This window comes from Microbacterium jejuense (assembly GCF_019511665.1).
Taxonomy (GTDB): Bacteria; Actinomycetota; Actinomycetes; order Actinomycetales; family Microbacteriaceae; genus Microbacterium; species Microbacterium jejuense_A.
Window position 1 is genome coordinate 228,779 of record NZ_JAEUAW010000002.1, and the last position, 56,605, is coordinate 285,383.

Annotated in this window: 52 protein-coding genes (1 of these 52 only partly in view); 27 read left to right on the plus strand and 25 right to left on the minus strand. The window is 70.8% G+C overall.

Features of this window, described 5'->3' with window-relative positions; translation table 11 throughout:
- The first annotated feature begins 267 nt into the window (after window positions 1-267).
- Together JNB62_RS03000 and JNB62_RS03005 are read left to right on the plus strand one after the other, a co-directional pair.
- Complete coding sequence (locus tag JNB62_RS03000; RefSeq protein ID WP_308291717.1) at window positions 268-1,191, plus strand: ParA family protein; 924 nt, start codon at window positions 268-270, stop codon at window positions 1,189-1,191.
- Window positions 1,191-2,183: a ParB/RepB/Spo0J family partition protein gene (locus JNB62_RS03005; RefSeq protein WP_220299390.1), complete on the plus strand. Its 993-nt coding sequence runs from the start codon at window positions 1,191-1,193 to the stop codon at window positions 2,181-2,183. The genes JNB62_RS03000 and JNB62_RS03005 overlap by 1 nt, the downstream gene beginning before the upstream one ends.
- 189 nt (window positions 2,184-2,372) lie before the next feature.
- Here the strand turns inward: JNB62_RS03005 and JNB62_RS03010 are convergent, their stop codons facing one another.
- Window positions 2,373-3,647, minus strand: a complete 1,275-nt coding sequence (locus tag JNB62_RS03010; RefSeq protein ID WP_220299391.1) for an RNA polymerase sigma factor — start codon at window positions 3,645-3,647, stop codon at window positions 2,373-2,375.
- Window positions 3,648-3,715: 68 nt separating this feature from the next.
- Here JNB62_RS03010 and JNB62_RS03015 point away from each other — a divergent pair, with 68 nt between their 5' ends.
- The gene (locus JNB62_RS03015; protein WP_220299392.1) at window positions 3,716-4,063 is read left to right on the plus strand and encodes a tryptophan synthase subunit alpha; all 348 of its coding nucleotides are present in this window, start codon (window positions 3,716-3,718) and stop codon (window positions 4,061-4,063) included.
- 10 nt (window positions 4,064-4,073) lie between these two features.
- Here the strand turns inward: JNB62_RS03015 and JNB62_RS03020 are convergent, their stop codons facing one another.
- From JNB62_RS03020 to JNB62_RS03040, 5 genes are all read right to left on the minus strand, one after another.
- Window positions 4,074-4,490 carry a YciI family protein gene (locus tag JNB62_RS03020; protein WP_220299393.1) on the minus strand — a complete coding sequence of 139 codons (417 nt, stop codon included), beginning with the start codon at window positions 4,488-4,490 and terminating at the stop codon, window positions 4,074-4,076.
- Window positions 4,491-4,696: 206 nt separating this feature from the next.
- Complete coding sequence (gene trxA / locus JNB62_RS03025; RefSeq protein WP_220299394.1) at window positions 4,697-5,020, minus strand: thioredoxin; 324 nt, start codon at window positions 5,018-5,020, stop codon at window positions 4,697-4,699.
- Window positions 5,021-5,116: 96 nt separating this feature from the next.
- The gene (trxB, locus tag JNB62_RS03030) at window positions 5,117-6,109 is read right to left on the minus strand and encodes a thioredoxin-disulfide reductase (RefSeq protein WP_220299395.1); all 993 of its coding nucleotides are present in this window, start codon (window positions 6,107-6,109) and stop codon (window positions 5,117-5,119) included.
- Between the two features lie 117 nt (window positions 6,110-6,226).
- Window positions 6,227-7,846, minus strand: coding sequence for a murein biosynthesis integral membrane protein MurJ (gene murJ / locus JNB62_RS03035; protein WP_220299396.1), 1,620 nt, complete (start codon window positions 7,844-7,846; stop codon window positions 6,227-6,229).
- Complete coding sequence (locus JNB62_RS03040) at window positions 7,843-10,086, minus strand: DUF6049 family protein (protein WP_222855655.1); 2,244 nt, start codon at window positions 10,084-10,086, stop codon at window positions 7,843-7,845. The genes murJ and JNB62_RS03040 overlap by 4 nt, the downstream gene beginning before the upstream one ends.
- A gap of 603 nt (window positions 10,087-10,689) precedes the next feature.
- Here JNB62_RS03040 and JNB62_RS03045 point away from each other — a divergent pair.
- From JNB62_RS03045 to JNB62_RS03090, 10 genes are all read left to right on the plus strand, one after another.
- Entirely contained in the window at window positions 10,690-12,213 is a 1,524-nt protein-coding gene (locus JNB62_RS03045; protein ID WP_220299398.1) for a DUF7059 domain-containing protein, read from the plus strand.
- 20 nt (window positions 12,214-12,233) lie between these two features.
- Window positions 12,234-13,673 carry a CCA tRNA nucleotidyltransferase gene (locus JNB62_RS03050; RefSeq protein WP_220299399.1) on the plus strand — a complete coding sequence of 480 codons (1,440 nt, stop codon included), beginning with the start codon at window positions 12,234-12,236 and terminating at the stop codon, window positions 13,671-13,673.
- 143 nt (window positions 13,674-13,816) lie between these two features.
- Window positions 13,817-15,454 carry an ABC transporter substrate-binding protein gene (locus JNB62_RS03055; RefSeq protein WP_220299400.1) on the plus strand — a complete coding sequence of 546 codons (1,638 nt, stop codon included), beginning with the start codon at window positions 13,817-13,819 and terminating at the stop codon, window positions 15,452-15,454.
- Between the two features lie 95 nt (window positions 15,455-15,549).
- Window positions 15,550-16,638 carry an ABC transporter permease gene (locus JNB62_RS03060; protein WP_220299401.1) on the plus strand — a complete coding sequence of 363 codons (1,089 nt, stop codon included), beginning with the start codon at window positions 15,550-15,552 and terminating at the stop codon, window positions 16,636-16,638.
- Between the two features lies 1 nt (window position 16,639).
- Window positions 16,640-17,632: an ABC transporter permease gene (locus tag JNB62_RS03065; RefSeq protein ID WP_220299402.1), complete on the plus strand. Its 993-nt coding sequence runs from the start codon at window positions 16,640-16,642 to the stop codon at window positions 17,630-17,632.
- The gene (locus JNB62_RS03070; protein WP_220299403.1) at window positions 17,632-19,284 is read left to right on the plus strand and encodes a dipeptide ABC transporter ATP-binding protein; all 1,653 of its coding nucleotides are present in this window, start codon (window positions 17,632-17,634) and stop codon (window positions 19,282-19,284) included. The genes JNB62_RS03065 and JNB62_RS03070 overlap by 1 nt, the downstream gene beginning before the upstream one ends.
- A 262-nt stretch (window positions 19,285-19,546) precedes the next feature.
- Window positions 19,547-20,887 carry a transcriptional regulator gene (locus tag JNB62_RS03075; RefSeq protein ID WP_220299404.1) on the plus strand — a complete coding sequence of 447 codons (1,341 nt, stop codon included), beginning with the start codon at window positions 19,547-19,549 and terminating at the stop codon, window positions 20,885-20,887.
- A 61-nt stretch (window positions 20,888-20,948) separates the two neighbouring features.
- Entirely contained in the window at window positions 20,949-21,344 is a 396-nt protein-coding gene (locus JNB62_RS03080) for a VOC family protein (protein ID WP_220299405.1), read from the plus strand.
- Window positions 21,345-21,456: 112 nt separating this feature from the next.
- Entirely contained in the window at window positions 21,457-23,007 is a 1,551-nt protein-coding gene (gene exaC, locus JNB62_RS03085) for an acetaldehyde dehydrogenase ExaC (protein WP_220299406.1), read from the plus strand.
- Between the two features lie 235 nt (window positions 23,008-23,242).
- A complete protein-coding gene (locus tag JNB62_RS03090) occupies window positions 23,243-23,635 on the plus strand; it encodes a DUF779 domain-containing protein (protein WP_220299407.1) in 393 nt (130 codons plus the stop codon).
- 6 nt (window positions 23,636-23,641) lie between these two features.
- Here the strand turns inward: JNB62_RS03090 and JNB62_RS03095 are convergent, their stop codons facing one another.
- From JNB62_RS03095 to JNB62_RS03120, 6 genes are all read right to left on the minus strand, one after another.
- Window positions 23,642-24,247 carry a response regulator transcription factor gene (locus tag JNB62_RS03095; RefSeq protein ID WP_220299408.1) on the minus strand — a complete coding sequence of 202 codons (606 nt, stop codon included), beginning with the start codon at window positions 24,245-24,247 and terminating at the stop codon, window positions 23,642-23,644.
- Window positions 24,244-25,407: a sensor histidine kinase gene (locus JNB62_RS03100; protein ID WP_220299409.1), complete on the minus strand. Its 1,164-nt coding sequence runs from the start codon at window positions 25,405-25,407 to the stop codon at window positions 24,244-24,246. Before JNB62_RS03100 ends, JNB62_RS03095 begins: the two co-directional genes overlap by 4 nt.
- A 228-nt stretch (window positions 25,408-25,635) precedes the next feature.
- A complete protein-coding gene (locus tag JNB62_RS03105; protein WP_220299410.1) occupies window positions 25,636-26,451 on the minus strand; it encodes an ABC transporter permease in 816 nt (271 codons plus the stop codon).
- On the minus strand, window positions 26,448-27,389 hold the full coding sequence (locus JNB62_RS03110; protein ID WP_220299411.1) for an ABC transporter ATP-binding protein: 942 nt from the start codon (window positions 27,387-27,389) through the stop codon (window positions 26,448-26,450). The genes JNB62_RS03105 and JNB62_RS03110 overlap by 4 nt, the downstream gene beginning before the upstream one ends.
- 288 nt (window positions 27,390-27,677) lie before the next feature.
- A complete protein-coding gene (locus JNB62_RS03115) occupies window positions 27,678-28,166 on the minus strand; it encodes an FBP domain-containing protein (RefSeq protein ID WP_220299412.1) in 489 nt (162 codons plus the stop codon).
- 246 nt (window positions 28,167-28,412) lie between these two features.
- Window positions 28,413-29,645, minus strand: coding sequence for a DUF3137 domain-containing protein (locus JNB62_RS03120; protein WP_220299413.1), 1,233 nt, complete (start codon window positions 29,643-29,645; stop codon window positions 28,413-28,415).
- A 149-nt stretch (window positions 29,646-29,794) separates the two neighbouring features.
- On the opposite strand from JNB62_RS03120, the gene JNB62_RS03125 reads away from it, so the two are divergent.
- The 8 genes from JNB62_RS03125 to JNB62_RS03160 all read left to right on the plus strand — a co-directional run bounded on the left by JNB62_RS03125 (window position 29,795) and on the right by JNB62_RS03160 (window position 39,118).
- Window positions 29,795-31,120: an alpha-L-fucosidase gene (locus JNB62_RS03125; RefSeq protein ID WP_220299414.1), complete on the plus strand. Its 1,326-nt coding sequence runs from the start codon at window positions 29,795-29,797 to the stop codon at window positions 31,118-31,120.
- A 78-nt stretch (window positions 31,121-31,198) separates the two neighbouring features.
- Window positions 31,199-32,467: an ABC transporter substrate-binding protein gene (locus tag JNB62_RS03130; protein WP_220299415.1), complete on the plus strand. Its 1,269-nt coding sequence runs from the start codon at window positions 31,199-31,201 to the stop codon at window positions 32,465-32,467.
- Between the two features lie 101 nt (window positions 32,468-32,568).
- Window positions 32,569-33,522 carry a carbohydrate ABC transporter permease gene (locus JNB62_RS03135; protein ID WP_220299416.1) on the plus strand — a complete coding sequence of 318 codons (954 nt, stop codon included), beginning with the start codon at window positions 32,569-32,571 and terminating at the stop codon, window positions 33,520-33,522.
- Window positions 33,519-34,472 carry a carbohydrate ABC transporter permease gene (locus tag JNB62_RS03140; protein WP_220299417.1) on the plus strand — a complete coding sequence of 318 codons (954 nt, stop codon included), beginning with the start codon at window positions 33,519-33,521 and terminating at the stop codon, window positions 34,470-34,472. Before JNB62_RS03135 ends, JNB62_RS03140 begins: the two co-directional genes overlap by 4 nt.
- A 3-nt stretch (window positions 34,473-34,475) precedes the next feature.
- Window positions 34,476-36,470, plus strand: coding sequence for a hypothetical protein (locus JNB62_RS03145; protein ID WP_223230892.1), 1,995 nt, complete (start codon window positions 34,476-34,478; stop codon window positions 36,468-36,470).
- Window positions 36,463-37,254, plus strand: a complete 792-nt coding sequence (locus JNB62_RS03150) for a ribonuclease activity regulator RraA (RefSeq protein WP_220299418.1) — start codon at window positions 36,463-36,465, stop codon at window positions 37,252-37,254. Before JNB62_RS03145 ends, JNB62_RS03150 begins: the two co-directional genes overlap by 8 nt.
- Entirely contained in the window at window positions 37,224-38,165 is a 942-nt protein-coding gene (locus tag JNB62_RS03155; RefSeq protein ID WP_220299419.1) for an aldo/keto reductase, read from the plus strand. Before JNB62_RS03150 ends, JNB62_RS03155 begins: the two co-directional genes overlap by 31 nt.
- The gene (locus tag JNB62_RS03160) at window positions 38,162-39,118 is read left to right on the plus strand and encodes an amidohydrolase family protein (RefSeq protein WP_220299420.1); all 957 of its coding nucleotides are present in this window, start codon (window positions 38,162-38,164) and stop codon (window positions 39,116-39,118) included. Before JNB62_RS03155 ends, JNB62_RS03160 begins: the two co-directional genes overlap by 4 nt.
- 25 nt (window positions 39,119-39,143) lie before the next feature.
- Here JNB62_RS03160 and JNB62_RS03165 read toward each other — a convergent pair whose 3' ends face one another.
- On the minus strand, window positions 39,144-39,296 hold the full coding sequence (locus tag JNB62_RS03165; protein ID WP_220299421.1) for a hypothetical protein: 153 nt from the start codon (window positions 39,294-39,296) through the stop codon (window positions 39,144-39,146).
- Between the two features lie 81 nt (window positions 39,297-39,377).
- Here JNB62_RS03165 and JNB62_RS03170 point away from each other — a divergent pair, with 81 nt between their 5' ends.
- On the plus strand, window positions 39,378-40,085 hold the full coding sequence (locus tag JNB62_RS03170; protein ID WP_308291706.1) for a lysophospholipid acyltransferase family protein: 708 nt from the start codon (window positions 39,378-39,380) through the stop codon (window positions 40,083-40,085).
- Window positions 40,086-40,154: 69 nt separating this feature from the next.
- Here JNB62_RS03170 and JNB62_RS03175 read toward each other — a convergent pair whose 3' ends face one another.
- Window positions 40,155-40,946 (minus strand): SDR family NAD(P)-dependent oxidoreductase, encoded by a 792-nt coding sequence (locus JNB62_RS03175; protein ID WP_220299422.1) that lies wholly within the window; start codon window positions 40,944-40,946, stop codon window positions 40,155-40,157.
- A 106-nt stretch (window positions 40,947-41,052) separates the two neighbouring features.
- Here JNB62_RS03175 and JNB62_RS03180 point away from each other — a divergent pair, with 106 nt between their 5' ends.
- A complete protein-coding gene (locus JNB62_RS03180) occupies window positions 41,053-41,589 on the plus strand; it encodes a MarR family winged helix-turn-helix transcriptional regulator (RefSeq protein ID WP_220299423.1) in 537 nt (178 codons plus the stop codon).
- Between the two features lie 34 nt (window positions 41,590-41,623).
- On the opposite strand, the gene JNB62_RS03185 is transcribed toward JNB62_RS03180, so the two are convergent.
- Complete coding sequence (locus JNB62_RS03185) at window positions 41,624-43,630, minus strand: ATP-dependent helicase (RefSeq protein ID WP_220299424.1); 2,007 nt, start codon at window positions 43,628-43,630, stop codon at window positions 41,624-41,626.
- Window positions 43,631-43,687: 57 nt separating this feature from the next.
- A complete protein-coding gene (locus tag JNB62_RS03190) occupies window positions 43,688-44,533 on the minus strand; it encodes a helix-turn-helix transcriptional regulator (protein WP_220299425.1) in 846 nt (281 codons plus the stop codon).
- A gap of 101 nt (window positions 44,534-44,634) precedes the next feature.
- On the opposite strand from JNB62_RS03190, the gene JNB62_RS03195 reads away from it, so the two are divergent.
- Both JNB62_RS03195 and JNB62_RS03200 read left to right on the plus strand, forming a co-directional pair.
- Window positions 44,635-45,345 (plus strand): SDR family NAD(P)-dependent oxidoreductase, encoded by a 711-nt coding sequence (locus JNB62_RS03195; protein ID WP_220299426.1) that lies wholly within the window; start codon window positions 44,635-44,637, stop codon window positions 45,343-45,345.
- A gap of 163 nt (window positions 45,346-45,508) precedes the next feature.
- Complete coding sequence (locus JNB62_RS03200; RefSeq protein WP_220299427.1) at window positions 45,509-45,814, plus strand: NIPSNAP family protein; 306 nt, start codon at window positions 45,509-45,511, stop codon at window positions 45,812-45,814.
- A gap of 21 nt (window positions 45,815-45,835) precedes the next feature.
- Here JNB62_RS03200 and JNB62_RS03205 read toward each other — a convergent pair whose 3' ends face one another.
- The 6 genes from JNB62_RS03205 to JNB62_RS03230 all read right to left on the minus strand — a co-directional run bounded on the left by JNB62_RS03205 (window position 45,836) and on the right by JNB62_RS03230 (window position 49,947).
- Window positions 45,836-46,750, minus strand: a complete 915-nt coding sequence (locus JNB62_RS03205; RefSeq protein ID WP_220299428.1) for an NADP-dependent oxidoreductase — start codon at window positions 46,748-46,750, stop codon at window positions 45,836-45,838.
- 62 nt (window positions 46,751-46,812) lie between these two features.
- Window positions 46,813-47,703 (minus strand): RNA polymerase sigma factor SigJ, encoded by an 891-nt coding sequence (gene sigJ, locus JNB62_RS03210; RefSeq protein WP_220299429.1) that lies wholly within the window; start codon window positions 47,701-47,703, stop codon window positions 46,813-46,815.
- A gap of 48 nt (window positions 47,704-47,751) precedes the next feature.
- On the minus strand, window positions 47,752-48,303 hold the full coding sequence (locus JNB62_RS03215; RefSeq protein ID WP_220299430.1) for a DUF6578 domain-containing protein: 552 nt from the start codon (window positions 48,301-48,303) through the stop codon (window positions 47,752-47,754).
- 19 nt (window positions 48,304-48,322) lie between these two features.
- Window positions 48,323-48,820, minus strand: coding sequence for a hypothetical protein (locus JNB62_RS03220; protein ID WP_220299431.1), 498 nt, complete (start codon window positions 48,818-48,820; stop codon window positions 48,323-48,325).
- Between the two features lie 129 nt (window positions 48,821-48,949).
- On the minus strand, window positions 48,950-49,219 hold the full coding sequence (locus tag JNB62_RS03225; RefSeq protein ID WP_220299432.1) for a hypothetical protein: 270 nt from the start codon (window positions 49,217-49,219) through the stop codon (window positions 48,950-48,952).
- 68 nt (window positions 49,220-49,287) lie between these two features.
- Window positions 49,288-49,947 (minus strand): hypothetical protein, encoded by a 660-nt coding sequence (locus JNB62_RS03230; RefSeq protein WP_220299433.1) that lies wholly within the window; start codon window positions 49,945-49,947, stop codon window positions 49,288-49,290.
- A gap of 219 nt (window positions 49,948-50,166) precedes the next feature.
- On the opposite strand from JNB62_RS03230, the gene JNB62_RS03235 reads away from it, so the two are divergent.
- Both JNB62_RS03235 and JNB62_RS03240 read left to right on the plus strand, forming a co-directional pair.
- Window positions 50,167-52,077: a purple acid phosphatase family protein gene (locus JNB62_RS03235; RefSeq protein WP_220299434.1), complete on the plus strand. Its 1,911-nt coding sequence runs from the start codon at window positions 50,167-50,169 to the stop codon at window positions 52,075-52,077.
- A 90-nt stretch (window positions 52,078-52,167) separates the two neighbouring features.
- A complete protein-coding gene (locus JNB62_RS03240; protein ID WP_308291707.1) occupies window positions 52,168-53,274 on the plus strand; it encodes a WxL protein peptidoglycan domain-containing protein in 1,107 nt (368 codons plus the stop codon).
- A gap of 592 nt (window positions 53,275-53,866) precedes the next feature.
- Here the strand turns inward: JNB62_RS03240 and JNB62_RS19520 are convergent.
- The 3 genes from JNB62_RS19520 to JNB62_RS03255 form a co-directional block, all read right to left on the minus strand.
- Window positions 53,867-55,240, minus strand: coding sequence for a HupE/UreJ family protein (locus tag JNB62_RS19520; protein ID WP_220299435.1), 1,374 nt, complete (start codon window positions 55,238-55,240; stop codon window positions 53,867-53,869).
- 80 nt (window positions 55,241-55,320) lie between these two features.
- The gene (locus JNB62_RS03250) at window positions 55,321-56,466 is read right to left on the minus strand and encodes an RNA polymerase sigma factor (protein ID WP_220299436.1); all 1,146 of its coding nucleotides are present in this window, start codon (window positions 56,464-56,466) and stop codon (window positions 55,321-55,323) included.
- 2 nt (window positions 56,467-56,468) lie between these two features.
- Window positions 56,469-56,605 carry the end of a YciI family protein gene (locus JNB62_RS03255; protein ID WP_220299437.1) on the minus strand. 271 nt of this gene lie beyond the right edge of the window, so only the last 137 of its 408 coding nucleotides appear in the window; its start codon lies off the right edge, out of view; its stop codon occupies window positions 56,469-56,471.

Here is a 56,605-nt window from a genome sequence, read left to right on the forward strand (position 1 = left end):
GCCGCCGATGTCGCATCCGGCGAGTACGCTGACGTGGCGCCCAACACGCAGACCGAGACCGACGAGGCCCAGGACTCAGACGACGCGCAAGAACGGCCCGATGTATCCGAGCCGGAACCGAGCGACTCTCCCGTGTCCGAGCCCGAAGCGGAAGCCGAACCGGAGCCCGAACCGGCCCCTGAGCCCGAGCCAGAGACCGCGCCGTCAGAGCCCGAAGCAACAGCATCCGATCCGACCCCCACCCTCACGCAGGAAGAGGAACCCGCCATCGCGCAGGAAGACCCCGCAGACGTGGTCCAGGAGGACGACGACTCCCCGATCGCGCGGGAACTCGCGGACCTGTCGGCACGCCGCAAGGCGCTCGAAGAAGCCGAGGTCCACCTCACCGGCCGCACGCGCGTGCTCACCGTCTCGAACCAGAAGGGCGGAGTCGGCAAGACCACGACGACCGTCAATCTCGCCGCAGCTCTCGCCGAGCGCGGTGCTCGCGTGCTGGTGATCGACCTCGACCCGCAAGGCAACGCGTCGACGGCGCTGGGCGTGCCGCACACGTCCGACATCCCGAGCGTGTACGGCGTGCTGATCGACGAGTTCCCGCTCGCCGACATCATCCAGGTGAGCCCGGAGTCCCCCAACCTGCTGTGTGCGCCGAGCACCATTCACCTCGCCGGCGCCGAGATCGAGCTGGTGTCGCAGGTCGCGCGAGAACACCGTCTGCGCGTCGCTGTCGACGACTACCTCGCGAAGAACCCCGGGCAGCTCGACTTCATCCTGATCGACTGTCCTCCGTCACTCGGACTGCTGACGATCAACGCCTTCACCGCGGCGGGCGAGCTGCTCATCCCCATCCAGTGCGAGTACTACGCGCTCGAGGGTCTGAGCCAGCTGCTCGGAACGGTGCAGATGATCCAGAAGCATCTGAACCCGCGACTGCAGCTCTCGACGATCATGCTGACGATGTACGACGGTCGCACGCGCCTCGCCCAGCAGGTCGCGGACGAGGTGCGGGCGCACTTCCCCAAGGAAGTCCTCGACACGATCATCCCCCGCTCGGTCCGCGTGTCAGAGGCGCCGAGCTTCGGGCAGTCGGTTCTCGCCTACGATGGACAGTCGGCCGGCGCCATCGCTTATCGTGAAGCGGCCGTCGAGATGATCCGGCGCGACAGCGCCTCGAACGAAAGGGGCGCCTGATGGCAGCGAAGCGCACAGGACTCGGCCGCGGAATCGGCGCACTGATCCCGACCAACGAGCAGTCCGACGAGCGCCCCGCCGATGTGTTCTTCCCGCGCGCTGTCTCCGTGGATGAGGCCGAGCCGACGCCCGATGCGGCCGAGACCCCCGAACCCCAGGAAGATCTCGTCGAGGTGCCCGGCGCGCGGCTCGTGCACATCAATCCGAACGACATCGTTCCCAACCCGCGCCAGCCGCGCACGAACTTCGACCCGGAGCACTTCGCCGAGCTCGTCCACAGCGTCCGCGAGTTCGGCGTGCTGCAGCCTGTCGTCGTGCGTCTCAACGAGAAGGGCGAGCACGAGCTCATCATGGGCGAGCGCCGCACGCGCGCTGCTCGAGAGGCCGGGCTCGACTCGATCCCGGCGATCGTCCGCGACACCGCCGACGAGCACCTCCTCCGCGACGCACTCCTCGAGAACCTGCACCGCTCCGAGCTCAACCCCCTCGAAGAGGCGTCGGCGTATCAGCAGCTGCTCGAGGATTTCGGCATAACGCAGGAAGAGCTCGCGACGCGCATCGGACGTTCGCGCCCGCAGATCAGCAACACGATCCGCCTGCTGAAGCTCCCCGTCCCCGTGCAGCAGCGCGTCGCCGCCGGCGTGCTCACGGCCGGTCACGCGCGTGCGATCCTGTCGCTGGAGGACGCGACGGCGATGCAGCGCCTCGCTGACAAGATCGTGAACGAGGACCTTTCGGTCCGTGCCGCGGAGGCTGCCGCGAAGCTTCCGGATGCCGCCCCCACGCGTGCGGCGAAGCCACAGGCTGGTTCGCGTCGCGCCCACCTCGACGAGGTCGCCGAGCGACTGGGCGACCGCCTGAATACGCGGGTGAAGATCTCGCTGACGGCACGAAAAGGCCAGATCAGCATCGACTTCGCGACGATTCAGGACCTCAACCGCATCCTCGAGGAGCTCGGCGAGACCGAGTACGGCTCGGCGGAGGCTTCCTAGCCGTCGCAGAAGGCGTCGTTCGACGGCCGGGGCGTTTCGTCTCGCTCGTTCCTCGCTCGCTCAACGACCGGAAGCAAGCCTCTGACGGTTGGCACCGAGGTGTTCGTCTCGCGCGTCGGTCGCTGAGCGAGGAGCGCAGCGACGAGACGAAGCGCGCTCGCACTCCCAACGAAGGAACGCGCCCGGGGATCAGGCGCGCAGCGCCGCGGCCCGGCGCCGCAGAACCTCGGTCTCGGCGGCATTGCCCGGCAGCTCGGCAGCGGCGAGGAACTCCGCCGTGGCGGCATCCACCCGTCCCAGGCGCTCGAGCAGCTCGGCGCGCACCGCGACCAAGGGCCGGAATCCGGTGAGCTCGGGCTCGAGCTGCGACACCAGCGCGAGCGCCGCGTCGGGACCGTCGACCATCGAGACCGCGACGGCCCGGTTGAGGCGCACGACGGCTGATGGCGCGAGCGTCTCGAGTGCGTCGTACAGACGCAGGATGCGCGGCCAGTCGGTGTCGGCGAACGTCGGCGCCACGGCGTGGCACTCGGCAATGGCCGCCTGAAGTCCGTAGTAGCCGAGGCCGCGGTCGGCGGCATCCACTCTCCGCAGGGCCGCAGAGCCGCGCGAGATGGCTGAGCGGTCCCACCGCCGGCGGTCCTGCTGCTCGAGGGTGAGCGGGAGGCCCTCGGCGTCGATGCGCGCGGCGAAGCGGGAGGACTGGAACTCCATCAGCGCGATGAGCGCAGAGATCTCGGGTTCGCCGGGCATGAGGGTCTCGAGCTGGCGACCGAGCCGCACCGCTTCGCGTGCGACGTCCGGTCGCAGTGGCCGCTCCCCCTCGGCCGAGGAGTACCCCTCGGTGAAGAGCAGGTAGATCACCTGCAGCACACTGGCGAGGCGGGCCGGGCGCTCGGCGCGATCGGGCACCTCGAAGGGCACGCTCGCGGCGGCGAGCGACTTCTTGGCGCGGACGATCCGCTGCTGCAGTGCCGGAACCGTCATCAGCAGCACACGGGCGATCTGCTCGGATGTGAGGCCGGCGACGGTGCGGAGGGTCAGCGCGAGGCGCGCCTGCGCGGGCAGGACGGGGTGGCACGCGACGAACACGAGGCGCAGCACGTCGTCGTCGATGCGGTCGGGGTCCGCCTCGAGAGGGACGGGATCGGATGCCTCGGCCTGGAGTGCCTCCGTCACGAAGAGCGGTTCGCGCTGGGCCATGCGCTCGCGGCGGCGCCAGCCGTCGATGGCGCGCCGCTTCGCCACCGACATGAGCCACGCGCCGGGGTTGTCGGGGATGCCGTTCCTGGGCCACGCGTCGAGCGCCTCGACGAGAGCCTCCTGCGCGAGATCCTCCGCCCACGAGAAGTCGCCGGTGTGCCGGGTGAGCGCAGCGACGATGCGTGCGGACTGGTCGCGCCACACCGCCTCGACGACGCGGTGCCCGGAGTCTCGAGGATCGTGCGCGGGCGCCGTCGTCATGCTCTCAGCGTACGGGGACTCTCGCCGCGGCGACCCCCGGTGTCGGCAGGGCGACGTACGCTTGACGGGTGGCGAACGACGAGCAGACTCCGAGGAGACGGGCCAGCCTCGAGCTGCTGCGTGCCGAAGCCGCCGACGAGCTGTCGGTGCTGATCACCGAGAGGCTGCGCGGCGGCGAAGACCCGTGGGACTTCATGGAAGACCTGCCGTCGGTCGATGAGCTGGTCGTGTTCATGCTGCGCGCCGAGAACATCGCCGAGAACGGCGGGTCGCGCCCGAACGCCAGCCGGCATTACCGCGTGCTGCGGCAGATCGCCCTGGACTACCCTCCGCTGACGAAGGCCGTCTGGCGGCTGCTCGGCGACGCCAACACGCACCGCCGCTGGGATGCGACGGTGCGCGTCGACGCGAACTGAGTCCGCCGGCTCACGAGTTGGCGGCACGCCACTCCTGCTCCTTGGCGACCCACTCGTCGTTCTGGTCGAAATCGCTGAGCTCGTTCACGCGACGGACCTCGAGCGCCGTCCCCGGACCGAGCGGGCACTTGCGCGCCCAGTGCTGCGCCTCCTCGCGCGAGGCGACCTCGATGATCCAGAAGCCCGTGAAGACCTCCTTGGCCTCGGCGTACGGTCCGTCGGTCTCGACCGGAGGGACGGAGTTGAAGTCGATGCGGAATCCCTCCGCGGCGTCCGAGAGACCTTCGGCGCTGAGGAACACGCCCGCCTTCTGCAGCTCTTCGTTGTAGGCGCCCATGGCGGCGTACGCCTCGGACATGTCGATGGTGGTGGGGTCGAACGCGGCGGCGGCCTCGGCATCCACCTGCATGATGAGCATGTAACGCATGGCGTTCCCTTTCGTCGGGGGCCGTCGGGCCCGGGTGCGGGCCTCGTTCGGGCCCTTCACCTTGTGCGTCGAACCAGCCTCGCCCAGATCGACACTTCCGCGCAAAAAAGTTCGGATGCCGGAACATTCCCCCGCTGGCATGCGTCCGCGAACGACGGAAGCCCCGCCAGGCGTGGGCCTGGCGGGGCTTCGTGTAGGTGCGAGGATCAGCCGATGAACGCGGCGAGGTCCTGCTCGAGGGCGAACTTCGGCTTCGCGCCGATGATCGTCGTCTTCACCTCACCGCCCTGGAACACCTTCATCGCCGGGATCGAGGTGATCTGATACTTCATCGCGAGGTCGGGGTTCTCGTCGACGTTGAGCTTCAGGATCGTGATCTTGTCGGGGTGCTCGGACTGGATCTGGTCGAGGACGGGCGAGACCATGCGGCACGGCCCGCACCACTCGGCCCAGAAGTCGACGAGCACGGGGCCGTCGGCCTGGAGCACGTCCTGCTCGAACGTGGCGGAGGTCGTCGCCTTGGCGGTCATCTTTCTGTCTCCTTAGGTGGGAAGTCTGTCACCGGCATCAACAACACCGGTCAGGGAATCATTCCGCCGGCACCTGCGCGTACGGTGTGCGTGCGCTCAGCGACCGAGGGTCGCGGCATCCGCGAGACCGTCGATCTCGGCACCGGCCGGGTCCGGCGCGCCCGCCTCGCCGAGTCCGGCGAGGTAGTGCTCGACATCGAGTGCCGCGACCGTGCCGCTGCCGGCGGCGGTGACCGCCTGGCGGTACGTCGGGTCGATGACGTCGCCCGCGGCGAACACGCCCGGAACCGATGTGTGCGACGAACGACCGTCGACCCACACGGTGCCCTCGGGCGTGAGCCGCAGCTTGTCGTGCACCAGGTGCGTGCGCGGGTCGTTGCCGATCGCGACGAACACGCCGTCCAGCGCCAGCTCGCGGCGCGATCCGTCGACGGTGTCTTCGAGCACGACGCCGGTCACCGCTTCGTCGCCGAGGATGTCGACGACCGCGCTGTTCCAGACGAACTCGATCTTCTCGTTCTTGAAGGCGCGCTCCTGCATGATCTTCGACGCACGCAGCTCGTCGCGGCGGTGGATGATGTACACCTTCGACGCGAACTTGGTGAGGAACGTCGCCTCTTCCATGGCCGAGTCGCCACCGCCCACGACGGCGATGACGCGCTCGCGGAAGAAGAACCCGTCGCAGGTGGCGCAGTACGAGACGCCGCGGCCCGACAGGCGCGACTCGCCCTCGATGCCGATCTTGCGCGGAGCCGAGCCGGTCGCGAACACGAGCGAGTCCGCCTCGTGCGTGGCGCCGCTGCCGAGGGTGACCTTCTTGACGGGACCGTCGATGTCGAGCGACACGACGTCGTCGTACAGCACCTCGGCGCCGAAGCGCTCGGCCTGCTCCTGCATCTTGGCCATGAGGTCGGGCCCCATGATCGCCTCGGGGAAGCCCGGGAAGTTCTCGACCTCGGTGGTGTTCATCAGCTCGCCGCCGGCCTCGACCGAGCTCGCCACGACGAGCGGGTTCAGGTTCGCGCGGGCCGCGTAGATGGCGGCCGTGTACCCCGCGGGACCCGATCCGATGATGATGACCTGACGCACGTGCGCACCTTCCTGTTGCCGAGCCCCGCGACGCCACGACGGACGGAAAAGGGCTCCGGATGCCTCAACACATGGTAACCGCGTGGCATTCCGCCGACCGGTCCGGCGTCGGCGCGCTCAGCGCCGGCCGGGGAGGAACCGTCGCACGAGGGCCGTGGCGACGGAGAGCTCGGGAGCGCGGAAGAGCGCGAGGATGCCGACATACACGACCAGCGCCGCCAAGCCGATGATCGCCGACCCGACAGCCCCGAGAAGAGCGCTGGATGCCGTCCAGCCGTCCGCTCCGCCCAGCAGGACGAAGACGCCCCACCCCGCGGCGGCGGCGGGGATGGCGGCGAGCACGAACCGACCCAGCGACAGCAGCCAGGAGGTCGTGCGAAGTCCGCCGAGTCGGCGCTGCAGCAGCCATGTCGCGAGTACGACCTGCACGATGCTTGCGAAAGACTGCCCGATGGCCACGACGGCCGCGAGGTGCTCGAGCCCGATGACGCCGGCGTTCACGAGGCCCCAGGCGCCGTAGGCGGTCGCGACGACGATCGCGCACTGCACGAGGGTGAACCAGAACGGAGTGCGGGTGTCGTCGTACGCGTAGAACGTGCGCTGGACGACGAAGAGGACCGCGAGCGGGATCAGGCCGATGAGGTACGCCAGAAGCACCCAGGCCGCCTGGACCGCCTCGCTCGCCGTGTTGGTGAAGATCCGCGAGGCCGGCACAGCCGCGGCAGCGAGGGCGAACGTGGCGAACACCACGAAAACGCCGAGAGTGCGGATGCTCCGGCCGATGTCGCCGCGCACCTCGTCGTCCCGCCCGGCGTGGGCATGCTCGCTGAGCTGCGTGAAGTACGGCGTCCCGATCGAGAGGACGATGATCGAGTACGGGAGCATGAACAGCAGCCATGCGTACCCCATGGCGGCCGCCGCAGGTCCGTCTCCTGACGCTTCCGAGACGACACGGCCCTGCAGCAGGCCCGCGATCTGCCCCGCCGCGACCATCAGGAACGTCCAGCCCGCGAGCCGTCCGATCTGCCCGAGGCCGACGCCCCGCCAGGCGAAGTCGGGTCGCACGTGCAGACCGGTTCGGCGCCAGAAGAAGAACAGGATGAGCGCCTGCACGATGATGCCGAGAGTCGCCGTGCCCGCCAGCAGGGCGATCATCGACGGCGTCCAGTCGACGACCCGGGTGAGCGGGCCGCCGAAGAGGCCCAGGAAGACCAGGAACCCGGCGATCGACACGATGTTGTTGACGATCGGCGCCCACGTGAACGGTCCATAGATGCGGCGCGCGTTGAGAGCCTCGCCGACGAGCGCGTACAGGCCATAGAAGAGGATCTGCGGCAGGCACCAGTAGGCGAAGGCCGTCGCCAGCGCGAGCTGCTCGTCGGTGTATCCCGGGGCATAGAGCTGGACGAGCCACGGTGCGGCGAGTGTGGCGAGCACCGTCGTCACCAGCAGCACCACCGCGCCGAGCGTGAACACCTTCGAGATGAACGCGCGTCCGCCGTCCTTGTGTGACGCCGCCTTCACGATCTGCGGCACCACGACAGCCGTGAGCAGACCGGTGGAGATGAGCGCGTAGATGTTGTTCGGCAGCTGGTTCGCCGTCGCGAACGCATCGCCGGCCGGGCTCTTGACCGATCCCACGACCGCGACGAGCACGATCCCCCGCAGGAACCCCGTCAGCCGCGACACGATCGTCCCGGCGCCGATCATGACGCTCGCCCGCCCGATGCCGCTCACTTCTCACCGTCCCCGTCGGCCGGCGCGGCGGGAAGGGATGCCTCGCCCGAGGGCTCCTCGGCTCCGGCCGCCTGCCCGCCGGGCGTCTCGTCGCCTGCGGCGGCGGCATCCACTCCACGACGTCGACGGCGCACGCGCAGGACCGTCCGGACCACGCCGACCACCACCAAGCCGCCGACCACGACCGCGAGGGCGGCGATGCCGACGCCCTCCCAGTCGGCCCACACGTTGATGTCGACGGTCTCGGCCTCGCCGATGGCGACGAACTGCGGGCTGCGCAGCTGCAGCGTGAGGGTGACCTCGCCGCGGCCGACACGGGCCTGCACCGGCACATCGACGCGCGTGTTGCTCTGCGGCGTGGCCACGACGGTCGTCTCGCCCTGCACGTCGAGGCGCAGGTTGTCGGGTGTCGTGTAGAGCACGAGATTGACGGGGTAGGGCAGTTCGTTGCGCACCCAGAACTGCAGCGGCGCGCGCGACCCGAAGAGGTTCGTCGGCGTCGTGGGCAGCAGTCCGACCGAGTCGAGCGTGGCGCGCGTGGCCTCCCGGTGGTCGGCGAGGGCGGTCGGCCATTCGGGGTCGCCGACCCACGCGATGCCCAGCACCTGCAGCATCGCGTTGCGCTCGCGTCCGGTCAGCAGCGAGGGGTCGTCGAGGATGGTCGCGAAGCGGCCGAGTTCGCTCTCGTCGCCGACGAGGGCGGATGCCGCGGCGGCACGCTCGGGCGACGCGTCGACGTCGGTCAGCTCGAGGGCGGCGGGGTCGCCCGCCGTGAGCACGGTGAGGGTGTGCGGTTCGACGCCGGGGGCGGCCGCTGCAGCCGTGATGGCGGTGCCGAGGGCGAGGCGGGAGCGATCCTCGCCGCGACCGACGGTGACCAGCAGCGGGCCGGAGGACTCGGCGGTCGCGAACGCGAGGTACGCGGTCGCGGCGGTGAGCGGCGCTCCGCGCAGCCACGTCTCTTCGAGCTCGGAGCCCTCGTTGAGCGCCGCCGAGACGTCGCTGTCGTAGACGAGCACGCCGGCGTCGCCCACCGTGCCGTTCGCGGCGACCGTCGCTCCGGCGGCTCCGGCGCGCGTCGTCGCCGAGGGGATCACCGTCAGCGCCGTCGTGTCGTCCGTGCCGAGTCCGCCGAGGGTCGTCACGACGTCGGTGTCGGCGGTCCCGTCGGCCGGCCAGTACGTCGCGTCGCGGTCGCCGGGGCCGATCTCGAGCAGCTCCTCCGTCCACGGCAGGGATGCGTCCGTGCTCGGGATCGCCGTGGCGCTGGAGGTCGGGGAGGGCTCGGGCTCGGGCGACGGCGTCGCGGGTGGGAAGTCGTCGGGCGACATCGCGTAGGTGAACGACTTCGGGGCGAGCGGGCGGGCGAGTCCCGACTGCAGCTGCGCCGTCACATCGGCGTCGCCGAACTGCAGGGCGAACCGCGAGTTGGGGAGCGCTTCGAGCTGTGCGAGCCAGGCCAGCGCCGGCTGCGGCGCCGCCGTGCCCAGCACGCGGATGGCGGCCGGGATCGCCGGATCCACGGCGAGGATCGCGTCGGTGCCGGTGACGGCGCCGAGCTGGCTGGTCAGGGCTCCGTCGGGCGCCGTGAGCTCGGTGAGCTCGTCGGCCGTGAGCAGCCCCTCCTCGCGCGGACCGGCCGTGATCGGCACGACGACGCCGATGTCGACGGGGGCACGACCGTCGTCGGGCACGATGACGGCGCTCGTGGAGCTCACGACACCCGCCTCGGACGGGTACGACGCGACGAGCGGGTAGACGCCGGGGGTGAGGCCCGCGAGGGCGGGGTCCTCCGGCGCGAGGGTGAGCGCGGTCTCTTCGTCGGTGCCCGGGGCGACGGGATCCAGCGCCTTCGTGGCGATCGGCTGCACCGCCGCCTCGTCGAGGTCGCCGGCGAGCCAGTCCCGCAGTGCGGTGCGCGAGGCCAGCGGCGTGCGGCCGAGCGACAGGGTCACCTCGGTGGCTGCGAGCTCCGCGTCGGTGCCGTTCTGCAGCGACAGCCACACCGTCAGCGCGTCGCCCGGGCGCACGACGCCGTTCGACACCGGCGCCAGCGTGAACACCGTCGTGCCGGGAGCGATCGACGAGGTGGGGGTCGGCGTGGGCGAGGGCTCCGTCGCGGCGAGGGCAGGAGCCGGCAGCACGACCGCCAGCGCCGCCACGGCGGCGAGGGCGGCGGTCACGAGGCGAGGGGCGCGGCGTGGGGGGCGCCGCCGTACTCGCGGTCTGGTCACGATCATCCTGTCGGGGGTTCGCTCCTGTGCGATGTCCTGACCGCACGATCGACTGCGATTCTACGGTGAGCGCCTCCGAGCCCGCCGGACGCCGGGCGGTCACACGACGAGCTCGTGCCGGAACCCGTTTCGTCTGCGCGCGCCAGAGCGCGCTCCGCTCAACGACCGCTCGTTGAGCGAGCGAGGTACGAGCGAGACGAAACGCCCCGACGGCACGGACGACGCCGCGCCAGAGCGCGCTCCGCTCAACGACCGGCACCACGACGTTGAGCGAGCGAGGTACGAGCGAGACGAAACGCGTCGGCTGCACGGTCGGCCTCGTGCCAGGACCGCGTTTCGTCTGCGCGCGCTAGAGCGCGCTCCGCTCAACGACCGGCACCACGTCCCCCTGGTCGTTGAGCGAGCGAGGTACGAGCGAGACGAAACGCCCCGACGGCACGGACGACGCCGCGCCAGAGCGCGCTCCGCTCAACGACCGGCACCACGGCCCCCGGTCGTTGAGCGAGCGAGGAACGAGCGAGACGAAACGCCCCGACCGCACGCACGACCCAGCGCGGGAGCGCGCTCCGCTCAACGACCGGCACCCACCGGTGCGGATAACGTGAAGGCGTGCTTCCCGAACCGGATCCCGCCCTCTGCCGCTCGCTCGCCGCCGACCTCCGCGACGCCGGGTTCTCCGCCGAGGGCGTGCGCGACGCGTGGGGAGCGGCCGCCGACGACGCCATCGCACGCGGCCTGCGCTCGCCGGCCCTGCGGGCGCTCGGCGATCGTGCGGACCCCCTGGCCGTGCTCGCGCGGCTTCTCGTGCTCGGGATGCCGGAGGCCGCGGCATCCACGGGTCTCGCACTGCCCCGCACGGGCGCCGACGGACTGGCTCGGCTGGGTCTCGCAGCGGTCGAGGACGACCTCGTGCGGCCGCTCGCCGTCGTGCGACCGCAGTCGTACGCCGACGCGACCGGCTCCGGACAGTGGTGGATCGCGAGCGACCTCGACGAGGCCGCATTGGGCGGCCCGCTGCCCGAGGACCATGTGCTCGGCGTCGGCGGCGCATCGCTGACGCTCGCCGGCCTGCAGCTGCCGACGCCTGCGGCCCGGGGGCTCGATGTGGGGGCGGGATGCGGCATCCAGGCCCTGCGCTCCCGCGCACAGGTCGACCACGTCGTGGCGACCGACATCTCGGCGCGGGCTCTCGCTTTCACGAGGCTGAACGCGCTGCTCAACGGCGTGGAACGCATCCAGACGCGGCTCGGCAGCCTCTTCGAGCCGGTCGCCGGTGAGCAGTTCGACCGGATCGTGTCGAACCCGCCGTTCGTCATCACGCCGCGGGTCGCCGACGTCCCCGCGTACGAGTACCGCGACGGCGGCATGGTCGGCGACGACGTCGTGGCGGCGTTCGTCACGGGCGCCGGTGAGCACCTGACGCCCGGCGGCGTCGCGCAGCTGCTCGGCAACTGGGAGACCCGCGACGGTGTCGACGGGCTCGAGCGCGTGCGCTCCTGGGTCGACGCCTCGCCCGTGCCCCTGGATGCCTGGGTGGTCGAGCGCGAGAGCCTCGACCCCCTGTCGTACGCCGAGCTGTGGGTGCGCGACGGCGGCACACTGCCCGGCACGCCCGGGTTCACGCGTCTCGTCGACGCGTGGCTCGACGACTTCGGCGCGCGCGGCGTGACCGAGGTCGGCTTCGGGTACATCCTGCTGCGGCGCCCCGCCGACGGCGCGCCGAGCCTGGCGCGGTACGAGCGCCTGCACACCGCTCTCGCCGGCGACAGCCTCGGCGCGCACCTGGCCGACGCCCTCGCCGCGCACGATCGGCTCGCGGCGCTCGACGACGCCGGCGTGACGGCATCCACTCTCGTCGTCGCCGGCGACGTCACCGAGGCCCGCCACCATCTGCCGGGCGCCGAGGACCCGACCGTCATCGAGCTGCGCCAGGGCGGCGGGTTCGGGCGGTCGCTCGGCGTCGATCCGGGGCTCGCGGCGCTCGTGGGCGCGTGCGACGGCGACCTGCCGGTCGGCGTGCTGATCGACGCGATCGCGCAGCTGCTCGGCGTCGACCCGGCGGCGCTGCGGGCCGACCTGATCCCCCGCGTGCGCGAGCTGCTGTTCACCGGCTTCCTGCGGTTCGCCGACTGACGCTCGGTAGGCTGGAGACCATGCTCAACATGGCCGAGGGCATCGCGCGCCTCGGCGCGCTCGCCGAGTCCCCCGTCGTCGACACGCTCGCCCGGGCCTTCGCCGACGCCGGCTTCGACCTCGCGATCGTGGGCGGTCCCGTGCGCGACGCGCTGCTCGGCCGGCGCACGAACGACCTCGACTTCACGACCGACGCGCGTCCCGACGACATCCTGCGGGTCGTGAAGCCGATCAGCTCCACGCAGTGGGACATCGGACGCGCGTTCGGCACCATCGGAGCGCGTGTGCGCGGCGAGCAGGTCGAGATCACGACCTACCGCGCCGACAGCTACGACGGAGTCACGCGCAAGCCGACCGTCGAGTTCGGCGACACCCTCGACAGCGACCTCGTGCGCCGCGACTTCACCGTCAACGCCATGGCGCTGCGGGTGCCCGGACGCACGCTCGTCGATCCGACGGGCGGCGTGGAAGACCTCGTGCACGGCGTGCTGCGCACCCCCGCCGACCCGCAGGTGAGCTTCGGCGACGACCCGCTGCGCATGCTGCGGGCGGCCCGCTTCTCTTCGCAGCTCGGGTTCTCGGTCGACCCCGCGACCGAGGCGGCGATGGCCGAGCTGCGCGAGACCCTGTCGATCGTGAGCCCCGAGCGCATCCAGGGCGAGCTCGTGAAGCTGCTGGCGACCGACGACCCGGTGCGCGGCATCCGTCTTCTCGTCGAGACCGGGCTGATGGCCGAGTTCCTGCCCGAGATCCCCGCCCTGAGGCTCGAGGTCGACGAGCACCACCACCACAAGGACGTGTACGAGCACTCGCTCACCGTGTTGCGACAGGCGATCGAGCTCGAGAAGGCGCGGAACCCGGATGCCGCACCCGATGTGCCCCTGCGGCTCGCGGCCCTGCTGCACGACATCGGCAAGCCCGCGACGCGTCGCCTGGAGCCGGGCGGCGGCGTCACGTTCTACCACCACGACCTCAAGGGCGCCCGCCTCGCGCGCAAGCGGCTGCAGGAACTGCGCTTCGACTCCGACACGATCGCGACGGTCACGCGGCTGATCGAGCTGCACCTGCGCTTCTTCGGCTACTCCGAGGGGGCGTGGACGGATTCCGCGGTCCGTCGTTATGTCCGGGATGCCGGACCCGAGCTCGAACGCCTGCACATCCTCACGCGTGCCGACGTGACGACCCGCAACGTGCGCAAGGCGCGGGGCCTGGCCGCCGCGTACGACGACATCGAGCGCCGCATCGCCGAGCTCGCCCAGCAGGAGGAGCTCGACGCCATCCGGCCCGAGCTCGACGGCAACCGCATCCAGCAGGTGCTGGGCATCCCGCCGGGGCGCGAGGTGGGCGAGGCGTACCGGTTCCTGCTCGACCTGCGCCTGGACGAGGGCGTGGTCGGCGAGGACGAGGCGGAGCGCCGGCTGCGCGACTGGTGGGCGGCGCGCGCCGAGGGCGTGCGCTGACACCCGGTGTCAAGTCGAGCGGGTTTCAGTTCGGTTACGAATCGTTCACTCGATTGCCGTCTCGCCCACCGGGGGTGAAGATAGCGGGACGAGTCGCGTCATCGATGACGCGACGGACTCGAATGACAGCAGAGGTAGCATCCATGTCACTGCACCACAGCGCGCGCGGCCGCATCGGTCTCGCCATCGGGGCGTTCGGCGCCTCGGCCCTGCTCCTCGCCGGCTGCGCCGGCGGCGGCGGAGGCGGCAACGATGACGGCGGCAACGCGTCGGGCGAGCCGCTGATCGTCGGCACGACCGACAAGGTGACCACGCTCGACCCGGCAGGCTCGTACGACAACGGCTCGCTCGCGGTCCAGACCCAGGTCTTCCCGTACCTGGTCAACACCGACTACAACAGCACCGAGGTGGTTCCCGACCTCGCAGAGTCGGCCGAGTTCACGTCGGACACCGAGTACACGGTGAAGCTCCCCGAGGGCCTCAAGTGGGCCAACGGCAACGACCTCACGTCGTCCGACGTGAAGTTCTCGTTCGACCGCAACCTCAAGATCGCCGACCCCAACGGCGCGTCGAGCCTGCTCTACAACCTCGACAGCGTCGAGACGCCCGACGACACGACGGTCGTGTTCCACCTGAAGACGGCGAACGACCAGGTCTTCCCGTTCATCCTGACCAGCTTCCCCGGTGCCATCGTCGACGACGAGGTCTTCTCGGCCGACGCGATCACGCCCGACCAGGACATCGTCGACGCGAACGCGTTCGGCGGCCCGTACTCGATCACGTCATGGGACTTCAACAAGACGGTCGAGTTCACCCCGAACGAGAACTACCAGGGCCTCTTGGACGCGCCGGTCAACGACGGCGTGATCCTCAGCTACTTCGCCGAGTCGTCGAACCTCAAGCTCGCCGTCCAGGAGGGCGACGTCGACGTGGCGTACCGCAGCCTCTCGGCCACGGACGTCGACGACCTGAGCAAGAACGACAAGGTGCAGGTCGTCGACGGTCCCGGCGGCGAGATCCGCTACATCGTCTTCAACTTCAACACCCAGCCGTACGGCGCGACGACGGCTGAGGCCGACCCGGCCAAGGCGCTCGCGGTGCGCCAGGCGGTGGCCGACCTCGTCGACCGCCAGGCCATCTCGGAGCAGGTCTACAAGGGCACCTACACCCCGCTGTACTCCTATGTCCCCGAGGGCTTCGCCGGCGCGACCGACGCACTCAAGGGCCTCTACGGCGATGGCGAGGGCGGTCCCGACGTCGACAAGGCGAAGGCCACGCTCGAGGCCGCCGGGGTCACCACGCCGGTCGCCCTCAGCCTGCAGTACAGCCCCGACCACTACGGCCCGTCGTCGGGCGACGAGTACGCGCTCGTGAAGTCGCAGCTCGAAGAGAGCGGCCTGTTCACCGTCGACCTCAAGTCGACCGAGTGGGTGCAGTACTCGAAGGACCGCACCGCCGACGTCTACCCCGCGTACCAGCTCGGCTGGTTCCCGGACTACTCGGACGCCGACAACTACCTGACGCCGTTCTTCCTGACGGAGAACTTCCTGGGCAACCACTTCAGCGACGAGCAGACCGAGCAGATGATCCTCGACCAGGCGGTCAACCCCGACCCGGCTGCTCGCACCCAGGAGATCGAAGACATCCAGGCGCGCGTCGCCGAGCTGCTCTCGACCGTCCCGCTGCTGCAGGGCGCTCAGGTGGCCGTCGCGGGCACCGACGTCGACGGGGTCATCCTCGACGCGTCGTTCAAGTTCCGCTTCGCTCCGCTCACCAAGTAAGAGACGGTGCTGACGATGGGGCGGTCCGCTCGTCGGGCCGCCCCATCGCCATGCATCCCGCCGTCTGCCGCACGACCCACAGTTAGGCCCCGCCCATGACCAGCGACGTCGCTGCCGTCGAACAGCCTCCGCCGATGCTCGCCGCGCCCCGGACCAGATCCGGAGGGGGGATGCTGTGGCGCTACCTCCTCGTGCGCTTCCTGCTCATCTTCCCGACGGTGATCATCCTCGTGACCGTCGTGTTCTTCCTCATCCGGCTGACCGGTGACCCGATCACCGCGGCCTTGGGCGGACGGCTGCCTCCGGATCAGCTGCAGGAGCGCATCCACGAGGCCGGGTTCGACCGCCCGATCATCGTCCAGTACTTCGAGTACCTGGGCCAGGTGTTCACGGGCAACTTCGGCACGACGCTCACCGACAACCAGCCGGTCACCGAGGTGCTGATCCGCTACGGCACCGCGACGCTCGAGCTCGCCGTGTACGCGCTGATCGTGGCGTTCATCGTGGGCATCCCGCTGGGCCTGGTCGCCGCTGCCAAGCGCGACAAGACGGCGGATGCCGGACTCCGGGTGAGCGCGATCCTGTTCTACGCGACGCCGGTGTTCTTCGCCGGCCTCGTCGCGAAGCTCATCTTCTCGGTGTGGCTCGGCTGGTTCCCGGTCAGCGGGCGCGCGAGCGTCCGCACCGAGCTGGCGCTCAACCGCGAGGGCGGTACGGGGCTCTACCTCATCGACGCGATCGCGACCGGCAACCCGGCATACGTGCAGGACGTCATCCTCCACGCCGTCCTCCCCGCCGTGACGCTGGGTCTCGCCATCGGCGGCGTGTTCCTGCGCCTCGTGCGCACGAACGTCATCGGCACGCACAACATGCCGTACATCGACGCGGCCCGCTCGCGCGGCGTCAGCGAATACCGGCTCGTGCGCAAGCACGCCTACAAGCCCGCGCTGATCCCGATCGTGACGGTGATCGGACTCCAGGTGGCGATCCTGCTCTCGGGGGCGGTGCTCACCGAGACCACGTTCGAGTGGCAGGGCATCGGGTTCCAGCTCGCGAAATACCTGGGGTCGCGCGACTTCGTGGCGGTGCAGGGCATCGTCGCGATGATCGCCATCATCGTCGCCCTGACCAACTTCGTGGTCGATGTCATAGCGGCCTTCCTCGACCCGAGGGTGAGGTACTGACATGGCTCAGCGCAGACTCGTCGACCGTCTTCCGGTCGTCCACCAGCTGAAGCAGAGCGTCGGCCTTCAGCGCGGCATGCTCGTGGCCGGTCTGGCCCTCACCGGGCTGTTCATCGTCGTGGCGATCTTCGCCCCCTGGCTCGCCCCCTACAGCTACAACCAGCTGCGCGGGCCCGACGGGCTCTTCGGGGCACAGCAGCCACCGAGCCCTGAGCACCTGCTCGGCACCACCGTCGGCGGCTACGACGTGCTCTCGCGCACCATCTGGGGCGCGCAGACCGCGCTGTTCGTCATCGTGGTCGCGATCATCCTGTCGGTGTTCGCGGGCATCCTGCTGGGTCTTGTGTCGGGATACCTCGGCGGCTGGCTCGACCGCGTGCTCGTCGTCATCGCCGACGCGATCTACTCCTTCCCGTCCCTGCTGCTCGCCATCGTGGCGGCGATCGCCATCAGCGGAGGTCAGTCCGGCCTCGTGCCGGGCGTGATGGCGGCCGCCATCGCGATCACCGTGGTCTTCATCCCGCAGTACTTCCGCGTCGTGCGCGCCGAGGTGGTGCGCGTGAAGGCCGAGGCCTTCGTGGAGTCGGCCAAGGTGATCGGCGCGTCCACGTGGCGCATCATGTTCCGCCACGTGCTGCGCAACTCCACGCGGTCGCTGCCGCTCATCATCACGCTCAACGCCTCCGAGGCGATCGCGACCCTGGCCGCGCTCGGCTTCCTCGGCTTCGGCATCGAGCCGACCGCCGCCGCCGAGTGGGGCTACGACCTCAAGGAGTCGATCGGCGACGTCTCGGCCGGCATCTGGTGGACGGCCATCCCGCCCGGCGTCGCGATCGTCGTCGCGATCCTCGGCGTGACGCTCATCGGCGAGAGCCTCAACGACCTCGCCGACCCGCGCCTGCGCGCCCGCCGGCGGTCGGCCAAGGCGACGCCGGCGGACGCCGTCGCCGCGACCCAGCCGGTGTCGCGCGAGTTCATGGGAGAGGTGGAGTGATGGCTGCGGCATCCGATTCCCCCGCGGTCGACATCCGCGATCTCGACGTCACGTTCGTGACCGACGGCGGCGACGTGCACGCGGTGCGCGGCGTGACGCTCGACGTGCGCCGGGGCGAGGTGCTCGCGATCGTCGGCGAGTCCGGCTCGGGCAAGACCGTCACGTCGCGCACGATCATCGGACTGCTGCCGGAGACCGCGACGGTCGGCGGCGCGGTGCTGCTCGACGGGCTCGACATCGTCGGCCTCGACGCCGACGCGCTGCGCGAGATCCGCGGGTCGAAGGCGGCGATGATCTTCCAGGAGCCGTCGACGGCGCTGAACCCCGTCTTCACGGTCGGGTGGCAGCTGGCCGAGGGGCTGCGGGCGCACGGCGGCTACACCAAGGCCCAGGCGAAGAAGCGCGCCGTCGAGATGCTGGCACGTGTCGGCATCCCGGCTCCTGAGAAGCGCGTCGACGACTACCCGCACCAGTTCTCGGGCGGGCAGAAGCAGCGCATCGTCATCGCGATGGCGCTGGCGCTCGATCCGACGGTCATCATCGCCGACGAGCCGACGACGGCCCTCGATGTCACGGTGCAGGCCGAGATCCTCGACCTGCTGCGCGACCTGCGCGACCAGTACGGCACGGCGATCGTGCTCATCACGCACAACATGGGCGTCGTCGCGGATCTCGCCGATCGGGTCGCGGTGATGCTCGAGGGCGAGGTCGTCGAGACCGCGCCGGTGGGGCGGCTGTTCGCCTCGCCACGGCACGAGTACACCAAGCGCCTGCTCGCCGCCGTGCCGCGCCTGGAGCTCGCCGACCGCACGCTGACCGCCGACGAGCAGTCCGCCGAGCCGGTCGTCGTTGCCGATCAGCTGATCATCGAGTACGCCGGCCGCTTCGGCCGACCCACGTTCCGTGCGATCGATCGGGTGGGGTTCGCGATCAGGCCCGGCGAAGTGCTGGGACTCGTCGGCGAGAGCGGCTCGGGCAAGACCACGATCGGTCGCGCGATCGCCGGGCTCACGCCGGTCGCCGGCGGATCGCTGCGGGTGCTCGGCGTCGAGATGAACGGGGTCGAGGAGCGGCAGTTCCGCCCGCGGCGCAAGGAGCTGGGCTTCGTCTTCCAGGATCCGGCCACGAGCTTCAACCCGCTGCTGACGATCGCGCAGAACGTGGCCGAGCCGCTCGTGGTGCACTCGGATGCCGCCGATGCGAACGCCGCGCGCGACCGCGTGGACGAGCTGCTCGACGCGGTGCAGCTGGGCGGAGCGTTCGGCGACCGGTTCCCGCACGAGCTGTCGGGCGGCCAGCGCCAGCGCGCGTCGCTCGCCCGCGCCCTCGCCCTCGACCCGAAGCTGCTGATCGCCGACGAGCCCACGAGCGCCCTCGACGTGTCGGTGCAGGCGCGCGTGCTGGAGCTGTTCCGCGAGCTGCAGGAGCGCTTCGGGTTCGCGACGCTCTTCATCACGCACGACCTCGCCGTCGTCGACATGCTCGCGCACCGCGTCGTCGTGCTGCACAAGGGCGTGATCGCCGAGGAGGGCCCGACCGCCCAGGTGCTCGGTGACCCGCAGGACGCCTACACGCGGCGCCTCCTCGCGTCGCTGCCGGTGCCCGACCCGACCGAGCAGGCCGCGCGCCGGGAGGCATGGCGCGCGAGCTGACGGCGGGCTGCTCGTGCGGTCTGGGCGTTTCGTCTCGCTCGTTCCTCGCTCGCTCAACGGCCGGGACCCGACCCGGTCGTCGGGTGCTCGCTCAACGGCCGGGACCTGACCGGTCGCCGGGTGCTCGCTCAACGGTCGGGATCAGGCCCGGTCGTTGAGCGGAGGGCGCTCTGGCGCCCGCAGACGAAACGTGGTCGTGCACGGGCGGCCGCGGCCGCGCCTACACTGGACGCACGCTCCACCGACGTCGATCGGAGCCGCCGTGCCATCGCCCTGGTCAGAACGCCATGAGGTGTCACCCGAGACCTCACGGCTGCTGATCGAGCGCGCCCACGAGGAGCTCGTGGCCGGCAACGCCGGCGACCAGCGGCTCGGCGACGTGCGCACGCTGGTGCGCGATTCGTGGCGGCGCTCGCTCGACAGTCTCGCCGGCGCCGAGGGGCTCCCTCCCCTCGACCTCACCGCCGACGAGCTCGAGGCCTATCGCCGGGCGCATCCCCTCGCCGCGGTCATCGACATGGTGCGCGGCCTGCTGCTGCCCGGCGATCCTGCGGAGTCGGGCGTCGCCGTGGCCGTCGGCGACGCGGCCGGACGACTGCTGTGGGTCGAGGGCGACCACAACGTGCGTCGCCTGACCGGCGACATGGGCTTCGTCGAGGGCGCGAACTGGTCCGAGAGAGCCGTGGGCACCGCCGCGCCAGGGACCGCGCTCGCGCTCGACCGCTCTGTGCAGATCCGCGGCGCCGAGCACTTCAACCGGCTCGTGCAGCCGTGGTCGTGCACCGCGGCTCCCGTCCACGACCCCGAGACGCGCGGCATCCTCGGCGTCATCGACGTCACCGGAGGCGTCGAGGCGGTCACGCCGCAGGCTCAGCTACTGGTGGATGCCACGGCCCGGGCCATCGAAGGGGAGCTCCTGGTCGCCCGGCTCAAGGCCCGCGCCCAGCCCGCGAGCCCGGCACGGCGTGCACCGGCACGTCGTGCGGAGCGGACACGCGCGACTCTGCGGGTGCTGGGACGCGACCGGGCGCTGCTCGAGGTCGCCGGTGACGGGACCGAGACGGTGTCGGAGCTCGGCGGGCGGCACGCCGAGCTGCTGCTGATGCTCGCCGTCCACCGTCAGGGCGTCTCGGCCGAGCGTCTCGGCGGTCTCGTCTACGGCGAATCGTCCGGAGAGGCGGCATCCGTCACGCTCCGGGCCGAGATGGTGCGCCTGCGCCGAGCGCTCACGGCGGTGGCGCCGGCGCTCGTCCCGGAGTCGCGGCCGTACCGGCTGGGCGTCGAGCTCGAGACGGACGCGCACCAGGTGCTGTCACTCCTCGACCGAGGAGCCCACCGGGTCGCGCTCGCGGCGTACCGCGGCGACGTGCTGCCCGACTCGGTCGCGCCCGGCGTCGAGGAGTTCCGCGACACCGTGAGGACCGCGTTGCGCGAGGCGCTCATGGCCGAGGCATCCCTCGACGTCCTGCTGGCGTTCGCCGACACCGCAGCCGGCGCCGACGACCTCGAGCTGCTGCGCCTATGCCTGTCGATGCTGCCCGCCCGGTCGCCGCGACGGGCGGGCCTGGTGGCACGCATCGAGAAGCTCGAGGCCGAGGTCTGATCGCGGACCGGATGTGTCCGCAATGCGCGTCACGATGGGTTCACCACAGAGAGGAACCCTCATGCTCAACGGATTCGCCACCCAGAACGTCTACGCCGCCGACCTCGACGCCGCGGCAGCCTGGTACGCCGACGTGCTCGGGATCCAGCCCTACTTCCGGCGTCCGGGGTACGTCGAGTTCCGCGTCGGGCCGTACGAGCACGAGTTCGGCATCATCGACGCGGCCTACCGGCCGGATGCCGTGACCGCGCCGGGCGGGCCCATCCTGTACTGGCAGGTCGACGACGTCGAGGGGGTCAACGCGGCGCTCCTCGAACGGGGCGCGACGGAGTTCCAGCCGGTCACGGTGCGCGGGGAAGGGTTCGTGACGGCATCCGTCGTCGACCCGTTCGGCAACCTCCTCGGCGTCATGGAGAACACCCACTTCGCAGGCGTGCGCGAGCGTCTCGGGGCGTGAGCCGGCACGGCTGCCTCGGCCCGCACGGGCCGCGCAACGTCATGCAACGTTGCGCGGCCTACCTTCTTCGCAGGTGACGACGACCGTCGCCGAAGCGTCGAAGGAGACCAGCATGACCATCGTCGAAGAGGGCGTCTCGAGCGTCTACGCCGCCCCCGGGCAGCGCGGCTCGATCGCCGACTACCGTCCCCGCTACGGGCACTACATCGGCGGCGAGTTCGTCGAGCCGATCAAGGGCCAGTACTTCGAGAACATCTCGCCCGTCACCGGCAAGCCGTTCACCGAGGTCGGCCGCGGCACCGTCGAGGACGTCGACCGCGCGGTCGACGTCGCGTGGAAGGCGTTCGAGTCCTGGAAGCGCACGACACCGGCCGAGCGCGCCGTCATCCTCAACAAGATCGCGGACCGCATCGAGGCGAACCTCGAGCGCATCGCCGTCGCCGAGACGTGGGAGAACGGCAAGCCGGTCCGCGAGACCCTGGCCGCCGACATCCCGCTCGCCGTCGACCACTTCCGCTACTTCGCGGGCGTGCTGCGCGCGCAGGAGGGCTCGCTCAGCCAGATCGACGAAGACACCGTGGCGTACCACTTCCACGAGCCGCTGGGCGTGGTGGGCCAGATCATCCCGTGGAACTTCCCGATCCTCATGGCCACGTGGAAGCTGGCCCCGGCGCTCGCCGCGGGCAACTGCGTCGTGCTCAAGCCGGCCGAGCAGACGCCGGCGTCGATCCTGTTCCTGTTCGACATCATCGGCGACCTGCTGCCGGCCGGTGTCGTGAACATCGTCAACGGCTTCGGCATCGAGGCGGGCGCGCCGCTCGCGCAGCACAAGCGCATCCGCAAGGTGGCGTTCACGGGTGAGACCACGACGGGGCGCCTCATCATGCAGTACGCCTCGCAGAACCTCATCCCGGTGACGCTCGAGCTCGGCGGCAAGAGCGCCAACGTGTTCTTCGAAGACGTCGCGCGCTCCACCGACGACGCGTACTACGACAAGGCGCTCGAGGGCTTCACGTTCTTCGCCCTCAACCAGGGCGAGGTGTGCACGTGCCCGTCGCGTGCGCTCATCCAGCGCTCTATCTACGACCGGTTCCTCGGCGACGGCCTCGACCGGGTGTCGAAGATCGTGCAGGGCAACCCGCTCGACCCGGCCACGATGATCGGAGCGCAGGCGTCGAACGACCAGCTCGAGAAGATCCTGTCGTACATCGAGATCGGCAAGGCCGGCGGCGCGAAGCTGCTCGCGGGCGGTGAGCGCGTCGACCTCGGCGGCGACCTGTCGGGCGGCTACTACGTCGCGCCGACCGTCTTCGAGGGCACGAACGACATGCGCATCTTCCAGGAGGAGATCTTCGGGCCCGTGGTCTCGGTCACGAGCTTCGACGACTTCGACGACGCCATCTCGATCGCCAACGACACGCTCTACGGCCTCGGTGCCGGCGTGTGGAGCCGTTCGGGCGACACTGCGTACCGTGCCGGTCGCTCCATCGAGGCGGGACGCGTCTGGACGAACACCTACCACCAGTACCCCGCACACGCGGCGTTCGGCGGGTACAAGCAGTCGGGCATCGGCCGCGAGAACCACCTCAAGATGCTTGCCCACTACCAGCAGACGAAGAACCTGCTGGTGTCGTACGCCGAAGGCAGCATGGGCTTCTTCTGAGCCCTCCCCCGGCCGGTCGCGCCTCCGGGGGGTGCGCGACCGGCCGTCTCCCCGGCCCGGGTGGCTGCGGCTCCCGCTCCACCCGGGCCATCCCTCCCCGCGGCCCCGGTCGTTGAGCGGAGGGCGCTCTGGCGCCCGCAGACGAAACGGGGTGGGGCGCGAAGCTGCCCGTGCGGCCACGGCGTTTCGTCTTCGCTCCGCTCAACGTGGGATCGGCACACACCAAGGAGTCCCGATGGCACAGACCCGCACCTACTCGCGCGTGGCGGTGACGGATGCCGCGGCATCCCTTCTCCGTCAGCTCACGGCTCAGCACGGCAGGCTGATGTTCCACCAGTCCGGCGGCTGCTGCGACGGCAGCGCGCCTATGTGCTTCCCGGTCGGCATGTTCGTCACCGGGCCGTCGGATGTGCGGCTCGGTGCACTGGAGGTCGGCCTGGACGACCCGATCGAGGTGTTCATCTCGGCCGCGCAGTTCGAGTACTGGAAGTACACGCACCTCACGATCGACGTCGTGCCGGGCCGCGGCGCCGGCTTCAGCGTCGAGGGCCCGACGGGCAACCGGTTCATCATCCGGTCGCGCATGCTCGACGACGGCGAGATCGGCCACTTCGGCCTGCACGCCTGACCCGGGCTAGAGCCACCCGTTCTCGTCCGCGATGCGCGCCGCGTCCGCGCGATTGCGTCCGGCGGTCTTGCCGATGGCGCTCGACAGGTGGTTGCGCACGGTGCCCTCCGACAGGTGCAGCATGCGGGCGATGTCGGCGATCGAACCGCCGGTGCGGGCGGCCGCCAGCACGTCGGTCTCGCGCTCTGTCAGCGGCGAGACGCCCTGGGCGAGCGAGTCCGCAGCCAGCGCCGGGTCGACCACGCGCAGGCCCTGCGCGACGCGGCGCACCGCGTCGGCGAGCTGCGCGGCCGGCGTGTCCTTCACGACGAACCCCGAGGCGCCCGAGCGCATCGCCCGGGCGAGGTACCCGGGCCGCCCGAACGTCGTGACGATGAGCACGCGGCACGAGGGGAGCGCTGAGCGCAGCGCGGCGGCTGCGGCGATCCCGTCCATGCCCGGCATCTCGATGTCGAGCAGAGCGACGTCCGCCTGGGCATCGATGGCCGCAGTCACCACCTCGTCGCCCCGGCCGACCTCGGCGACGACCTCGATATCGGGCTCCAGTCCGAGCAGGGCCGAGAGCGCTCCGCGCACGAGAGCCTGGTCGTCCGCGATGAGCAGCCGGATCACAGAGTCACCTCCAGGCGGAAGCCGCCGAGATCGCTCCGGCCGACCGAGAGGCGTCCGCCGGCGGCATCCACTCTCTCGCGCAGGCCGGCCAATCCCGTGCCGGCCTCGCCCTCGACAGGACCGATCCCGTCGTCCTCGACGGTGACGCGGTCGGCGTCGAGGCGGATACGGCAGCGGCTGGCGTGCGCATGGCGCACGACGTTGGTCACGCCCTCGCGCACGACCCACCCGGCGAGCTCGCGGTGCTCGGGGCGGACCGCTTCGGTGGTCGCCGGCGCGTCGAGGTCGATGTCGACGGCGGCGAGGGCGACGCGGGCGGCGGCCAGCTCGCCGCTGACGCTCACGCCGCGGAACCCCGCGACGGTCGCCCGCACGTCGGCGAGGGCTCCGCGCGAGAGCGCCTCGACCTCGGCGAGCTCGGCCTTCGCGCGTTCGGGATCGGCGTCGACCAGCCGGCGGGCGAGCTCGGTCTTCACCGTGATCACCGTGAGCGAGTGCCCGAGGATGTCGTGGATGTCACGTGCCACACGGCCACGCTCGCGTTCGGCGGCGAGGCGCTCGACCTCCCGCTGCGCCATGCGCATGCGCCCGAGCGAGTCGATCGAGCGCATGAACGCGGCCATCATGAGCGAGACCGACGCGATGATGGCGGGCACCCACAGCACGTCGGCGTTCCACCCGACGTCGATGACGTCGAACAGCAGCGCGAGGGCCGCGAGGCCGAAGATCGACATCCAGGTCGCCGGCCACGGCAGCAGCGCGGTTGCGATCAGCACGCCGACGTAGGTCCACAGGGTGCCGACGCCCCAGCCGAGCCACGGCCACAGCGCGAACGACAGCGCGAAGACCGCCGCAATCGTCACGACGCGCCGCGGCCGCGCGAGCGTCCAGTCGAGCGGCGTCGCGACGAGGAACGCCAGCGCGTACACGGACAGCACCGCGATGCCGAGCACCGCCGATGCCGTCGACCCGGCGGCGTGGACGATCTCGGTACCGGCGCTGAACAGCCACAGCAGCGAGACGCCACCGCCGATGTACCAGCGCAGCGCCGCCATCGACCACAGCACGGAGGGCACAGTGTAGCCGTCGAGCGGCCGCCCGCCGCCGGGCCGCATGATCCACAGCGGCCCCCACGCCTGCCGTTCGGACTCGTCGCTCACACTGTCTCTCCTCGTCTCTCACCCTAGGGCCGTGGACTCCTCGCCCCACTCGCTCCCGTCCGGACCCGCTTCCCCTGTCGAGGACGCACGTCCTCGCCGAAGACGCACGCCATGGACGCAGATAACGTGCGTGCTCGGCGACGACGTGCGTCCTCGACGAGAGGGGCCGGAACCGGACGAGAGACGTGGATGCCGGCGGCCGCGGCCGCCGGCATCCACCTGCCTCTCTCACACGCGCTTCGTGTCGCGACGGAAGAAGAACACCGTGCCCGCGATGAAGATGCCGAGCCACACGACGGCGTTGAGGAGCGCCAGTGCGTCGAACGGGGCGCCGGTGAGGGGTTCGCGAGCGATCGCGCTGATGCCGTAGACAGGGGTGAGCCGCGCGATGACCTGCATGAAATCGGGCATCGTCTCGACGGGGTAGAAGAGCCCGCCGATGAAGGCGAGCACGACGATGGCGAGGCTCGTGATCTGCGCGACGTTCTCGCTGCGGACCATGTAGCCGACCATCAGGCCGAGCGTCGTGAAGACCGCCCCGGCGAGCAGCCACGCGGCGAGGCCCGTCGAGATCCACTGGATCGGCGAGAGCTCGATGCCGGCGATCGCGCCCGCGGCGAACGTCGCGACGATGGCGATGACGCCGAACAGCATGCCCGCGATCATCTTGATGAGCACGTTGACCAGCGGGTTGAGGGGCGTGAGGCGCAGCTGGCGGCTCCAGCCCTGCGCGCGCTCGACGGCGACGGCGGCTCCGGTCTGCGTCGCCGACATCATGGCGCCGTACATCGCCATCGACACCATGATGTAGGCGGCGACCGAGGGTCCACCGGCGGCGATGGGCGTGGCGGTGAGAGGGGTGTCGCGCAGCGGCAGGCCGATGATGACGAACATCACGATGGGGAAGGCGACGGTGAAGATCAGCGTGCGCCGGTTGCGCAGCTTGCGCTTGAGCTCGATGCCCAGGTAGGTGAGGTTGAACCCGCCGAACGGGGGCACCCGGCGGTCGAGCTGCACGCGGTCGGAGGCGGTGGCGGTGGTCATGACCTGTCCCCTTCGGAGGTGAGGGCGAGGAAGACGCTCTCGAGGTTCTGGGCGGTGATCTCGACGTCGCGCGCCGGCGTCTGCGTCAGCAGGTGCCGGGCGACGGCGTCGGAGTCCCTGGTGTGGATCGCGAGGCGGTCGCCCTTGGTCTCGACGTCGTCGACGCCGGGGAGGGCGGCGATCGCGACAGGGTCGGCGCCCGGCAGGGTCGCGTGGACGATGCGTCCCGACACGAGGTTCTTGATCTCGGCCGTCGTGCCGTCGGCGACGATGCGTCCGCGGCTCATGAGCACGATGCGGTCGGCGTACTCGTCGGCCTCGTCGAGGTAATGGGTGGCGAACAGCACCGTGCGGCCGCGGGCCGCGTCGGCGCGGATGGCGTTCCAGAACGAGCGGCGTCCCTCCACGTCCATGCCGGTGGTCGGCTCGTCGAGGATGAGCAGCCCCGGGTCCGACAGCAGCGCCATCGCGAAGCGCAGCCGCTGCTGCTGACCGCCCGAGCACAGCCCGACGAGGCGGTCGCCGATCTCGCTGATGCCCGCGCGCTGCATGACCTCGGTGACCGGACGCGTGTCGGCGAACAGGCTCGCGGTGAGGTCGAGCGACTCGCGCACCGTGATGTCTTTGAGCAGGCCGCCGGTCTGCAGCACGGCGCTGACCAGGCCGTGGGCGATCGCCGCGCGGGGCGACTCGCCGAACACCGTGACGGCGCCCGCGTCGGGGTGCGAGAGCCCGAGCATCATGTCGATGGTCGTGGTCTTGCCGGCGCCGTTCGGACCGAGGAACGCGACGATCTCGCCGGGCCGCACCTGCAGCGTCACGCCGTCGACGGCAGTGACGGCGCCGAACCTCTTGTGCAGGTCGGTCGCGTCGACGGCCCACCGCGGGGCGGCCGTCGCGGCGGTGCCGGCGGCCGCCGTGGTCTGTGTGATCTCCATGTCTCCATGGTTCCGGCAGGGCGCAGCCGCGGCCTCACACGGGCGTCACGAGGTGCCCGTGACATCCGTCACGGGTCGATGCCGGCACCCCGGCCCGCCGGACGGCCCGGGGCGTTTCGTCTTCGCTCGTTCCTCGCTCCGCTCAACGACCGGAACTGCCCGGGGCGTTTCGTCTTCGCTCGTTCCTCGCTCCGCTCAACGACCGGAACTGCCCGGTCGTTGAGCGGAGGGCGCTCTAGCGCCCGAAGACGAAACGCTTGAGCCTCGCGCAAGCCTCGGATCCCGGCGTCAGGCGCTGTCGCGGATGTCGCGGGCGAAGCCCACGGCGTGCTCGCGCAGGGCGGCGATGCGCCGGTCGCGCGCGGCCTTGACGTCGAAGCCGAGGTACGCGGGCGGCACCGGGCGACGGACGTTGACGGAGCACTCGAAGTTCTCGCACAGCAGCGTGCCGACGGTGTCGCCGTTGCGGCCGGCCTTGCCGGCGCGCTTGGCGCTGAACAGCACGACCTCGTTGGGCAGCGTGACGTCCTCGCACCACGAGCACTGCGCGCGGGTGCGCGTGCGCTGCTCGGTCTGGCGCAGCAGGATGCCCACGGGGGCGTCGTCGACGGGCACCACCATGAAGCCCGCGAGGGGCTGCTTGGGGTCGCGCCAGCCGAAGTAGTCGAGCTTGTCCCAGTCGACCTCGCGCAGGTCGGGGACGATGAGCGAGTTCCGCTCGCGGAGAGAAGCGTTGACGAAGGACGCGCGGATGTCCTTCTCGGTGAATGCGTGCATGATTCCTTGATTCACGAGAGATCGCCGGTTACGGCGAACGATGGGATGCCGCAAGCCGACGGCTTGCGGATGATGCGGGCTGCGTCACCGTGGTTCACACCGGGCGACGCGCACAGCTACATCCCCTCGGCGCGTCGAGCGCCGAGTACCCCCTCACGCCCAGCGGGCGTCGTGATCGTCATATGCACGCCCGACAGCATACGCCCGCGCCCTCCGCGCCGGCTGGACGTGCGCGCCCCGACCGGCTCAGCCCCCGAACAGGCCGCCCACCAGTGCACCGAAGACACCCGCCTGCGACAGGATCCAGAACAGTGCGAACACCGCGATCACGATGATCGCCGGCCACGGCACGCGCTGGCGCAGCCGACGCCCCGGCGGGGCGACGCCCGGCGGCGGGCGCAGCGACTCCAGCGGCGCGACGAAGGGAACGGCCTGCGCGGCCGGCGTGACGCTCGGGATGCCGGCGGCCGCGGCCTGCGGCGTGCCCGCGGCGACGGCATCCTGAACCGACCCCTGTGTCGCGAGGCGGTCGTCGCGCCACCGCGCCCACTGCGCGAACTTGTCGAGCAGCGCGCCGACGACCGAGAACAGCCACGCCCACGTGGCGGGGTCCAGGGTCGAGAACTGCCGCCGCGAGTAGAGGAACAGCCAGTCGTCGACGATCTCGACGTCGAGGGCGGCGGCGTGGTCGATGAAGCGCGCCATGATGTCGGGCGTGAACAGGTACAGCGCGTCGGTCTCGTAGCCGGCGGGGCAGTACAGGTCGAAGTAGCGATCGAAGTCGCCCTCGAGGCTGAGGCGCTGGTCCTTGTCGAAGGCCGCCGGCAGGTTGGAGCCGAAGAGCGAGTTGTTGCTCGTGGCGTCGAGCACGATGTTGGGCAGGGGCACGTCGAGCTTGACGGCGACGTAGCCCCAGTTGTGGGTCGTCCGGTTCTTGCCCGAGCCGGTCGTGTAGGCGTAGTTGCCGAACTCGACGAAGCGCGGACGCTCGCCGCGCACGAGGTCGGTGGCGTTGCGCGAGCTGCCGAGCGAGAAGATCATGCCGGGGAGCCCGGGGTCGTCGAACCGGGGCACGTACGACATGGCGTTCGCGCGCGCGAACCGGTCGAGACGGTAGAGGCGCTCCTCGCGGCTGCGCCGCATCCGGACGCCCACCACCACGAGGACCGTCACGATCGCACCGATGAACAGCAGCGGCAGGAAGGCGGCGAGGATGCCGGCGGCCCCTGCCTCCCCCGTGCCCGAAGCCGCGGCGGCCATCGCACCGAGAACGGCCGTGATCAGGGTCAGCGAGATCGAGCCGAACACGAGCAGCACGACGATCCCGAACACGATGAACACCACCGCGGCGGCGGAGCCGCTCGGCAGGCGCCCCGTCCGCTTGAGCTCCTGCACGAACGCGTGCGCGGCTCCGGGCGGCACCGGTTCGACGAGGGGCCGCGCGTCGAACGTCGGCGGCGCCGGTGTCGGGATCGTCATGCGGCCACGCTACCCGTGGTGCGGCATCCACTGGCTTCTGCCGGAACCGCGAGGCCGAGAGCGATGCTGCGGGGCCAGGCTGTTCATCGGTTATCGATAGCATCGATGCCGGCCCGCGCCGATGCGGGGCCCGGCGAGGAGGACCCGGAATGGACCATGACGTCAAGACCCGCCCCGCGGAGTACGAGCGGTTCGAGAGGCCGGTGCCGGAGTGGTTCCGCGACGCCAAGCTCGGCATCTTCGTTCACTGGGGCGCCTACTCCGTGCCCGCGTGGGCCGAGCCCATCGGCGCCCTGGGGACGATCGACGACACGCGGTGGTACCGGCACAACCCGTACGCCGAGTGGTACGCCAACACGATCCGCATCGCGGGCAGTCCGGCCGCCGAGCACCACCGGCTGACGTACGAGGGGCGGCCGTACGACGACTTCCTCGACGACTGGACGGCCGAGGCGTTCGACGCCGACGCGCTCGTGGCGCTGTTCGCCGAAGCCGGTGCACGCTACGTCGTGCCGACCACCAAGCACCACGACGGCATCGCGCTGTGGGACGCCCCTCACACCGGTGACCGCAACACCGTCGCGCGCGGAGCCCGGCGCGACCTCGTCGGGGAGTTCGCCGCGGCCACGCGCGCGGCCGGGCTGCGGTTCGGCGCGTACTACTCCGGCGGTCTCGACTGGCACGCGGCTCCTGCGGCGCCGATCGAGTCCGACGCGCAGCTCGTGGTGCCCGCCGGCGCCGACTATGCGGAGTATGCGCACGACCACGTCGTCGACCTCATCGAGCGCTACCGCCCCGACCTGCTGTGGGGCGACATCGGGTGGCCGACCGCCGGACACGCGCCCGGTCCGTTCAGCCTCGTGGACGTGTTCGACCGCTTCTACGCGGCGGCCCCCGACGGCGTGGTCAACGACCGCTGGGGCGGCGTGCACGCCGACTTCCTCACCAGCGAGTACGAGGCGCACCGCGCGAGCGAGTCGGCCGAGGTGTGGGAGAACTGCCGCGGCATCGGGTACTCCTTCGGCTACAACCGCCTCGAGGGACCCGAGCACAACCTCGACGGACCCGCGGCCATCCGGCTCTTCGTCGACGTCGTGGCGCGCGGCGGCAACCTGCTGCTGAACGTCGGGCCGACGGCATCCGGAACCCTCCCCGAGCCGCAGGCGGCGACCCTCCGTGCGCTCGGCGCGTGGAACGCCCGCCACGGCGACGCAGTGTTCGGGTCGCGGCCTCTGGGCGGGGCGCCGTCGTCCGATGACCCGTGGGCGCGCTGGACGCGCACCGGTGCGCACGCGAACGCCGTCATCGACGCGAGCGGCCGGGTCGAGATCGCCGCTCCGGAGGGAGTGGATGCTGCCACCGCGGCGACCCTCGACGGCCGGGCCGTGGCGGCCGAGCGCCGTGGCGACATCCTCGTGGTCGACGTCCCGGCGGAGCCCACCGGGCCGGCGGTCGTGAGATTCGACGCGCGATGAGAACACATTGTTGATAACCGATTATCGATTAGTGTATGTTCGACCCGTCCCGATGATGTGCCCACGAGAGGATCGATGATGATCAGCAGACGTACCCTTACAGCGATCGGCGCCGGAGCGGCCGCCGTGACGCTCCTTGCCGGCTGCTCCTCCAGCGCGCCGAGCGGGGGTGACAGCAAGGACGAGAAGGTCGAACTGCGCGTTCTGGTGAACGTGACACCCAACCTCACCGAGGACTGGTGGAACGAGCTGGTCGCACCGTTCGAGGAGGCCAACCCGAACATCGACGTCGTGATCGACAACCCCGGCCAGGAGGGCGTGAGCGCCGCGGTGCCGCGCCTGCTCGCCGCCGGCCAGGCGCCCGACGTCGTGCAGTCGGTCGCTCCGTCGCCCGAGCTGGCCGAAGAGCTCGTCGACCTGTCGGACTACGACTGGGCCACGAACGGTCCGCTCGCCGACCAGTACTCGATCGACGGCAAGTACTACATGGCCGGCGTCGGCGTGCAGCTGCAGAGCCTCTGGTTCTACAACAAGGACGCGTTCGCCGCGGCCGGCATCGACGAGGTCCCGACCACGGTCGACGAGCTGACCGAAGACCTCGGCAAGCTCAAGGACGCCGGCTGGACGCCGATCCAGACCGGTGGCGACTGGATGTCGAGCCACGCGCTGCAGACGCTCGCGCTGCCGTCGGTCGTCGGCGACAACCCCGACTGGTACGCCGACATGAACTCGGGCAAGACCACGTTCTCGAAGAGCTACGGCGACTACACCGACCTCTACGCGGACTGGATCGCGGACGGCTACACCAACGCCGACGCGCTCGGTGTGAAGTACGTGGACGCCGAGCAGACTTTCCTCAGCGGCGGCGCCGCGCTGTACCCGATGGGCAGCTGGTTCGTCGGCAGCGAGGCGAAGGCGACCGACCCGGCGCCGATCGGCGTCTTCCGCGGCCCCGCGGTCGACGGCGTCGACGACCCCGCCATGGGTGCCAACATCGCGAGCCCGTACGTGATCATGAAGGAGTCGAAGCACGCGGACGCGGCGGCCAAGCTGGTCGAGTGGCTCGTCACCGACGAGGACGCCGTCATGAGCCAGCTCGAGGTCGACGGCAACTACCGCGACGGGTACGAGTACGACATGACCGACCTCGGCAAGGAGCTGCTGCAGATCGTGTCCGACACCCCGGCGTCGTCGTACACGCCCACGGGCGGCGGCTACGGCGAGAAGAAGCTGCCCGACGGCTACTCGGGCGAGATCAACACGCAGACGCAGGCGCTGCTGGGCGGCACGCCTGCCGCCGACGTCAACAGCGCGATGGACGCCTGGTTCGCCGCGAACATCCCGTGATGACCTGCCGCCGCGCCGGTGACGCATGAGCGCTGCCGAGCCGGCGCGGCGGCAGACCCCCGGCATCCCTCGTTTCGATGACGACACGAAAGCAGACTGAAATGGCCGACACCGTGGCCCGCCTCGCGGGCACCACGAGTCCCCGGGCGAAGGCGACCACCCGCCGGCGCGGGCTCACCTCGTGGCAGGATCGCCTCGCCGGCGCGATCATGGCCGGCCCCGCCCTCATCGTGTTCATCGCGATGTTCCTCATCCCGATGCTGCTGGCCGTGGTGCTGAGCTTCACGGACTGGAACGGCTACAGCCTGCACTTCGACTTCATCGGGCTCGACAACTACGCCAAGGCGTTCAAGAACCCGCGCACGCTCGACGCCGCGGCCTTCACGGCCGTCATCGCGGTGGCCGGCACCATCCTCTGCAACGGCATCGGGCTCGGCGTCGCCGCCCTCATCGCCGGCAACACGCGCACCAACACCGTGATGCGCACGATCTTCTTCTACCCGTACATCATCAGTGCGCTGATCATCGGGTTCCTGTGGTCGGCGATTCTCTCGCCGCAGGGGGCGATCAACTCGCTGCTGACGCAGTTCGGGGTCAGCCCCCTCCCGTTCCTGACGGATGTGACCTTCGCCAAGGTGAGCGTCATCGCCACCATCGTGTGGTCGCACTTCGGATTCAACATGATCCTCTATCTCGCCGGCATCAAGTCCGTGCCCGCCGAGTACTACGAGGCGGCCACGGTGGACGGCGCGTCCCGCTGGCAGCAGTTCAAGAGCATCACGGTGCCCCTCATCGCGCCGGTCGTGACCGTGAACCTCGTGCTCACCCTCGTCGGTCTGCTCAAGGCGTACGACATCATCCTGGCGCTGACCGACGGCGGCCCCGCCGCCTCGACGCAGACGATCGTGTACCAGATCCTCCGTGACTCGTTCGCGCACGCGAACCTCGGATTCGGCGCTGCGCAGTCGATCGTGCTGCTCGTCGTGACCGCGGTCATCGGCCTGGCCGTGACCTTCGCCCGTCGCGGCGCCGACCAGAAGGCGAGCGAATCATGACCATCTCGACCGAGACCACCGGCCCCAGCATCGCGGGCGAGGTCTACCTCGCCGACGTCCGCCGCAAGCCGCGTCGCAGCGGCCGCCGCCGCGGCCCGGGCTCCGCCGCCGAGCGGACGCCGCTCGCGGTGTCGATCGTCAAGTGGGTGCTGCTGGGCGCACTGGCGCTCATCATGCTCGTGCCCATGTACATCCTGCTGATCAGCGCCTTCAAGCCGCAGGCCGACATCGTGCTGCACCCGCTGCTGATCACGCCCGACATGTTCACGTTCGACTACCTGTGGAACGCGATCACGAGCGAGAAGTTCAACGTCGTGGGCGCCTACGGCATCACGCTGCTGTTCGTCGCGCTGGTCAACTTCTTCTGCATCGTGCTGTCGGCGCCGGTGGCGTACGTGATCGCCCGCGGCCGCACCCGCTGGCACGTGGCGCTGCTCGTGGTGTTCGTGTCGGGGCTGTTCATCCCCGGCCAGGTGACCCTCATCCCGGTGGTGTTCGTGCTGCGGGTGCTCGGCCTCATCAACACCATCCCCGGGTTCATCCTGTTCGAGACGGCCGCGACGCTGCCGGTGACGATCTTCCTGTTCGCCGCGTACCTGCGCACGATCCCGCGTGACATCGACGAGGCCGCCGCGCTCGACGGCGCGAGCCGCATGCGCGCGTTCTGGTCGTGCATCTTCCCGATCATGCGCCCCGTGGTCGCGACGATCATCGTGCTCAACTCGATCGGCGTGTGGAACGACTTCGTCAGTCCGCAGATCATCCTCGGCCCGGGCTCGGGCATCTACACGGTGACCACCGGCGTGTACGCGGCGGTCGGCGAGTACTCCACCGACTACACCGTGCTGTTCCCGACGCTGCTGCTGGCGATCGCGCCCGCCGTGATCTTCTTCATCATCATGCAGCGGCACATCATCGGGGGCCTTGCCGCCGGTGCGACGAAGGGCTGACGGATGCCGCAGCCCCTTCCCGCCCGTCCGCTCACGGCGATCCCCGCCTGGGCCGTGCTGCAGCGCCGCCTGTTCGCAGAGATCGAAGACGCCTGGCGGCTGTTCTCCGAGACCTTCACGCGGCCCGACGGCGGTCTGAAGTTCGACGCCGTCTTCGAGGACCGCGACGGCGTCGACGACCTGTACGAGCCGTTCTTCAACTGGCCGGCGTTCTACCTGCTGGGCGGCAGCGACGACGTGCTCGCCGCGGCCAAGCACCACTGGGAGGGCGTGACGGCGCAGCTCGCCGCGGCCGGCATGGTGACCGATGAGTACGAGAACGGCTACGACTGGTTCCACCAGGGCGAGTCGCTCATCTTCTTCTACGCGCTGTGCGCCGCCGACCCGGGCGATCCGGCGTTCGCCGAGCGTGCCCGGCGCTTCGCGGAGCTCTACACCGACCCCGCGCACGGCAACTACGACGGCATCCGCAACATCATCACCGCGCCCCACAACGGCGCCCTTGGTCCGCGACCGGGCCTGAGCGACCAGCCCGAGCCGTATTCGGCCGACCGTCGCGAGATGCGCCCGTACGGACTGCCGCTGGAGTACGTGCCCGGCGTCGACGAATGGGACGATCTGGCCGATCCCGCACTCGCGACGGCGATGGGCGAGGCGATGCACCGCGCGGCCGCCGGAGACGTCGCCGTCAACCTCGCCGCGACGAGCCTCGTCGCCAACCGCTGGCTGTACGACGGCGACGAGGCGTCGGCCGCCTGGCTGCGCACATACGTCGACGGCTGGCGGGCGCGCGCGGCCGAGAACGCCGGGCTGATCCCCGACAACGTGTCGCCCGACGGCGTCGTCGGCGGCCTGCACGAGGGCCGCTGGCACGGAGGGCACTACGGCTGGACGTGGCCGCACGGCCTGCCGTCCATCGGCATGGCCACGGTCATCGCCGGCATCAACGAGGCGTTCGTGACGGGCGACGACTCCGCGCTCGACCTGGCGCGCGCCGTGCTCGACACCGTGCTCGACCACGCGATCGTGGCGCCGATCGCCGAGACCCCGTTCAGTCTGCGGGGCGGCTGGCTCGCCCGGTGGGGTGAGGATGCCGCCACCCCGTCACTCCTCGTCCCCCACCGGTTCGGGCGTCATGGCTGGTTCGACTACGGCCCGATGCCGCTCGAGCTGCCGCTGTGGCTGTGGTGGTGGTCGCGCCGCGACGACGACCTCGCCCGCCTGCGCCGCGCGATCGAGGGCCTGCCTCCCATGGCGGAGCCCGTCAAGCCGTTCCGCGACAAGGCCGAAGCGGGGCACGAGGCCCCGTGGCTCGCGTTCCTCGACGGCGAGCTGCCCGACTACCCCGAGCGTGCGCTCGAGATGGCGCTCGGCCAGGTGGCCCGCCGCGTCGCGCTGATGCAGGGGGCGCCGACCGACCCGGATGCCGCACACCTGCACTTCTGGCAGCGCGTGAACCCCGTCGTCACCGAGGTGCTCAGCCAGCTGGTGTCGGGCACCCCGCAGGTGCTCTACAACGGCGGGCTGCCGTTCGCGGCGGTCGCGTACGAGGATGCGGATGCCGGTCGCCCCGGGCTTCCGCAGGATGTGGCCGCGCTCGTCTCGCGCCTCGACGGCGACGACATCGACCTCGCACTCGTCAACACCTCGACCACGCGCGCTCGCCGCGTCGTGGTGCGGGCATCGCGGTTCGGCGAGCGGCGCATCGCGTCGGTCACGGCGCACACGGACGCCGACGGCGTGTACCCCGGCCGCAGCACCGCATACGCGTCCACCCCCGGGCACCCGGTCTCGGTGACACGCGAGCTCGAGGCCGGCGACGACGCCGTCGTGGTCGAGCTGCCGCCCGCTCACCGCGCCGACCTGACCCTGCACACGGTGAACTCCGGCGTCACGCCGCGGCACCGGGCGCTTCGTCTCGTCGCTGGCGCTCCTCGCTCAGCAACCGAGACGTTGTCTGATTTTCCCCTCTCTCTCGAAGGAGTGCCCCATGTCTGATCTCGCCACGCCGTTCCCGCGGCCGGACTTCGAGCTGCCGGTGCGCGGCGACGCATACCGCCGTGCCGATCCGCAGACGCTGCGCGACCTGGAGCGCGTGTCGTCGGCCACGGCGTGCGCGAAGCTGCACGGCATGGGCATCACGCGCTCGTTCGTCGAGGGCCCGCGGCCGCTGGCCGAGGGTCAGCGAGTCGTCGGCTCGGCGATCACGCTGCAGTTCATGCCGCAACGGGAGGACCTCGCATCGGGGCACGGCCAGGAGTACGTCGAACGGCACACCGCCCTGTGGCACGTGCTCGAAGAGGTGAAGCCCGGCGATGTGCTGGTGATCCAGGCGTTCGGCAGCAAGTACTCGGGCTGCATCGGCGACATCCTGGCGCGCTACTTCGTCAAGAAGGGCGGCGTGGGCATCGTGGTCGACGGTCGCATCCGCGACTCCGACCGCATCAAGGACCTCGGCCTGCCGGTGTGGTCGACCGGCACGACGCCGCACTACGCGTCGCAGACCGAGCTGTTCCCGTGGGCGTACGACGTGCCCGTCGCCGTGGGCGGCGCCCTGTGCATGCCCGGCGACGTCGTGATCGCGGACGGCGACGGGCCCGTCATCGTGCCGCAGGCGATGGCCGGCGCCGTGCTCGAGTCCGCGCAGGACCACGAGGACTGGGAGGCATTCAGCCGCCGCCGCCTCGACGAGGGCGCGCGCCTGAGCGACTACTACCCTCTGACGCCGGACTCGCGTGAGGAGTACGAGCTGTGGCGTTCCGCGCAGGCCTTCGCCCGCTGACACCCACGCCGGGCGCCTCCGACACCTTCGGGCTGGGCTGCGCGCCCATCGGCAACCTGTTCACCGCGGTGGCCGATGCGGACGCGGACGCGACCGTCGGTGCTGCCCTGGACGCCGGCATCCGGTTCTTCGACACGGCGCCGCACTACGGCGCGGGGGCGAGCGAGGCGCGGCTGGGGCGTGCGCTCGCCGGGGTGCCGCGTGACTCCGTCGTGATCGCGACGAAGGTGGGTCGCAGGATCGTGGATGCCGGCGGCGCTGCGGTCCCGTCGGGCGAGGTCGGCACCGACACGGTGGCGGACCTGTCGCGTGACGGCGTGCTGCGGAGCCTGGAGGGGAGCCTGGCCCGGCTGGGCACGGACCGGATCGACCTGCTGTACCTGCACGATCCGGTCGATGTCGATGAGGCGCTGCGGTCGGCGATCCCTGAGCTGGTGCGGCTGCGCGCCGAGGGTGTGGTGCGCGCGATCGGCGTCGGCATGGTGTGGCCCGAACCGCTGACGAGGTTCGTGCGCGAGGCCGACGTGGACGTGGTGATGATCGCCGGGCGCACGACCCTGCTCGACCACCGCGGTGAGTCCGCGCTGCTGCCGGCCGCGGCGGAGCGGGGGGTGGGCGTGGTGGCGGCCGGGGTGTTCAACTCGGGCATCCTCGCCGACCCCGTGAACACGCCGTACTTCGATTACCGCGAGGCTCCGGCCGAGATGCAGGAACGGGCGCGCGAGCTGGCCGCCCTGTGCACGCGGTTCGGGGTCGAACTGCGGCACATGGCGTCGCGGTACCCGCTGCGCCTGCCGGCGGTCGAGGCCGTGGTGGTGGGCGCCCGGACGCCGGCCGAGGTCCACGACTTCGCTTTCGCCGAGCACGCTGAGATCCCTGACGAGCTGTGGGCCGAGATCGAGCGCCTGTGACGATCGTCGACGCGCACATCCACCTGTGGGACCTCTCGCGGTTCTCGCTCTCGTGGTTCCGGGACGACATGGGCCTGCCGCGCGAGGCGTCGCCCGAGGCGTTCCACTCCTCCACTGCCTCGCCCGTTGAGCGAGCGGGGACGCTTCGTCTCGCCGGCGCTCGCTCAGCGACCGACTCGCGAGACGAAACGCCGCAAGCCGACCTCGACACGCCCCCCGTCGCCTTCCCGCTCGTTGAGCGAGCGAGGAACGAGCGAGACGAAACGCCGCAAGCCGACCTCGAGACGCACCACGCAACCACGGCGATCGCCGTGCAGGCCGGCGACACCCTGCCCGAGATGCAGTGGCTGCTGAAGGTCGCCGCGACCGACCCCCGCGTGCGCGCCGTGGTCCTGCAGTACGTCCCGGGCCCCGAAGGCTGGGCCGGCCTCGCTACGAGCGTGCTCAACGACCGCGTGCATGGCATCCGCGTGGCAACGCCCGGCGGTGCCGCCGACCTGTCGGACGTCCCGGGCCTCGACGCTCTCTGCTCCGGTGCCGGGGAGTCCGGGCGGGTCGTCGAGTTCCTGGTCCGCCCCGCACAACTGGACGCCGTCGCGCGAGTCGCAGCACGGCATCCGCACACGAGGTTCGTGCTCTGCCACCTGGGTCTCGGTGCCGGAGTGCCGACCCCGGAGTGGGAGGGGTCGCTCCGGCGGGTGGCGGCCCAGCCCCACACCGCTGCGAAGTTCTCGGGCCTCGTGACAGGGGTCGAAGACCACGCTCGTCTGGCGGCGCTCGCGGCGACGGCATCCACTCTTCTCGGTGCCGACCGGCTCATGTTCGGCAGCGACTGGCCGATGTCGTCGCGAGTGACGTCGTACGCGCGACTGGTCGACGACGTGGCCATCGCCTGGGGTGACCGGCCGGACGCGTTCTGGGGCGCCACGGCCGCGGAGACCTACGGACTCTAGGCCCGCCGCCTCGGCGACGGGCCGATCAGGGCTTTCCGCGATCGACCCAGCGAGTGTGGGCCTTGAGCCCGTGCAGGACGCCCAGACGCACGACGACATACAGCGCTGCTGCGATGATCGCGAGCAGGCCACCGTAGATGAAGAGCACGAAGAACCAGCCGTCCAAGCCGAAGAACATGAGCCGAACCTAGCGGCTACGCCTCGACGCCGATTCTGATTGTCCACAGGCGGCATCGACGAGCAAAGGTAGGGTGGCCAGGTGACAGCGCCCGTATCGACCCCCGCCCCCGCACCGCGGCCGGGTGCCGTCTACTTCGTCGGACGGGTCGTCCTGAGGCCTCTGTTCTGGCTGATGTACCGGCCGCGCATCACGGGTCGAGGCAACGTGCCTGCCCAGGGTCCGGTGCTGCTGGCGAGCAACCACCTGGCGTCGCTCGACACCGTCATCATCCCGACGTCGGCGACTCGCCCGGTGCAGTTCCTCATCAAGTCGTCGTACTTCACGGGCTCGGGAGTGCTCGGTCGCTTCATGCGCTGGTTCTTCACGTCGATCGGCGGCGTCCCCGTGTACCGCGCGACCGGTCGAGACGCCCGTGCCGCGCTCGACGCCGGCAGCAGCATCCTCCGCGCCGGCAGCGTGTTCGCGGTGTTCCCCGAGGGAACCCGCTCGCGCGACGGCAAGCTGCACGAGGGTCACGGCGGCGCCGCGTGGATGGCCCGCGAGACGGGCGCCGCGGTCGTGCCCGTCGGCCTGATCGGGACCGGAGCGGTGAAGCCCTTCCGTCACCTGCTGCCCGGCAGGCCCCGCATCGAGGTGCACTTCGGTGAGCCCCTCGACCTCTCGGACCTGGAGGGCGTGCCCGACGGCAAGGCCCGTCGTGAGATCACCGAGCGCATGATGTCCGCCATCGCCCGCCTCACCGGCCAGGAGCGATCGGGCAGTGTGAACGCGAGTTCGCGCGACTGAGCCGCGGGCGCGGCGGGGGCACAGGGATGCGGCATCCACGGTAGCCAATCGGGCGGTCGCGCCTCGACGTCACAGCATCCCGGTCAGCACTCCGCCGTCGGCGCGCACGGCCGCACCGTTCGTCGCCGAGGCCAGGGGACTCGCGAGATAGGTCACGAGGTTCGCGATCTCGGAGGGCTCGATGAACCGCTCCAGGAGGGTGGTGCCGTTCTGGCCGATGATGGCCGCCTTGACGGCGTCGACAGGAGCCGACTGCGATGCGGCGATCGACTCGACCGTCGCCGCGACGCCAGCCGAGTAGGTGGGGCCGCCCAGGACGGTGTTGACGGTCACGCCGGTGCCGCGGGTGAGCTTGGCGAGCCCGTTGCCGAGGGCGATCATCGCCGCTTTGCTCACGCCGTAGTGGATCATGTCGGCCGGCACGTTCACGCCCGACTCGCTGCTGACGAACAGCACGCGCCCCCACCCGCGCCGCAGCATCCCGCCGAGCAAGTGACGCGACAGACGCACGCCGCTCATGACGTTGACCTCGAGGTAGCGCGCCCACTCGGCGTCGGTGACGGACTCGAACTCGGCCAGCCCGAACAGTCCGACGTTGTTGACGAGGATGTCCACGTCGTCGAGCTCTCCCAGCAGCGCCTCGACCTCAGCAGGCTCGGCGAAGTCCGCGTGCCGACCGCTGTGGTCCGCTCCCGGGTAGTTGGCGCGCAGGTTCGCCACTGCCGCATCCACGCCTTCCGCCGACCTGCCGTTCACGATGACGCGAGCTCCCTCGGCCGCCAGCGCCGAGGCGATGGCGAAGCCGATCCCCTGCGTCGATCCGCTCACGAAGGCCGTCTTGCCGTGCAGGTGCAGTTCCATGCGTGTCTCCTCCTCGCCCGCCTGCGGCAGGCATTTACTTTCCTGAGCAAGTAAACGTAGTCCTTATCGCTTTCCCAGGCAAGTTTCTGCGCGGTAGCCTCGTGGCATGTCGCATTCCCCCGAGCCCACGGGACTGAGCCCGGCCCATCTCGAGGTGTGGGCGTCGGTCGCGACGCTGCTCGAGCGCCTGCCCGCCGCGCTGGACGCCCAGCTCCAGCGCGACAGCGGCCTGACGCACTTCGAGCACGGAGTGCTCTTCGCGCTCGACAGCGCGCCCGGGCGCACGCTGCGCATGAGCACGCTTGCCGGCTACGCGAGCAGCACGCTGTCACGACTCTCCCGTGCGATCTCGCGCCTGGAGAAGAAGGGGTGGGTGCGCCGCCACGTGGACCCGACGGACGGTCGGGTGACGCTCGCGACGCTGACGGATGCCGGCCACGAGACGGTTGCGCGGTCGACGCCGGCACATCACTCGCTCGTCGAGAGGCTCGTCTTCCAGTCCCTCACCGAGCAGCAGGTGCGTCAGCTCGGCACGATCAGCCGCCGCGTCGCCGAAGCGATCGACCCCTCCGCTCCAGCGTGGAGTCCCGGCAGCCGTCCGGCCCCCACGCCGGAGTCCGCAGCCGAGGGCCGACGCTCCTGACGAGTACGCGCGCTGGCGGCGGCCGGTGGCCCGATCAGGCGAAGAGTTCGTCGAAGGCGTCCGTGCGCACGCGCGCGGTCACGGCGGCCGTCGCGACCGCGGGTTCGGGGGTGAGGGCGGCGGTGCTCACCGACTCCATGAGGTCGCGCGCGGACGCGGTGAGGAACCGGCTGGGCTTGGCGGCGACGTGCTTGGCGAGGAACGCGGTCGGATGCGTGGGCAGCTGCGAGGGCGCGTACACGTCGAGTGTGTCGCGTGCGCGGGTGAGCGCGACGTAGAAGAGCCGCTGCTCCTCGGCGAGACCGGCGGACGAGGTGAGCGCCATGTCGGACGGCATCGCGCCGTCGTTCGCCCGCATCAGGTGCACGGCGTCCCATTCCAGACCCTTGGCGGAGTGGATCGTCGACAGCGTCAGCCAGTCCTCGTCGAGATGCGGCTGCTTCGCCCAATCGCCGGCCACGTTCACCGGATCGATCGCCTGCTCGCTCACGAACGTGCGCAGGTCGGACTGCGCCGCGGCGGCCTCTGCGATGCCGTCGACCTCGGTCACCCGACGATGCCAGTCCGGGTAATGGGCGCGCAGCAGCGGGTCCACCGCGCCCCGGCATGCCTCCACGAGCTCCGGCACGGCGGTCGTGACGTCGACGGCGCCGAGCAGCGAAAGAGTGGACGCGAGCCCGGTGCGTGCCTTCGCCGGTGCGGCGGCGACCGCGTCGGACGCGCGGTTGACGCCCCCGTCCGCCAGGATCCGGGCGAGGGTGCGCGCACTCGCCTTGCCGATCGCGCGGTGCCGCGTGAGCAGGCGGTACCACGACACCTCGTCCGCCGGATTGAGGACCACCCGAAAGCTCGCCAGCAGGTCGCGAACATGCGACGTCTCGAGATAGCCGATGCCGCCGAACTTGTGGAACGGGATGCCGCGGACCTTGAGCTCGATCTCGAGCTGGGCGCTGTGCGACCCGGTCCGCATCAGGACGGCCTGCGAACGCAGCGGCATGCCGTCGACGTGCGCGGCAAGGATGCGGTCGGCGATCGTGCGGGCTTCGTCGTCGGCGTTGCGACAGGTGACGAGTGTCGGCCGGACGCCCTGCTGCGGGCGGTCGGCGACCAGCCGCAGCCTCAGCTCGCCGGGGCGCACCTCGTTGGCGAGGTCGAGGATCGGCTGCGTGGAACGGAAGTTGCGTTGCAGCCGCACCAGCGTGGCGTCGGGGTAGGCGTCGACGAGTTCGAGCAGGTGCCCGGCGCTCGCGCCCCGGAACGCGTAGATCGCCTGCGCGTCGTCTCCGACGACGGTGAGCCCGCGACCGTCGGGGCTGAGTCCCCGCACGATGTCGACCTGGAGCTGATTGACATCCTGATACTCGTCGACCAGCACCCAGTCCCACCGTGCCCGCAGGCGCGCCCCGACATCGGGATCAGAGACCAGAGCCCGCCAGGCGATGAGCAGGTCGTCCAGGTCGAGCAGGCCGCGCTCGCGCTTGCGGTCGCGGTAGTGGCGCAGCAGCCCGGCGATCTGGTCGGCCTGCTCAAGCGCCCAGGGGAACTGCTCCTCGATGACGGCGCGGATCGGGGTCGCCGTGTTGACCACGCGCGAGGCGATGTCCGCGATGGTGCGGGTGGTGGGCAGCCGCACCTCCGTGCCGTCGAGTCCGTGCTCCGCGCGCAGCAGGTCGATCAGGTCGATGACGTCGTCGGGATCGATGACCGTGACGTCCTCCAGCCCCAGGTGCTGCGCATGCTCGGCGACGATGCGGTGCGCCACGGCATGGAACGTGCCCCCGGCGATGCGCTGCGCCGCCTGCGCGTCGCCGCACAGCGACGCGGCGCGCGAGAGCATCGCCGACGCCGCGCGCCGGGTGAACGTGAGCAGCAGGATCCGTTCCGGCGCCACCCCCGCCTCCAGCAGCCGAGCGACCCGTGCCGTGAGGACCCGCGTCTTGCCGGTCCCCGCCCCCGCCGCGACCACGAGCGGTCCGTCGCCGTGCTCGACGGCCTCCAGCTGTGCCGGATCCAGCCCCGCCAGCGCATCACGAACTGCCACGGAAGCGACCGTAGCCAGACCCCCCGACATCCAGCGTCGAGGCGGCGTGCGCGGCGGCTACTCCACGAGCGACTGCGTCCCGAGCACGATCGCCAGCTGCAGGCGCTCGGCGTCCTCGGTGCCCGGGGCTGCGGTGTAGACCATGATCCGCAGGTCGTCCTGCGCGACGACGAGGGTGTCGCAGTCGACGGTGATCGGGCCGACGGCCGGGTGGTCGATGATCTTGTGGCGTGACTGCTCGCGGGGTGCGGCATCCGTCACCGTCTTCCAGAGCATCTCGAAATCGGGACTCGCGGCCCGGAGGTCGGCGACGAGGCGGCGCAGGCGCGCGTCGTGCGGATAGCGGGCGACCGTCGTGCGCAGGTCGGCGACGAGGCCGGCGACCTGCTCGGCGTGCTCCTCGGGGGTCTGCCGCGCGCGGGAGCGCGGGCCGACGACGTTGCGCCACACGCCGTTGCGCTCGTTGCCGCGCAGCTCGGCGGTCGGTCCCATGAGCGCGTCGTACGGCGCGTTCGCGACGATGAGGTTCCACGCCGCGTCGTACACCACGACGGGGATGCCGTCGAACCGGTCGAGCAGCCGTTGGATGCTGGCAGGGATGCGCGCCGAGACGACACCTGCTCCCGGTGCGCTGCGCCCGGCGAGCTGGAAGAGGAGGTCGCGCTCGGCGTCCGAGAGCCGCAGTGCGCGCGCGAGCGCCTCGACGACCTGCTCGGACGGCGCCGTCGCGCGTCCCTGTTCGAGGCGGGTCAGATAGTCCACCGAGATGCCGGCGAGCGTCGCGAGCTCCTCGCGGCGCAGTCCTGCCGCGCGGCGACGTCCTCCGTGAGGGATGCCGGCGGCCTCGGGCGATACCCGGTCGCGCCAGCGGCGCACGGCGCTGCCGAACTCCCACGCTTCCATGGCTCCAGTCTGCGCGCTGCGCGCCGTGCTGTCCTGGCCCTGCGAGTCCTAGGAGAAAGCGACGACTGCCTGCGCCTGCGCGAGCGGCGGACGCTGGATGCATGACAACGACACTGATCACCGGGGCCAACAAGGGCCTCGGCAAGGAGACCGCCCGCGCACTCGTCGACGCGGGGCACACGGTGTGGCTCGGGGCACGCGACGAGGCTCGCGGGCGTGCCGCGGCCGACGAGGTCGGCGCACGCTTCGTGCAACTCGACGTGACCGACGACGCCTCCGTGAGCGCGGCGATCGCGACCATCTCCGAAGCGGGCACAGGACTCGACGTGCTCATCAACAACGCCGGCATCGCCAAATGGGGCAGCGACTTCACCGAATCGCTCGACAGCGCGAGCGTGCTCGAGGTGTTCGACACGAATGTCGTCGGGATCGTGCGGGTGACCGAGGCGGCCCTGCCACTGCTGGAGCAGTCGGCGAACCCCGTCGTCGTCAACGTGTCGAGCGCCCTCGGCTCGTTCTGGGCGACGCACGAGCCGTCGCGGCCGGCGTCGAGCTTCGTCTCGCTCATCTACGGGTCGAGCAAGGCCGCGGTCTCGATGCTCACCGTCCAGTACTCGCGGGCGCACACGAACGTGAAGTTCAACGCCGTCGAGCCCGGCATCACCGCGACCGAACTCGGCGGCGGCGACCCCGGCAGCCACCCCGGGCGTCCGGCATCCGTCAGCGCCCAGGTCGTCGCGAAGCTGGCCATGATCGGCCCCGACGGCCCGACCGGCACCTTCCAGGAGGACCAGGGCGAGCTGGGCTGGTGACACGCCGGCCCTGACCGAGGGTCATGGCAGGGGCATGCGAGGTGCGTGCCCCTGCCATGTTCCCGCGCATCCTCCGCCAACCTGTGCCGGCTGAGCGGCGATCGTCGTGGCATCCCCCGCGCGTCGGCGAGACTCGTGAAGACACCGAACGCAGAGGAACCCGATGATCACCGTTCACCTTCGCTACGAGATCGACCCCGACAAGCTCGACGAGTTCACCGAGTACGGCCGCACGTGGATCCGCCTCGTGAACAGGCTCGGCGGCACGCACCACGGCTACTTCATGCCCAGCGAAGGCGACAGCGACGAGGCGTTCGCGCTGTTCACCTTCCCCTCTCTGGCGGAGTACGAGGTCTACCGGAACGCATCGAAGACCGACCCGGAGTGCCAGGAGGCCTTCGAGTTCGCACGTTCGACCGGCTGCATCCGCCGCTACGAGCGCCGCTTCCTCTCGCCGGTGTTCTCTTAGCCAGAGGGGAGCCGCTCGCGCTCAGGCGATGGTGATGATTGTCTTGCCGACGGCGCGAGTGGTGGGGTTGAACGCGTCCACGGCCTCTGCGAGGGGACGCACCGCACCGATGTTCGCCCGGAGCCGTCCCGAGCGGGCGCGCTCGGCGATCGCGGTGAGCTGCTCGCGGTTCGGCTCCACGACGAAGAACATCGCACGCCCCTCCTTCGGCTGCCGGGCGGGCGGAGCGGCGATGGTGACGAGCGTGCCACCCGGCTGGACCAGATCGACGGACTGATCGCCGATCTCGCCGCCGATGACGTCGATGACCAGGTTGACGTGACCCACGGCCGTCAGGTCGTCGACGCCGAGGGCCACGAACTCGTGCGCGCCGAAGTCCAGGGCACGGTCTCGGTCGGCGGGGCGACCGGTCCCGATGATGTGTGCGCCCGCCTCGCGAGCGAGCTGCGCGACCGCGGACCCCACCCCGCCGGCGGCGCCGTGCACGAGGACGCTCTGGCCCGCCTGCACGCGTCCGTGGTCGAACAGCGCCTGCCAGGCGGTGAGCCCCGAGATGGGGAGGCTGGCGCCCGTCACGAAGTCGACGTCGGCCGGCAGCGGCGCGAGGTTGCGTGCTTCCACGGCGACGTACTCCGCCAGCGTGCCGTTGCGGGTCCAGTCCGCCAGCCCGAAAACGCGCTGGCCGACGCTGAGGCCCGTGGTCCCGAACCCGAGCTCCGTGACGATGCCCGCGAGCTCGTGCCCCGGGATGCTGGGCGTCCGGTCGCGTCCTGCCCGGTCGGTCCACGTCCCCGACCACGTGAGCTCTCCGGGCGTGAAGCCGGAGGCATGCACGCGGACGATCACGTCGTTCTCGACCGCGTGCGGTTCTGGCTGGTCGGTGAGTCGCATCCCTGCGGTGCCGGCATCGGGGTCGGTCACGGTGATCGCCTGCATGGCTGTCCTCCTGCTCGTTGAGTGTTCATCACGTAGACGACACAGCCGCGGCGGGTGTCAGGTCAGCCTCGCCGCCAGGATCCCAGCTTGTCGGGATTCCACTGCACGAGCACCTGCCGGACGGTGCCGGCGCCGTCGACGACGAGCTCGAGCACTCCGCTCGTGTCGCCGTCGCGGGTGAACGTGAGCACCGGTTCGGTGCCACCCGCGTGGACGGTGAGTGTGGTGGGTGCCTGTCGTGCGAGCACGCCGACGACGAATCGCGCGACCTTGTCGGCGCCCAGGACCGGGTTCAGGGCTGCGCGGACGCGGCCGCCGCCGTCCGAGCGCAGCATCACCTCCGGGTGCAGCAGCCGGACCAGCGCGGCGACGTCGCCGGTGGTCGCCGCGTGCTGGAACGCCGCGACCAGACGCGTGCTCGGTGCCGCCCGCGTGGTTCCGGCATCCCGGATCCGCGTCCGCGCGGACGAGGCCAGCTGTCGGACGGCTCCGGGCGAGCGGTCGAGGACCTCGGCGATGTCTGCGACCGGAAAGTCGAACACGTCGCGCAGCACGAACGCGACACGCTCGGCGGGCGTCATGGTCTCCATCACCGTCAGCAGCGCCATGCTGACCGACTCCGTCCGCATAGCGCGCTCCGACGGGTCGCCCGCCTCGGCGGTGTGGACGGCGTACCGGTCATCGGGAACGGGTTCGGGAAGCCACGGCCCGACGTACGAGTCGTGGCGTCGTGATGCGCTCTTGAGCATGTCCAGGCACACTCGGCTGGTGGTCTTCGCGAACCATCCCACCGGATTCGCCACGTTGCGACGGGCTGCGTCGTCGAGCCGGTACCAGCGGACGAACGCCTCCTGGACGGCATCCTCCGCATCCGCCACCGTGCCGAGCATCCGGTACGCCAGACCCACGAGCCGATCGCGATCGAGCCCGGGAACCGGCAGTGCGTCCGACATGTCACTCATCATGGCCGACGGCCGTGACATCGTCGGCCTGCGCCGGTCTCAGGCCGGCTCTTCGACGTCGACGAGCCAGCCGGCGAACGCCCGTGAGCGCCGGTCGCCCGGCGCATCGTCCCCCGGCTGGGCGGTGCTCTCGAGCGCGGGCCCGCTCGCCACGTCCAGCCGGACACCACGGGCGGGCGCGAGCTCAGCCGAATCCGGGACCGGGACGATCTCGACGACGTAGCGCGTCGGACGTGTTCCCACGAACAATCCGTTGCCCATGTCTTGGCCGGTCATCGGCCATTCCTCGCCCTCAGCCGGCATGTCGGCGGTCAGCGGTGCGCCATGTCCGGGACGGCGCAGTGTGCGACGTTCGATGACCTCCTGTGTGACACCGTGCACGGCAACGACACGACCCCGCACCCGATCGGGGAACTCCTCCTCGTGATGCGACTCGACCGCGTCGACCGTGGCCGCCAGCGCCGGACCGAGCAGCTCGGCCAGAGCCTCGCCCGGGGTTCGCGCCGCGATGCCGAGGTCGACGTCGTCGCCGACGGCGAACGGGTCGCCGCAGCACGCCCATTCCCACTCGGTCAGCCACACGCGAGTCATGGTCGCCGCGCTCGCCTCCTCACTCCGAGATCGAGATGGTCTCGGGGAGTGTGTCACCGCTGTCCCGCACCACGCGCCGGAACACGTCGCCGTCGCGCGCATACATGCCTGCCTCGGCGCCGGTGATGTAGTACTGGTCGGCGGCGTCGCCCGAGAGCATCGTCGGCGTGAGGTAGAGCAGGTACTGCGTTCCGGTGGCGAGCTTCTCGTCGATCTGCTGGCGCACCTCGATGACGTCGCCGACCTCGATGGTCCCCGCGTCAGCGTCGACGTTCGAGCCGAGCGACGGGTTCGTCGGAGTGTTCTCGACCTCGACGGTCGCCACGGTCGCATCACCGTCGACACCCGAGCCCTGCACGGTCCCGACGACGATGTCGGTGCTGTCGAGCACCAGCGCGTCGGTGCTGTTGTACAGCTTGTGCCGGCTTCCCGACGACGATGTCGTGCACCCCGCCAGGCTCGCCGCGACCAGCGACGCGAGCATCGCCGCGACCACCCTTCGCCACCGTGTCGTCATAGCCACCGTTCCGTTGCGCCGCGTGTCGGATCCGGCGCCAGCCTAGCGCCGAACACGCTGATCAGACCGCGAAACGGCGCATGAGTGGATGCCGCCGATCCTGGCGGGAAGTCACCCGGCCCCGCCGGACTACCAGACGATGCCGCCGCCGATCGAGATGCCGCCCCACGTCAGGGCGATGAAGATGGCGGCGAAGACCACGGGAGCGATGCCCTTGCCGCTGCGGGCGAGGCCCTTGAGCAGAGCGATCACCGCGAGCACCGCTGCGACGATCGAGAGGGCACCGCCCAGGATCAGGCCGATGAAGAGCGGGATGGGCATGAGCACGAGGCCGGCCAGCGCGAACCAGAACGCGGCCCACGCGGTCGGGTTCGACTGGCGTTCAGTGGAGGAGGACATGCGTCCATCCTCTCGTGCTCCGTCGCGATAGTGGATTCGGGATGCCGGGGCCGCCGGCATCCCTCATCTCAATCGATCCAGAGCACGACGCCGGTCATCCCGGTCAGCACGGCCGTCGCACCGGCGCGGATGGCGGCGTCGCCGCGCTCGGGCGTGAACGAGGACTCGTCGAAGTGGGTGGCCGAGCCCAGGCCCTCGCCGCGGAAGCCGGCACCGGTCCAGTCGACCGACGTCACGTTGTAGGTGGGTTCGGCGAGCTCGGCGCCGAGCACGAGGAACGACACGTCCAGATGGTTGGGGGTCACCAGGGCGAGGGCGTCGATGAGCGCCTCGCCGGTGCTGACGATGAGGTCGGGCTTCATGTCCATCGCGTCGACGATCGCGGGGATCGGATCGGAGTCCTCGGCGTCGACAGTGCGCAGCGACACCTGCTCGTCGGCGGCCCACGCCTCGACGGCGTCGTTGAGCACGCCCGTCGTGGCGTCCGAACCGCTCGTGAGCAGCACGACGCGGTAGCCGGGCGAGGGCGAGACGCCGTGCCACGAGCCGTCCGCGGGCGTCACGGTCGCCTCAGGCGAGGGCGACGTCTCGGGCGCGAACCCGGCGGCCGGCGCGCCGATGTGCGTGGGCTCGGCGCGGGGCGCACTCCAGTCGTCGGTGGCGCAGCCGGCGAGAGACAGCAGGAGCACGGCGGCGACGGCGGTCGCCATGACGGCGCGAAAGGGCACGGATCGTCCTAGGGGATGGAGAACGGGATGCTTCCAGCATGCGCGACGGCACCGCCGGCATCCGCCCCAGACGCCTCCGTTCGCCCAGTGTTCGCCTCGCCGGCGCCGTCCGTTCACAATGCCGGGCGTGGCGCGTCACGTGGAGTGGCGAAGCTCGTCCGTCGGAGCCGGCTCGCCCGACCCCGTTCCCCCATCCCTTCCAGACAGAACGGAAGACCCATGCTCTCAGTAGCAACCTCGCGGCCTCACGGCCGCGCGGCGCTGTGGCTCTCGGCCGCAGCAATGAGCGCGGCGCTCGCCTTCAGCGGCGTGCTCGTCGCGACGGCGCCCGCCAACGCGGAAGACAGCGCCTCGTACACGGGCATCGTGCTCGGTGTCGGCGCGAACGAGACCCAGCGCACGGTGACCTGGTACACCTCGGCCGACAGCGCCCAGGTCGTGCAGCTCGCGCCCTCGTCGGCCCTCGTCGGCGGCGAGTTCGTCGCCTCGGTGACCACCTTCTCGGCCACGGGTGCCGCGAACATCGCGTCGAGCGGCGGCTTCAACCGTCACGCGACCCTCTCGGGCCTGCAGGAGAACACGCAGTACTCGTACCGCGTCGGCTCGGACGGCAACTGGTCGCCCACGTACTCCTTCAAGACGCAGTCGTTCGAGGGTGACTTCGACTTCCTGTTCTTCGGCGACCCGCAGATCGGCGCTTCGGGCAACGTGGCGAACGATCAGGCGGGCTGGGTCGACACCATGAACGTCGCGCTGAACGCCAACCCCGACACGGAGCTGCTCGTCTCGGGCGGCGACCAGGTCGAGACGGCCAACACCGAGGCGCAGTGGGATGCGTTCCTCGCGCCCGAGCAGCTGCGCTCGTACCCGTGGGCCGCGACCATCGGAAACCACGACGTGGGCGGAAAGGCGTACGAGCAGCACTTCTACACGCCGAACACCGACTACTCGGCCGACTACTACCGCGGTGGCAACACGGCGACGGAGTCCGGCGGCGACTACTGGTACATCTACAAGGACGTGCTGTTCATCGACCTGAACAGCAACAGCTACAACAACGCCACGGGGGGCGGCGACGAGGCCCACGTGCAGTACGTGACCGACGTCGTGAAGGCCCACGGCGCCGACGCGAAGTACACCGTGCTCGTGTACCACCACTCGATCTACTCGGCCGCCTCGCACGCGAAGGATGCCGACAACAAGGTGCGCCGCGTCGACTTCCCGACCACGTTCTCGGAGCTCGGCGTCGACCTGGTGCTGCAAGGCCACGACCACGTCTACACGCGCAGCTACGAGATCAAGGACGGCGAGAAGGCCAACCCCGAGGAGCAGCCGGGCGCCAACGAGGTGTTCGTCGGCGAGGGCGGCGTCATCTACATGACGGCCAACTCGGCGTCGGGCTCGAAGTACTACGACATCACTGCGCCCGACAACAGCGGCACGAGCGGTGCCGGGAACGGCGCCGACCCGCTGAACCCGTCGAGCTACTGGTACAACTCGGTGCAGAGCCAGGAGAAGACCCGCAGCTACGTCAAGGTGCAGGTCAAGTCCGACCAGCTCGTCGTCGAGGGCATCCGTTCGCAGGCTTCGGCCAACGGCGGCGTGGAGTCGAAGATCGACTCGGTGACCATCCACCCGTTCCACGCCGATGGCGGCCAGGACCTCCAGGTCGTCGTGCCCACCGCGGCCCCCGGTGAGTTCGGCTGGACCATCGACGGCCACAACGGCCTCGTCGACCTCGGCACCGCCGAGGAGAAGAACGGCTACTTCGAGGCGACGGGCGCGATCAACCCGATCGCCGTCTCCGACACCCGCTCGTCGCTGTCGCCGTGGTCGATCACGTCGGTGCTGAGCGACTTCGCGGACGGCGACAAGACCTTCCCGGGCAGCTACCTCGGCTGGACCCCGAAGGTCGTCACCGCCGGCGCCGGCGCGGTCGCGGGTGCGGCCGTCTCGTCGGGCTTCGACGGCGGCGCCGGCCTGTCGGTCGACCGCGTGCTCGGCGCGGCGACCCAGGGTCACGACAAGGGCGAGGCGCTGCTCGGCGCCGACCTCGACCTCAAGCTGCCGACGCAGACCGCGACCGGCAGCTACCGCGCGAAGCTGACGATCACGGCCCTGGCCGGCTGATCCAGCCCGCGACACCCCGCGTCCGTGGGAGAGAGGCGACCCCTCTCTCCCACGGACCGTTCCCGTTCCCGCCCCCCTCGAAAGCCCCTCGTGAACGCACGCTCCGCCCACTCCCCTCTGCTTCATCGCGCCCGCACCGCGGCTGCGGCCCTTCTCGCCGCGCTCGTGCTCTTGCCCCTGCTGTCCGCCGCGCCGGCCTCGGCCGCCGACGCGGGCGACACGGCTGACGACGTCAACTGGACCGTCCGCACCGACTCCAACGACTTCGGGTCGGACCGCACGAATTACAGCTATGCGATCGACCCGGGCAGCACGCTCACCGACGGCATCGTCGTGGCCAACCGCGGCGAGGAGCCCATCGACCTCGAGGTCTACGCAGCCGACGGCTTCACCACCCAGGACGGCGCCCTCTCGCTCGTGCTCGCCGACGAGAAGTCGACGGGTGTCGGCGCCTGGATCACGCCGGGTCAAGAGACCGTGACCGTCGCGCCGGGCGCGACCGCCAGCATCCCGTTCACCGTCTCGATCCCCGAAGACGCGACGCCCGGCGACTACGCCGGTGGCCTGGTCACGTCGCTCACGGTGCCCGACGCCGCCACCGGCGTCAACGTCGATCGCCGCCTCGGCATCCGTGTCGACCTGCGCGTCGGCGGCGAGCTCGCCCCCGCACTCGCCGTCGAAGACCTGTCGGTCTCGTGGGACGGCGGCCTCAACCCGTTCGCCGGCGGCGACGCCACCGTCACGTACACGCTGCACAACACCGGGAACGCGACGATCTCGGCAGATCCGGCCTCGACCGTGGGCGGGGTCTTCGGCCTGCTCGCGACGCAGGCGCCCGCCGCCGACCCCATCCCCGAGCTGCTGCCGGGCGAGAGCCGCACGGTGACGGTCGTCGTTCCGAACGTGCCGCCGCTGTTCGCCGTGATCGCGACGACGACGGTCACCCCGTTGGTGACGGATGCCGCCGGCTCGCGCTCCCCGATCGCCGAGGTCTCCGCCACCGCGGTCGGCCCCGCCGTTCCCTGGATGCTGCTGCTCATCCTGGCGCTGATCGCCGTCGCCGCGGTGCTGGTGTGGCGTGGTCGCGCTCGCCGCAAGGTCGCCGCGCAGCAGGCCGAGGAGGCCCGCGTCAGCGAGGCCGTCGCGAAGGCCCTGGAGGAGGAGCGCGCCAAGGCCGCGGTCGGCGCCACGGACTGACCTCATCCGGAACGAGCGCCCCGTCCTTCACAGAGCGTGAGGGGCGGGGCGCTTGTTCGTGCGCCGGCACGTCGTGGTCGTCGGACGAGCGAGGACGCTTCGTCTCGTCGCTGGCGCGCCTCGCTCAGCGACCGGTCGTTGAGCGAGCGAGGCACGAGCGAGACGAAACGCCTCGGCTGCACGGTCGGCCTCGTGCCAGGACCGCGTTTCGTCTGCGCGCGCCAGAGCGCGCTCCGCTCAACGACCGGCACCACGCCCCCCGGTCGTTGAGCGAGCGAGGTACGAGCGAGACGAAACGCCTGGGCTGCACGGTCGGCCTCGTGCCAGGACCGCGTTTCGTCTGCGCGCGCGAGAGCGCGCTCCGCTCAACGACCGGCACCACGACCCCCCGGTCGTTGAGCGAGCGAGGTACGAGCGAGACGAAACGCCTCGACCGCACGGTCGGCCTCGTGCCAGGACCGCGTTTCGTCTGCGCGCGCCAGAGCGCGCTCCGCTCAACGACCGGCACCACGACCCCCCGGTCGTTGAGCGAGCGAGGCACGAGCGAGACGAAACGCCTGGGCCGCACGGTCGGCCCCGTGCCGGAGCGGCTCTACGCGGGAGTCCGCTCGGATGCATCGGCCCCGGCCGTGGTCTCCGTGTCGGCGGACTCGACGGGTGCGGGATCCGCGGGGCTCTGGCGGGTGAAGTACCAGAGCGCGGCGACCACGGCCACCAGCACGAGGTACCAGACCAGCGGGTACTGCGCGATGCCGTCGAACACGGGCTGCAGCACGGTGTCGCCGTCGACGCTGATCGCGACGATCCAGGCCGTCGCGGCGACGATCGCGAGCACCGCGATCGTCGTGCGGAAACCGGGGTACGCGCGGGCGTGCGACAGCCAGATCAGCAGCGGGAGCACGAGCACCGCGGCGATCAGCTGCGCCAGCTCGACGCCGATGTTGAACCCGAGGATCGCGACGAGCTTCTCGCCGAATCCGAGGTTGAGGTCGAGGATCGTGGTCGCGAATGCCGTGCCGTGCACGAGCCCGAAGACCCCGGCGATGATGAGCTCGCCCCTCGGCATGAGCGGCTTGATCGCGTGCACCGCGGCCACGACGATCGAGATCGCCACGAGGATCTCGACCGGCTTGGTCGGGAACGAGATGACGCCCAGCGACACGAGCGCCAGCGTGATGAGGTGCCCGACGGTGAACGACGTGATGATGAGCGCCGCACGCAGCACGGCGCGCTTGGTCGGGATCGGCTGGGTCCAGCGGAAACCGCGCCCCGACCGGACGGCGAGCGACGGCGCGACGATCAGCAGCGTCGTGAGGAACAGCAGGTGGTCGGTGCCCTCGGCGATGTGCAGCATGCCGAGCCACACGACGGCGAAGAAGCCGTGCAGCGGCGTCTGCTGCGTGCGGTCGAGGGTGATCTCGGTCACGCCGCCGCCGAGCACGCCGACGACCTCGGGGTCGCCCTCGGCGACCTGGCCGTTGTTCCAGTCGCTCACGAGTGCGACGTACACCTGGTGCGAGGGCACGACGTCGAGGATGAAGTCGTAGTCGAGGGTGAGGGCCCCCTCGATCGGCCGCCCGCCGTCGGTGAAGCGCAGCGTCGTGCGGATCGAGTCCTCGCCGTTGACGCGGATGAACTCGGGGTCGACCGTCACCGTCGGCGTGAGCTGCGACACGTCGTCCTGCAGCGAGACCCGGTTCAAGAGGAACGACTCGACGTTGTCGGCGACCGCGTCGAGCTCGGCCTGGTCGGTCTCGAGTTCGTACCCCGTCGCCGCGACGAACCCGGTCTTCTGGATCTGCATCTCGACATCGACGGCGTCGGACTGCACCGTGATGAACACGCCGGTCGTGCCCGCCGGATGCGCCGCGGCGCTGGACGCGTTCAGCAGCACGAGCAGCGCGGCGAAGACCACGGCGATGGCGAGGAGAACCGGGCGCGAGATGCGGGGGAGGGCAGAGAGCACCCGGCGACGGTAGTGCCCCGGGGGGAACAGGAGGCGAACCGAAGGTGACGAACCCGGATGCCGCGCTCAGCAGGCCGCGCTCAGCCGGCCGCCGCTGCACCGCGCAGCCGGTCCGCCTGCCGCAGCAGGTGCTGCTGCTCGAGGGCGCTGGTCGCGCGGCCCGCGGCTTCGGCGTAGCCGGTGGCCGCGGAATCCACGTCTCCGGCCCGTTCCTGCAGGTACGCGAGCGCGGCGTGGTAGCGCGGCACGTCGTCGTCTACGGCGTCGAGCGCCGCAAGCCCGGCGAGAGGCCCGTCGGCCTCGCCCACCGCGACCGCACGATTCAGCCGGATGACAGGCGAATCTCCGAACGCCAGGAGTTCGTCGTACCACTCCACGATCTGCACCCAATCGGTCTCTGCGGCGGTCGGCGCGTCGGCGTGCAGGGCGGCGATCGCGGCCTGCACCTGATACTGGCCGAGCCGGTCCCGCGCGAGCGCGGCCTGCAGGATGCCGACGCCCTCGCCGATCGCCGAGACATCCCACAGCGCGCGGTCCTGTTCGGCGAGGGGCACGAGCACACCGCCGACGACCCGCGCGGGCCGGCGCGCGTGGTGCAGCAGCATGAGGGCGAGCAAGCCCGCGACCTCGGGCTCGTCCGTGAGCGCGGCGAGCTGACGCGTGACCCGGATCGCCTCGGCGGCGATGTCGATCCCGCCCGAGTAGCCCTCGTTGAACACGAGGTAGAGCACCCGCATGACGCGTGACAGATCGCCCGGCTGATCGAGAGGGATGCCGGTGAGCCGCTGTTTCGCGCGACTGATGCGCTGCGCCATCGTGGCCTCGGGCACGAGGAAGGCGTCGGCGATCTGCCGGGTCGTCAGGCCGGCGACCGCGCGCAGCGTGAGCGCGGTCGCCGACGACGCCGTCAGCACCGGATGGGTGCACAGGAAGTAGAGCCCGAGCGTGTCGTCGCGGTCGGGGACCGACCCCGGTTCGGGCTCCCGCGCGAGACGCTCCTCGCGCGCCGCGCGCGCCGACTCGCTGCGCACCTGGTCGAGGAACACGCGCCACGAGACGGTGACGAGCCACGCGCGCACGTCGCGCACCTCCTCGGACGGCGGCCGCTCGACCGCGCGCAGCAGCGCGGTCTGGACGGCATCCTCGGCCGACGCGAAGTCCGCGCCGCGCCGGAAGAGGATGCCGACGACCTCGGGGATCGCCCGGCGCAGGGCCGCCGCGTCCACCGTCAGGCGACGTCGGTGGGTGTCGAGAACATGACCTCGCGCACCTCCAGCCACTCGCCGAGCGGCTCGCCGCCCGCCCACGGCGCCGCCGACAGCTCGGAGGCGAGCTCGAGCGCGCGCTCGTACGAGTCGACGTCGA

What these genes read in the sequence shown, in the direction of transcription:
- JNB62_RS03005 (WP_220299390.1), top strand. Translation starts at nt 1,191, where the DNA reads ATGGCAGCGAAGCGCACAGGACTCGGCCGCGGAATCGGCGCACTGATC.
- JNB62_RS03010 (WP_220299391.1), bottom strand. Translation starts at nt 3,647, where the DNA reads ATGACGACGGCGCCCGCGCACGATCCTCGAGACTCCGGGCACCGCGTC.
- JNB62_RS03020 (WP_220299393.1), bottom strand. Translation starts at nt 4,490, where the DNA reads ATGCGTTACATGCTCATCATGCAGGTGGATGCCGAGGCCGCCGCCGCG.
- trxA (WP_220299394.1), bottom strand. Translation starts at nt 5,020, where the DNA reads ATGACCGCCAAGGCGACGACCTCCGCCACGTTCGAGCAGGACGTGCTC.
- JNB62_RS03040 (WP_222855655.1), bottom strand. Translation starts at nt 10,086, where the DNA reads ATGATCGTGACCAGACCGCGAGTACGGCGGCGCCCCCCACGCCGCGCC.
- JNB62_RS03050 (WP_220299399.1), top strand. Translation starts at nt 12,234, where the DNA reads ATGCTCAACATGGCCGAGGGCATCGCGCGCCTCGGCGCGCTCGCCGAG.
- JNB62_RS03055 (WP_220299400.1), top strand. Translation starts at nt 13,817, where the DNA reads ATGTCACTGCACCACAGCGCGCGCGGCCGCATCGGTCTCGCCATCGGG.
- JNB62_RS03060 (WP_220299401.1), top strand. Translation starts at nt 15,550, where the DNA reads ATGACCAGCGACGTCGCTGCCGTCGAACAGCCTCCGCCGATGCTCGCC.
- JNB62_RS03065 (WP_220299402.1), top strand. Translation starts at nt 16,640, where the DNA reads ATGGCTCAGCGCAGACTCGTCGACCGTCTTCCGGTCGTCCACCAGCTG.
- JNB62_RS03070 (WP_220299403.1), top strand. Translation starts at nt 17,632, where the DNA reads ATGGCTGCGGCATCCGATTCCCCCGCGGTCGACATCCGCGATCTCGAC.
- JNB62_RS03080 (WP_220299405.1), top strand. Translation starts at nt 20,949, where the DNA reads ATGCTCAACGGATTCGCCACCCAGAACGTCTACGCCGCCGACCTCGAC.
- exaC (WP_220299406.1), top strand. Translation starts at nt 21,457, where the DNA reads ATGACCATCGTCGAAGAGGGCGTCTCGAGCGTCTACGCCGCCCCCGGG.
- JNB62_RS03090 (WP_220299407.1), top strand. Translation starts at nt 23,243, where the DNA reads ATGGCACAGACCCGCACCTACTCGCGCGTGGCGGTGACGGATGCCGCG.
- JNB62_RS03105 (WP_220299410.1), bottom strand. Translation starts at nt 26,451, where the DNA reads ATGACCACCGCCACCGCCTCCGACCGCGTGCAGCTCGACCGCCGGGTG.
- JNB62_RS03110 (WP_220299411.1), bottom strand. Translation starts at nt 27,389, where the DNA reads ATGGAGATCACACAGACCACGGCGGCCGCCGGCACCGCCGCGACGGCC.
- JNB62_RS03115 (WP_220299412.1), bottom strand. Translation starts at nt 28,166, where the DNA reads ATGCACGCATTCACCGAGAAGGACATCCGCGCGTCCTTCGTCAACGCT.
- JNB62_RS03120 (WP_220299413.1), bottom strand. Translation starts at nt 29,645, where the DNA reads ATGACGATCCCGACACCGGCGCCGCCGACGTTCGACGCGCGGCCCCTC.
- JNB62_RS03125 (WP_220299414.1), top strand. Translation starts at nt 29,795, where the DNA reads ATGGACCATGACGTCAAGACCCGCCCCGCGGAGTACGAGCGGTTCGAG.
- JNB62_RS03130 (WP_220299415.1), top strand. Translation starts at nt 31,199, where the DNA reads ATGATCAGCAGACGTACCCTTACAGCGATCGGCGCCGGAGCGGCCGCC.
- JNB62_RS03135 (WP_220299416.1), top strand. Translation starts at nt 32,569, where the DNA reads ATGGCCGACACCGTGGCCCGCCTCGCGGGCACCACGAGTCCCCGGGCG.
- JNB62_RS03140 (WP_220299417.1), top strand. Translation starts at nt 33,519, where the DNA reads ATGACCATCTCGACCGAGACCACCGGCCCCAGCATCGCGGGCGAGGTC.
- JNB62_RS03145 (WP_223230892.1), top strand. Translation starts at nt 34,476, where the DNA reads ATGCCGCAGCCCCTTCCCGCCCGTCCGCTCACGGCGATCCCCGCCTGG.
- JNB62_RS03150 (WP_220299418.1), top strand. Translation starts at nt 36,463, where the DNA reads ATGTCTGATCTCGCCACGCCGTTCCCGCGGCCGGACTTCGAGCTGCCG.
- JNB62_RS03165 (WP_220299421.1), bottom strand. Translation starts at nt 39,296, where the DNA reads ATGTTCTTCGGCTTGGACGGCTGGTTCTTCGTGCTCTTCATCTACGGT.
- JNB62_RS03175 (WP_220299422.1), bottom strand. Translation starts at nt 40,946, where the DNA reads ATGGAACTGCACCTGCACGGCAAGACGGCCTTCGTGAGCGGATCGACG.
- JNB62_RS03180 (WP_220299423.1), top strand. Translation starts at nt 41,053, where the DNA reads ATGTCGCATTCCCCCGAGCCCACGGGACTGAGCCCGGCCCATCTCGAG.
- JNB62_RS03190 (WP_220299425.1), bottom strand. Translation starts at nt 44,533, where the DNA reads ATGGAAGCGTGGGAGTTCGGCAGCGCCGTGCGCCGCTGGCGCGACCGG.
- JNB62_RS03195 (WP_220299426.1), top strand. Translation starts at nt 44,635, where the DNA reads ATGACAACGACACTGATCACCGGGGCCAACAAGGGCCTCGGCAAGGAG.
- JNB62_RS03200 (WP_220299427.1), top strand. Translation starts at nt 45,509, where the DNA reads ATGATCACCGTTCACCTTCGCTACGAGATCGACCCCGACAAGCTCGAC.
- JNB62_RS03205 (WP_220299428.1), bottom strand. Translation starts at nt 46,750, where the DNA reads ATGCAGGCGATCACCGTGACCGACCCCGATGCCGGCACCGCAGGGATG.
- sigJ (WP_220299429.1), bottom strand. Translation starts at nt 47,703, where the DNA reads ATGTCGGACGCACTGCCGGTTCCCGGGCTCGATCGCGATCGGCTCGTG.
- JNB62_RS03215 (WP_220299430.1), bottom strand. Translation starts at nt 48,303, where the DNA reads ATGACTCGCGTGTGGCTGACCGAGTGGGAATGGGCGTGCTGCGGCGAC.
- JNB62_RS03220 (WP_220299431.1), bottom strand. Translation starts at nt 48,820, where the DNA reads ATGACGACACGGTGGCGAAGGGTGGTCGCGGCGATGCTCGCGTCGCTG.
- JNB62_RS03225 (WP_220299432.1), bottom strand. Translation starts at nt 49,219, where the DNA reads ATGTCCTCCTCCACTGAACGCCAGTCGAACCCGACCGCGTGGGCCGCG.
- JNB62_RS03235 (WP_220299434.1), top strand. Translation starts at nt 50,167, where the DNA reads ATGCTCTCAGTAGCAACCTCGCGGCCTCACGGCCGCGCGGCGCTGTGG.